The organism is Pseudomonas sp. D3-27 (assembly GCF_051132165.1).
Taxonomy (GTDB): Bacteria; Pseudomonadota; Gammaproteobacteria; order Pseudomonadales; family Pseudomonadaceae; genus Aquipseudomonas.
Window position 1 is genome coordinate 5,550,031 of record NZ_CP071667.1, and the last position, 57,671, is coordinate 5,607,701.

Genomic DNA, 57,671 nt, shown 5'->3' on the forward strand with positions numbered 1-57,671 from the left:
ACCAAGCCCAAAGTGGTGGTATTGATGCTGATCACCTCGCTGGTCGGCATGTTTCTCGCGACCCGCGCCGGAGTGCCGTGGACGGTCCTTGTATTCGGCAACCTGGGCATCGCGCTGTGCGCAGGTGGCGCGGCCGCGGTGAACCACGTGGTGGATCGGCGTATCGACGCGGTGATGGCCCGCACCCATAAGCGGCCGCTGGCCGAAGGGCGGGTCTCGCCCGCCGCTGCACTGACTTTCGCCCTGGCGCTGGCCGTCGCCGGGCAAGCCATGTTGCTGATCTTTACCAACCCACTGACCGCCTGGCTGACCCTCGCCTCGCTCCTCGGTTACGCCGTCATCTACACCGGCTTCCTCAAGCGGGCAACGCCGCAGAACATCGTCATCGGCGGCCTCGCCGGCGCCGCTCCGCCGCTGCTGGGCTGGGTGGCGGCCACCGGACACGTCAGCGCCGAACCGCTGTTGCTGGTGTTGATCATCTTCGCCTGGACACCACCGCACTTCTGGGCTCTGGCGATTCATCGCAAGGAGGAATACGCCAAGGCCGACATTCCGATGCTGCCGGTGACACACGGCGAGCACTACACCAAGATCCACATCCTGCTGTACACCTTGGTGCTGCTGGCGGTGAGCCTGATGCCATTCGTGATCCAGATGAGCGGGCTGATCTACCTGGTTTGTGCGCTCGTGCTGGGTGCCCGGTTTCTGCAATGGGCCGTGGTGTTGTACCGTGGCAGTCGGCCGCACGCGGCGATCAATACGTTCAAGTACTCTATCTGGTACTTGTTCATGCTGTTCATCGCCCTGCTCGTTGATCACTACTTACTGTTGAGCCTATGACTCGTACCCAGAAAACCGTCTTCATCCTCGCGGCCGTGATCGCACTGATCCTCGGCCTGACCATCAACAAGGTGCTGTCCAGCAAAGGCCAGGGTGACCCGACCGCATTGATCGACGCCGGCATCATCCTGCTGCCGCAAAGCCGCAACCTGCCGGATGTGAAAATGACCGACCAGGACGGCCAGCCCGTGGCGATGGATGGGCTGAAAGACAAGTGGAGCCTGCTGTTCTTCGGCTACACCTTCTGCCCGGACATCTGCCCAACCACCCTCGCCCAACTGCGCCAGATCAAAAGCGAACTGCCGCCCGAGGCTGTGGCCAAGTTGCAGGTCGTATTGGTAAGCGTCGACCCGAACCGCGACACCCCCAAGCAACTCAAGCAATACCTGGGCTACTTCGACCCGCAGTTCAAAGGCCTCACCGCTTCCTCTGTTGAAGACTTACAGAAACTCGCCAATGCGGTGAGCATTCCCTTTATTCCGGCGGACACCAGCAAGCCCAACTACACCGTCGATCACAGCGGCAACCTTGCCGTGATTGGACCGGACGGCAAGCAACGCGGGTTTATTCGGGCGCCGTTGAATAACCAGAAGTTGGTGGCGCAGTTACCGGAGATGCTCAAGCGCAAATGAAGCCAAGGCGAGGCCACTTGCTTCCTGATAATGCATCTCCCCGTGGCGAGGGAGCTTGCTCCCGCTCGGTTGCGCAGCGACCGCAAAACCGAACGATGCGGTTTGCCTGAGGAAATGCAGGGGCCTGCTGCGCAGGCCAGCGGGAGCAAGCTCCCTCGCCACAGGGGTTAGTGTCGATCCGAACATCCAGCCCAACGCCACGTACTGTGGGAGCGGGCTTGCTCGCGAAAGCGGCGGGTCAGCTTGCATCAATATTGAATGTGACACCCTCCTCGCGAGCAAGCTCGCTCCCACACCGGGCGGCGGTGAACAGAGTATCTGCAACAGCCTCAATCCCCTGTGGGAGCGAGCCTGCTCGCGATGACGCCAGCCCAGACACCGCCCGTGGCGAGGGAGCTTGCTCCCGCTCGGCCGGTCCGACGTCTCGGGCGCAGCAGTCGCAAAACCAGACGATGCGGTTTACCTGAAGAAATGCCGAAATCTGTGGGAGCAAAGCTTGCTCGCGATTGGGGCAGGTCTGTCGATACAGGTTTGGCTGGTCTCCACTATCCGAGCAAGCTTTGCTCCCATGGATGTCGCCAGGGACGCTCCACGTTCCGCTTCTGATCAGAAATCAATAGTCCCCGAAAACTTCACCAACCGCGGATCACCCTGCGAAAGATAGCCGCCGTTCGCCGAGGCCCAGTAGTTCTTGTCGGCAATGTTTTCCACATTGACGCGCAACGTCAGGTCTTTCTCTACGAATTTCATCTTATAACGTGCGCCAGCATCGAAACGGTTCCAGGTAGGCAAGCTCAGATTATTAGCCTGATCAGCGTACTGCCCGCCAGTGCGCAACATTCTGGCGCTGAGCGCGGCGTCTTCAATGCCTGGGACATCCCAATCCACGCTGGCATTGAGCTGGAACGTTGGCACGCCAATGGCGTGGTTGCCATCGTTGAAACCGCCCGCAGTGTTTTTGAGTTCGGACGTCATTCGGGTGCCGCCGGCCATCAACCGGAGACCTTCGATGGGCTCACCGAATACGCTGATCTCCAACCCTTTATTGACCTGCTCACCGTCACGCACATAGAGGTTCTGCGCGTTGTCGACGTAGCCATCGGAAGGTTTCTCGATACGGAAAACACCCACGTTGGCACCGAAGGTTTGCATGTCCAGCTTGATGCCCGCTTCCAACTGTTTTGTGCGGCCCGGGGGAAAGGCTTGGCCCAGGTTGGTGATGCCTGAACCGGACGCCACTGGCCCTTTAGCAAGGCCTTCGATTCGGTTGGCGTAGAGCGACACGCTCTCCACAGGCTTGTAGACAATGCCGTAGACAGGCGTGGTAACGGCTTCATCGTAGGGCGTGCTACGACTGCCATCGTTTGCTGGATTGGCTACACCGTTTGAGGTGGTGCCATCGTACTTATAGTTTTCGACACGCAACTGCTGACGACGGACACCATAAGTGACCAGCAATTTGTCATCGAACAAGCCCAACGTGTCGGAAATCGCTAGGCTACGGTTGCGGGTTTTGCCGGTCACCCCGGGATCGCCCATTTCACCGCCGGTGCTGGACACCGCGGTCGGCTTGGGTAGCGTTGGGGTGTCGTAGAGATTGCTGTTGCCGGTAACGGGACGATAGAAAGTGTAGGCGTTTTCCTGCTCGGTCCAGATCGTTGAGCCGCCGATCGCAACCTGGTGGGAAACAGGTCCCGTGTTGAAGCGCCCGTTCAGCCCGCCACTAAACGATGTGTTGTCTTCGTTGTGTGGAATTTCTGAGCCACCGATCGTCGCGACACCGTTATTGCCGACCAGCGTCGGTGTGGCGTATACCCCAGTTTCTCGGGTGTGCTTTACACCGCCAGCCAGGTAGGCGGTCCAGTTTTCGTTCAAGTCCCAATCGCCACGAACCATGCCGAAGGTGTCTTCGGTTTCGGAGTAAGTCCAGTCCTGTCCATAATTGTGACTCGCATCCGGAGCCGTGGGAATGCGCGTGGCGTTGCCGATGTTCACAGAGTTACGCAGTCCATTGATACGCTGTTTCTGGTAGCCGAAATCGGTGGAAACGCGGAAGTCATCACCTCGATAGTCCAAGCCAGCAACGAACAACTTTGTGCGCTGATCCTGGTTGTCGATCGCTGTTTCACCTTCGCGCTGGCTCAGGTTCAACCTGGCGCCAAACCGATTGTCCTCGCCGAACCGCTGCCCGATATCCAAATGCTCGCCCATGCGGCCATCGGTGCTGATGTCCTGCGTATAGCGACGAGTCGGGACATCCTCCGCGCGCTTGGGCTGCAAATTGACACCGCCCCCAAGACCCGAACCCGTCGGGCTGACGCCGTTGATGAACGCGTTGGGCCCCTTGAACACCTCGACGCGCTCGATCGCATCCGTCGACAGAATTTGGCGCGGTAAAACGCCGTACAGCCCGTTGTAGGAAATGTCGTCGCTGGCAAGCGGCAGGCCTCGAATCACGAACACCTGGGATTGGTTACCAAACCCATAGGACTGACGCACCGAAGGATCATTGAGCAGCACATCACCCACGTCTTCCGCTTGCTGATCTTCAATCAACTGCGAGGTGTAACTGGTCATCACGAACGGGACATCCATGTTGTCCTGATTGCCCAGCACCCCTATCTGGCCTCCCCTCGCCACCTGCCCCCCCGCATAGGGCGCCGATAACGTGTTGGAATTGGTTTTAATCGCATCGGCAGTAACGTCGGTCACGCCCAATTCAATAGGCGCTGCCGCCTGGGCAAGAAAACTGACTGAGCAGCACGCAGCGAGCAACGTAAGGCGAGATGGAAATAGCATGAGTGAGTACCTGCGGGGAAACGGCCAATGCCGCTAATGCTAATGATTCGCAGATAGATTATCCATACCAACTGACACGATGCTATAAAGATCTGGAAGCGGTTCTGTCGGCATCAAGCGCCTTAATCGCCACAGGGACTGGCTACCAGGAAGGGGAAATTTGCTCTCACTTCCACACGAGGGGGGATGTGTCGAACCGAACACCGAGCCCAACGCCGCCCACTGTGGGAGCAAGCCCGCAAAAAGCGCCGACCGCTGTCGCTCGGCGCAACTGCGACATGACGTTCCCCGCCGTAATCACCGCTACGGGCGACATTGGGCAGTTGCTCGCGGCCAGCGCCTCTGCGACCCAGGTATTGCAGGTATAAAACAGCGAATAGTGACCCTCGGCCTGGTAGAACCGGCTCTCTCCATACAGGCCAGGCCCGAGCACCACCAAGGTGCCCGTCGCTGAGCGGGTGAAGGTCCCGGCCACGAACGCGAGCAGTCGTCGGTAGCCGTCCTCCGTCACCCGCACCTCGATGACCTCGCTTGCGGTGAAACGCCGCCTCGGGTCCCCGTCAATTTTGACCGCATGCAGCACGGTTGCCGTCGACCCGAACAAGGCTCCCAGGGCGAGGCTCAAGGTGGCTTGTGGGGCTCGGTAGAAATCCTCGTCACCCCAGCCGAACTCAACGAAGTCGCCTTCGCTGAATGCTTCGACCAGTGCGGGAAGCACTTGAAGCAGATCGGAGCGCGCAATCACCAACCCAGTATGCAGGCCATGATTCACCACATAGAAGGACCGCCAACCGCCACCCTCGCCCCTCGGCGGGTCCGACGCGCTAGCGCAGCCGAACAGCGTGAGGACCAGGGCCAACACTGCAATGCGCATACACAGGGACCACTTAAGGGAACGGATTTATTACCTGATATTAATCCATCCGCCATCCCCCCTCAGCCAACCTCCTCAAACCGCCGCCGCTTCATGAACAACCCCATCCCTATCGGCACGGCAAAAACCGACAGCAACCCCAGATCAAACCCCAACACGCGGGTCTGACCTGCCACAAAGCAGCCAACCACACCCGCAACCATCAACACTACGCCTAGCCACTTGCGTAGCAGATAGGGCTTGAGGAATCGATCAAGCAGAAAGGACACCACCAAGGCAATGACCAACTGAGTAATTTCGGACATGTACGTCTCCGGTCAGGCCTTGATGATCAATGTCGAGAGGGTGCGTTGCGGGCCGATGCCGCCGTTGACCTGCGCCTCTATGCTGACCAGTACGTCGCCCGCATGGTAGGTGGGTAGAATTTGATTGGTATACGTGCGCACACCTACCCCTACAGATGCCGCCACGTAAGGGGGGGCCACAGCCTTGGCGGCGGAAGCGAAGGCCGCGGCTGCAAGGTTGGCGATCGTGGTGCGCTGGGCGTTGAGGGCATCGCCCTGTTGTCGGGTCAGCGGCTTGGAGATCCCGATCATCATCACGCAAGGCAGGCCCCTGGCCTGCATCTTGTCGTATACCTCGACGACCTTGCTGTTGACTTCATAGTGAGCGTGTTTTGCCTCGCCAAAATGCAGCTCGCGCAAGCGCCCGCGTTCGCTGTCGGTGAGGGTGATCTGCGAGACGTTGAAGACGATCCCGTGATTGCCCATGTATCGGAAAGTCCCTTCGAACTTCATCGCCCGTATCCTTTTGGGGTGAAGGTGGCAATTCTCTGCAACGGGCGGATGGGATTCAATCATTTCGTACTGCTGGACTGAGCAAAACAACCCACCAGCCTCGCCGAAACACTCACCTCCTACAGCCCCCGCCTACAACGTCCATCAAGCCACGCATCCTTGCGCCTTTGCCTACAACTACGCCAGAATCCGCCCGCTTGTGCGCCTTGTCCCGGGGTTCTATTGTCTTCCTGCCACTGCCCATCAGTGGTCGGGTTTAGTAGCCCGGATGACATCCGGTTGCATGAGTCTCATCAGTTAGGCTTCGCCTGCACTCGATGGTGGCTGTGCGCATGGCGTCCTCGGGCGCGCCGGTTTTAGGTATGTCACCGGTCTACTAACCTGCGCACAGCCGCCACCCTATCGTTTAGTAGCGAAATGGTTGCGGCCTAACTGAGAAGACATACCTATGTTCAAAATAACCCCAAATCCGCCAGAAGCAGATTCCACTCCCAAATCCGCAAAATCCAAAGCCAAGCAGCAAGACGAAACCACCAAACGGGTGATCGATCACTACTTGCTACCGCAACCGGACAAATCCAAAGACGACCCCAAACCGGGCCAGCTATTCACCGTCGTGAAAGGTCTCGACAACGAATGCCTGCTCGCCAACCTCAGTGAGACGTTGGCTTCGGCTGATGCGATGGTGAATGATCTAGCGTTTGATCTGGATGGGGCGAGGCGTCATGTGGCGCTGGGGATTCAGCAGTTGATTGAGCTGAGTTCGTTGTTGGCGAATCGGGTGTTGGATAATGTGGAGCCGGGGCGGTAGGTAAAGGTTTTCCAATGGAAAAACCCGGCGTTTTGCGTCGGGTTTCTTTTTGCCTCTGCCCTCCTAGAATGGCCGAAAACCGCCAGAAAGCACCAATAAGCGTGCTTGCGAAATTAGGGGATTCAAAATGTCCGCATGGGCCGTTATTTTCTCACGTGAAAAGGTCGTTAGCCATTAGTGCCGGTCGACAGCATGCAGTAGCATTTTCCCATGCCAAAACCTATCCAGAATTCTACATATGCCTCATAAGAGCGGCAGACACAATCGTGTTGCCGACGAGCGTTGCTCGCATGTAGGGATCGGATGCCGCAGGGCTCCACTGCGGCCCCCTCATACATAAAAATCCAATTAAATCAAATGATTAAATCGTATTTTCTAATGCTGCCTCTGCAACAGTTGTTTTTTTGTCCTGAAGGCCTTACCATCCTTTTTATGTCAGTGACTAGGGGTATCTCCAGTCGTCAAGCTGACCTCTAGAGGTCTTGATCCATGTTACATTTGTATGGCCTCCCTCCTAGTTTATGGCTTGAGCAGGGGGGCCATGCGAATTGTAAATTCTGCTACAACATCCCTTCTTTTATATTATTTTTCATCGCCTTATCTCGCCTCTCCCTCGATATAGAATTTCGAATATTCCGTTCGTTAGCATTGACATTGCGCAGCACTAACTCGTACCAATTTTCTTTTATGCAAGATGGTACTGTTCTTGGTCGCGTTACCGTGACAGTAGTGAATCCAATCAGAGATTGACAAATGGTTAATAGAGACTTTAAATCTGCATTTGAAGCTATGTACCATGGCAAATATGATTTTGAAGATTTCAAGTCGGGCGACATCTCCGAAAAATTCCGAAAGCTTGATCTCAATAAAAAGAACATTTACGAAGCCGATCAGACATTAAAAACCTATCATAAATTTCTTAATCTATTTGTATTCCAATGGCTCGAGTTTAATGAAAGCTGTGTATATTCCTATAGGAAAGGGATGAATGTAGCTGATGCAGTAAGCAAGCATGCTCACAGTAAGCACTTCTATCAAACAGACCTGAACAATTTTTTTGGCAACATTCGCAGCGATCTTGTTAAATCTACTATAATCGCCAGCATTGATAGAATACCTATTACCGACGTGCTTATGTATATCGATAGAATAATCGAACTCTGCACCGTGTCCAGCAAGCTACCGGTGGGTTTTTCAACATCACCTTTAATTAGCAATGCATGTCTATTGCATTTTGACAATGAAGTAGAGCGTTACTGTAGGGTAAATGGATTAATATATACGCGCTACTCAGATGACATAATAATTTCCGGAAGTGAGAGGAAGCTATACGGGACAGGTGAAGTAATCGCAGAAATCCTTCATCAGCACTTCAAGGACAATCTGTCTATCAATGTATCCAAAACAAAATACAGCTCTGCAGGCAATAAACTTAAAGTACTCGGAATGATGATTTTGCCAAATGGCACTATCACAATAGACTCGAAGTTGAAGGCCGATATTGAAGTGCTATTGCATTTTTTCACAAAAGACAAGCAAAAATTTTTAGATAAGATTGAAACCGATAGTACTACTGCACTCGCCAAGGTGTCTGGATACTTAAATTACATAAACACAACAGACAAAGTCTACCTCAACAAACTTCGCAAAAAATATGGCGCATCCGTAGTTGATATGTTTGTCCGCGGATCGGTGAAATCTCTATGAAAATTGAGATCGAAATCAATAATATTCAACATGTATCTATATTGAAATTTGATATTGATTTAAGCCTGAACAAGCTGACATGTTTAATAGGGAAAAATGGCATAGGCAAAACCACCCTTATTAAAGCCATACAGAATTTAAGATTTGCCGACACTTTCGCCCAAACATCACAACCAGGAATATTTCGTACCGATAGCCATATAAAATATTTAGTAGACAAAACTCCTTTCATATTCACTTATGATCCTGGCATTCGTAGCTTAAACTCAAAGGACATCATACCAGACATTATAAAAAGCAACATTGATGTAGAGTTGCCGATGCCTTACGGCCAGCGATTTAGTTTCTTCCAAACACTGACAAAAGCAGACCCAGAGATCCGAAGCAACATTGTAATGGGAACACACGAAGGGCCTGCGGAGCTAATCGAGTTTCTAAACTATATATACTCCACGACCAAATTTAATAATCTAGTCCAGATAAAAGTAAAGCGCAACGAGTACTACTGTATTCTTTTGGAAGAAAGCAGATATATACGCGAGGATTATTTGAGCTCAGGCGAATATCTTCTTATTAGCGTGTACAGAAAAATAAAAAATCGCTGCAAACTTATCGTGATTGACGAAATTGATATATCACTAGATGCCGCAGCCCAAACTAGACTAGCAACAAGGCTTAGATTGTTCTGTGCAAACTACAATGTAAATATTTTATTTACAACGCACTCTCTAGCGCTGATGAAAACACTTAACGATAACGAAATTTTCTATTTGCTCGATGATTCCACTTGCGTTCGTCCAATTCCGGCGTCTTACAGTTACGTAAAAAGCATTCTTTTCGGGTTTAAAGGATGGGATAGGTATATTCTTACTGAAGATGACTTGCTCCAGAAGCTTCTAGAATACCTGCTTGAAAAGCACCATCCAAAAACACACTTCCAGTATAAAATTATATACATTGGAGGCGGGAGTGGCGTTGTAGATTTAATGAGCAGAAATGCGAAAGAAGAATTTTTTGCTAACCAGAAGGACGTAATCTCTATTCTGGACGGCGATCAAGCGAAAGAAAAACACGTAAAAAACTATAAAAATGTTTACTGTATCCCGTTCGAAAGCGTCGAAAAGCAATTGCACTCAGACTACTATGGAGGGTCAGGTTTTTTAGAAAATGCAATAGGTAACGTACCTGGCCTCGACAACAAGCAACTGTATAAACATGTAATGCGAAATAATCTTTTGACGGAGGCGCAAGTCATCGAATACCTTTGCACAACTTACGCCAAAGAAACTGAAAAATTTATGCAAATTTTTGACGAGTTTCTTTACTTACCCAACGTTTAACGCGGAGCAGAAGATATGAGCTGCAGTTCGTTTTGCCGAGCATACAAAACATCCGTTAATGGCTTCCTTCTGCTTTGCGCTGTTAAGACAGTCTGCGTTGGTTGACATCTGTACGACCGTTGACTCAGAAACGAGGATGGAACCCATGTCCCTTAGCGACTATTGGAAAGGCCCCGCCCACCGGCAACGCGCGGATGATTTGGAAGCCCAGCTTACGAATCTCCAAGCGCAATATGAGCAGCTCCAAACGCTCGCTACGAGGATCGGCGCCATGGATGTCTTGGAAGTTCAGAGGCTGACCGAGCAAGAGAAAGAGAAGCTTGCTGCCGTCCGCCAAGAAACTCAGCGCGCTGAGCGGGAGGTGGCTTCGCTAGCGCAACAGTCCTCTGATCTGCAAGGTCAAATACTCGTGTGGGAGGAGACGTTGCTGCTAGAAAGCTTTGCGCTTTATGAGCCTAAGTTCAAGCTAGTCACAAGCCAAGAATACAAATCCCGACTGGACAGTGTCCGCGAACGTCAAAAAGAGATGATTAAAGGCGGGGAGGCAGCGACCGGGAACATGGACTGGACGGTCAACAACAGCAAGGCCCAAGGTCGGAAGCTCGTGAACGACATGATCAAGTTGGTGATTCGCTCGTTCAACAACGAAGCGGATGTCTGTGTGGACAACGTGAAGTTCGACAACGTCGAACTGGGCGAGAAAAGAATTTTCAAATCGTTCGAAACCTGCAACCGCCTTGGCAAGATTATGAGCGTAGAGATATCGCCCGCTTATCTGCGCCTCAAGCTTGATGAATTGCACCTTGCTCAGGAGTTTCAGATCAAGAAGCAAGAGGAAAAGGAAGAAGCGAAACGCGCCCGAGAAGAGTTGCGAGAACAACAGAAGCTGGAGCAGGAAATTCGCGCTGCCCGGGAGAAGATCGCCAAGGAGCGCAAACACTTTACTACCGCCATGCGTGACCTTCAGGCTCGCCTGGACAAAGTAGAATCTGAAGAAGAGCGCGCCGCGCTACTGGCGAAGCTAGCCGAGGTTGAAGCGGGCCGAGCCGAGCTAGAGAGCGAAGAGAAGCTCATTGACTATCGCGAACAGAATGCCAAGGCCGGCTATGTGTACGTGATCTCCAACCTAGGGGCATTCGGGGAAGGGATTTACAAGATCGGTATGACGCGCCGCTTGGAGCCCATGGATCGGGTTGATGAGCTGGGTGATGCGTCGGTACCGTTCTGGTTTGACGTGCATGCGATGGTCTTCTCGAATAACGCTCCCGCATTGGAAGCAAAACTGCACGAACGCTTTGCCGTAGGTCGCCTCAACAAGGTTAACGGGCGCAAGGAGTTCTTCCGCGCGGACATTGCTGAGATTGAGTCGGTCATTCGAGAAAATTACGATTCTGTTGTAGAGGTCACCCACGAAGCACCGGCGGAACAGTATCGCGAAAGCCTGCGCATGGCATTGCCAAAACCCGCAATCCAGCAATCAGAACGACTTGCAGCACAAAGCTGAAATTTTGGGAAACGGCGACAGGGGAAACGGGGACAGACCATGATTATGAGAGAGTCCGATTACAGGTGAGCCCAAATCATGGTCTGTCCCCGGTTTCCTTTGCTTTTCCTGTGCCCTCGCCCCGGACTGCGTCCGAGTTTAGAAGTGGTACTTGTCGAGTCGACGCTTAAAGGCTTCTTCCGATCCCTCCATGATGTCCAGCACTGCAGTAGCTGTATCAGCTCTGTCCAAGCCGCCCGATGCAAGCCTTACGCCTAACCCTCGTTCCACCTCTAAGGCATACACTAGGTCGGTGTCGGCATTCACGGGGAGGTTGGCGTTGTGCGTGGCCAATATCAACTGACGCTGGTTTTTGACCTTACGCAGTAATGGCACGAGCTCGCGATAGATGAACTTTGAGTCCAGTTCGTCCTCAGGTTGGTCGATGACAATCGGCCCCTCTCCTTTGGCCAGCAGTAAGTTGAGGACGGCTGTGTTGCGCTGACCTTCCGACAGGGCCTTGCTCTGAACACTACCGACCAATGTCCTATCGGCCCGGTACAGCTCAATGTCTACACGCTCCTCGACACGGGTGAGTCGAGCGTTTCGCCAAGCGTCTTTTTGGGATATGACGTAGGGCTTCAGCTCATCTCGGTATTCCAGCAGGGATCGCGGGAAGTCTCTCCGCTCAGCTAGCACCTCACGAATGTGAAGCCAGGGTGAATCTGCCCCCTGCGGATGCCGGGAAAAGCTCTCAAATAGTTGCTTGCCGATGTGGTCCCAGGCTCTCCCAAGGCGACTGCGACCGTCTGGTGCCATTTCGTTCCATGCTTGAGTGAAGCCTGCAGCATCTGCCATTTTCTGAATGATAAGGCGTATTGAGCCTTGTGCCCTTTCATTAATCTCAAGGGCGGCTTGATGGCGAACATTGAATTGCTGCTCCCATAAAGCGTCCATGTCCTCCATCGCTGTATTCAGACGCTCGCGCTGCGGGGAAAGAGCTCCTAGGCGTTCCTCTTTCTGCAGCAGCAATTGCATTTTTGCTTGGCGGGCCCTATCGATCTCTTGCAGTCGTGCCACGTCCTGAGGCTGAAGGCCTCGCTCTCTACATGCCAGAAGGAACATATCCTTTGTGCCCTCTAGCTCCTTTGAAACTCGTTCCCAACCGTCACCATATTGAAAGAGCTTGGTCGCTTCTTGCTGAAGCTGAGCCGCCAATTCGGCCGCCTTCGTCCGATATATCTCCCTAAGCTGGACTGCTTCCCGAGTGAACTCATTGAACCATCCTGACCTAGGCCAGACCTCTACCTGGCCATTGTTGAGTGCGCCTCGAGAAGACAGATCGTCGGCTAGTAGGGAGAAACGCCGGATGTCCTCATTAATCTGAGTTTGGACCTGCTCAAAGTAAGATCGGGCCGCCTCCGCGTACTGGTATTGTTGCGCCTCCGCTTGAACTTCACTCCGCGCCTGCCACTGTCGATTTAACTCTTGGAGCTCTTGTTTGAGGACGTTGATCTCGTCGGTCAGAGCTTGAATCTGATCGACGCCTGCAAAAAGCTGATGGATCTCGGCACGGAGCGTACTTTCCTGGCCCTTTAAACCCTGTAGCTCAGTTGAACAAGCCTCGTCGATCATCGCCAACAAGCTATCGCCGCCATCCACGTCCGTGAGTTCACTGAGCTGCTGTTGGCTATAGAACTGCACCGGAAGCTGCCGGAGAAAGACGTCAAGATCATGTGCTTCTCCTTGAATTAATACGTGACCATCCCGTGGTCTCAGCGAGATGACATCTATCTGACCAGGAATACTCTCCCAGCCGACCTGAACCTCTGCCTCTTCAGTAAAGGTTGCCCGTACACGGTCGAATTTCGCCTTGGTAGAGGCCGAGAAAGCACCTCCTTGATCACGGCCGAATGCGAACCGGAGGAGCTCGAGAACTGTAGATTTCCCCGTGCCCCGTCCGCCGATTAAGGTGTTGAGGTTTGGCGAGAAAAAGATCTCTTGGTCAGCGAGAAACTTGAAGCCGCAACATTTCAGAAAAACGATCCTGGGGTGAGTCTGCTGATCCGAAGGGCGGGCCGGTTGGAGTCGAAGCCGTGACTTGCCGTCGAGGAAGGCTTGGCGCAGTGAGTTGATCGAAGGCTTAGATGACTTGACCCAGGTGTGGCGATAGCCCAGAGCATTCGCTAGAGGAACCCCATCTTCGTCCATTTTCAGCGACTTTGCGTCCGAGGACTGAACGTATGCTGGCTGTCGTCCTCCACGCGACCAGTTTCTATCTCTCCCCTCCAAGATCGAGCTATATCTTGGAGGCATTGGGTAAGTTGTTACCTCCACGGCTAGCAATCCTGGCAGCTTGTAGTCATCCATATTTCGGCCAGCTGCAAGCAAACCATCCTCTTGGTCAGCGTGTGCAGCAATCACAATACCACCATGATCTTTCTGAACGACGTCCAGCAAGGTCTTGAGACTAACAGGCTCGTCCCCACGACGTAAGGCGTTGGGCATTCCACCTCTGAATCTCTGATTTTCGGCCAATCCCAATTTAATAAGGATCATATTGACGCGCCGCAGGTGGCTCACTTTCGTAGCAGGTTCAAACAAGCACAGTAAGTGGTAACCGAGGTCTACCTCAAAACCGGGAAAAATGAACAGCGGTGGTCTATCAAGTTCTCTAGCAACGGTTTTGTTCTGCTCGACGAGGTGCGTGAGAAACCAATCACGGGGTTCAGTTTTCTCTGAAAAGTTGTGGTCGGTGATACCGATAGCCTCGAGCTCTAGCTCGTGACACCGCATTAGGAAACGTTTTGCCTTGTTTTGGATATCACTTTCGTCAGGCTCACCATTTCGTAAAGGTCGACGTGGATTCTGTAGGCGCAAATCATCGTCCGCCCAGTGCCTATTGTCCTCCGGCGTCTGGACTTGGAAATCCATTTTGAACCAGCGCATACCTTGATATCCGCCCACCTATGCCTCCTTGCCTCGTAGATTCGTAGATTCGTAATCCTGCTCGTGAACAACAGACCCGATTGCTTCCCATACTTGTATGGAACTTACTTCGATATCAAAGTGACTTTACACCTTCTTCGGATCAGCTTGATAGCGCCTGCTCAAGCTCCGTCGCCTATCGATATCTGTCTGATGCCCCAGTGCGCTTGCGATCGGCGACAGCTAAAGTTTCGCCCTGCCTACACTCCAAGCAACCGACCGCTTCTGACCGAAAGCAGACATTATTAAAAGGAATCGCTGACCGCGCTGGCTGCGTGGGGCTGCTACGCAGCCCAGCGGGGATAAATCCCCTCACCACAGGGTTTTGTGTGTTTGGGTGGTTGGCGGGCTGGTGTTGAGAATGGGGTGGGCTTTTTTGTGAGTGCTCGCACTGGAGCGCCAGCCCGGTCAAGCGGGAGCAAGCTCCCTCGCCACAAAAGCAGTTTTGTGTGAAGTCAGGGCTGGCGATCCAGCTTCTTCAGGAACACGGTCATTTCTTTTTCGGCCTGTTTGTCGCCATGGGCCCGGGCGGCTTCCAGGCCTTGTTCCCAGGCTTGGCGGGCTGCGGCGGCGTCGCCTTGGCCTTGGTGGGCCTTGCCCAGTAGTTTCCATGCGGCGGAGTACTTCGGGTCGAATTCGACGCAGCGTTGGAGGTGTTCGGCGGCGCGGGGGAATTCGCCTAGGTCTAGGTAGCCTTTACCCAGGCCGAAGCGGAGAAGGGCGTTGTCCATGCCCTTGGCGAGCATTTTTTCCAGGGAGTCGAGCATGGGGGCGTCCTTATCGGTGTGTCAGGGGTTGATCAGTTGGCTGTTAGGTAGCTTTCGCGAGCAGGCTCGCTCCCACAGTGGATCTCGGTCGATCACAATATTTGTGAACGACAGCGAGCCTTTGTGGGAGCGAGCCTGCTCGCGATGAGGCCATGACTGCCACTGCACAGCCTGGATCAGAAGAAGCTCAACCCCACATGGAACAGCTTCTCCACATCGCGAATGTGCTTCTTATCCACCAGGAACAGGATCACATGGTCGCCGGTCTGGATCACGGTGTCGTCGTGGGCGATGAGCACTTCTTCGTCGCGGATGATGGCGCCGATGGTGGTGCCGGGCGGTAGGCCGATGTCGCGGATGGCTTTGCCGATGACTTTGCTGGATTTGGCGTCGCCGTGGGCGATGGCTTCGATGGCTTCGGCCGCGCCGCGGCGCAGGGAGTGGACGCTGACGATGTCGCCGCGGCGTACGTGGGCGAGCAAGGTGCCGATGGTTGCCAGTTGCGGGCTGATGGCGATGTCGATGTCGCCGCCCTGGATCAGGTCGACGTAGGCCGGGTTGTTGATGATGGTCATGACCTTCCTGGCCCCCAGGCGCTTGGCCAGGAGCGAGGACATGATGTTGGCTTCGTCGTCGTTGGTCAGGGCCAGGAAGATGTCGGCGTCGGCGATGTTTTCTTCCAGCAGCAGGTCGCGGTCGGAGGCGCTGCCCTGCAGCACCACGGTGCTGTCGAGGGTGTCGGAGAGGTAGCGGCAGCGTGCCGGGTTCATCTCGATGATCTTGACCTGGTAGCGGCTTTCGATGGCTTCGGCCAGGCGTTCGCCGATCTGGCCGCCGCCGGCGATGACGATGCGTTTGTAGTTTTCGTCGAGGCGGCGCATTTCGCTCATGACCGCGCGAATATTCGCTTTGGCGGCGATGAAGAAGACTTCGTCATCGGCTTCGATCACGGTGTCGCCCTGGGGCAGGATCGGCCGGTCACGGCGGAAAATCGCTGCCACGCGGGTCTCGACATTGGGCATGTGCTCGCGCAATTGGCGCAGTTGCTGGCCCACCAGCGGTCCGCCGTAGTAGGCCTTGACCGCCACCAGTTGCGCCTTGCTCTCGGCAAAATCGATCACTTGCAGGGCGCCGGGGTGTTCGATCAGGCGCTTGATGTAGTTGGTCACCACCTGCTCGGGGCTGATCAGCACGTCCACCGGGATCGCTTCGTTGTCGAACAGGTCGGCGCGGGTCAGGTAGGCCCCTTCGCGCACCCGGGCGATTTTGGTCGGGGTGTGAAACAACGTGTGGGCGACCTGGCAGGCGACCATGTTGGTTTCGTCGCTGTTGGTCACCGCCACCAGCATGTCGGCGTCGTCGGCGCCGGCCTGGCGCAATACCGTCGGCAAGGAGCCGCGCCCTTGTACCGTACGAATGTCGAGACGGTCGCCGAGGTCGCGCAGGCGTTCGCCGTCGGTGTCGACCACGGTGATGTCGTTGGCCTCGCTGGCCAGGTGTTCCGCCAGCGAACCGCCAACCTGCCCTGCACCCAGGATGATGATTTTCATCCAGTCACTCCTATCGAATCGGTTTTAACCGCGTGCGGCGGCGATTTTGATCAGCTTGGCGTAATAGAACCCATCGTGCCCGCCTTCCTGGGCCAACAACTGCCGGCCATGGGGCTGCTTGATGCCGGCCTGGGTGGCAATGTCCAGCTCACGGGCACCCGGCGTGCGAGCGAGGAATGCTTCGATCACTTCGGTGTTTTCCGTCGGCAAAGTCGAGCAGGTGGCGTAGAGCAGCATGCCGCCCACGTCCAGGGTCGACCACATGGCATCAAGCAGTTCGCCTTGCAACACGGCCAATGCGGCAATGTCGTCCGGCTGCCGGGTGAGCTTGATGTCCGGATGGCGACGGATCACGCCGGTGGCCGAGCAAGGTGCGTCCAACAGGATGCGCTGGAACGGCTTCCCGTCCCACCACGCAGCCGTGTCGCGACCGTCGGCGGCGAATAGTTCGGCGTCCAGGCCCAGGCGCTCAAGGTTTTCCTTCACTCGCACCAGGCGCTTGGCTTCCAGGTCCACGGCCACCACGCCGGCCAGTTTCGGCTCGGCCTCGAGGATGTGACAAGTCTTGCCACCCGGCGCGCAACAGGCGTCCAGCACCCGTTGGCCGGGCGCCAGCTCCAGCAGGTCGGCGGCCAATTGCGCGGCTTCGTCCTGGACGCTGATCCAGCCCTCGGCGAAGCCCGGCAGTGCACGCACATCGCCGGGAGTTTCCAGCACGATGCCGTCGCGACTGTACTGGCACGGGATGGCCGGGATGCCCGCCTCGCCCAGCAACGCCAGGTAGGCATCGCGGGTATGGTGGCGACGGTTGACCCGCAGGATCATCGGCGGGTGGGCATTGTTCGCCGCGCAGATGGCTTCCCATTGCTCGGGCCAGAAGGCCTTGAGGGATTTCTGCAACCAGCGCGGGTGGGCGGTGCGCACCACCGGGTCGTGTTCCAGTTCACCCAGCAGGGTTTCGCTTTCCCGTTGGGCGCGGCGCAGCACGGCATTGAGCAGGGCCTTGGCCCAGGGCTTTTTCAGCTTGTCGGCGCAGCCCACGGTTTCGCCGATGGCGGCGTGGGCGGGGACGCGGGTGTAGAGCAGTTGATAGAGCCCCACCAGCAGCAGCGCTTCGACGTCGGCATCGGCGGCCTTGAACGGTTTCTGCAACAGCTTCGCCGCGAGGGCCGAGAGGCGCGGTTGCCAACGGGCGGTGCCGAACGCCAGGTCCTGGGTGAAGCCGCGATCGCGATCTTCGACCTTGTCCAACTGCGCCGGCAGGGAACTGTTCAGCGAGGCTTTCCCGCTGAGTACCGCGGCAAGTGCCTTGGCGGCGGCCAGACGCGGGTTCATGAGGCGTCCGCCGCTTGGCCGAGGACGGTGCCGATGGCAAATTTCTCACGACGGCTGTTGAACAAGTCGCTGAAGCCCAGCGCCTTGCCGCCGGGCAATTGCAGACGTGTCAGACACAATGCTTGATCGCCACACGCGACAACGAGGCCGTCCTTGCTGGCGCTGAGGATTTCTCCCGGTGCGCCCTTCCCTTCGGCGCAACTGGCCGCCAGCACTTTCAGGGCTTCGCCGTTCAGGGTGCTGTGGCAGATCGGCCAAGGGTTGAAGGCGCGCACCAGGCGTTCCAACTCAACGGCCGGGCGGTTCCAGTCGATGCGGGCTTCGTCCTTGTTCAGTTTGTGCGCATAAGTGGCGAGGCTGTCATCCTGCACTTCGCCTTCCAGCGTGCCGGCGGCCAGGCCGGCAATGGCCTGGACCACCGCTGGCGGGCCGATCAGCGCGAGGCGGTCGTGCAGGCTGCCACCGGTGTCTTCGGCGCCAATGGGGGTGCTGACCTTGAGCAGCATCGGCCCGGTGTCCAGGCCTGCTTCCATGCGCATGACGGTCACGCCGCTCTCGGCATCGCCCGCCTGCACGGCGCGCTGGATCGGCGCGGCACCGCGCCAGCGCGGCAGCAGCGAGGCGTGGCTGTTTATGCAGCCCAGGCGCGGGATATCCAGCACCACTTGCGGCAGGATCAGGCCGTAGGCAACCACCACCATCAAATCCGGCTCCAGCGCCGCCAGTTCTGCTTGGGCCTGGGCATCGCGCAGGGTCGGCGGCTGCAGGACTTGCAAGCCGTGCTCCAAGGCAAGCTGCTTGACCGGGCTGGGCATCAATTTTTGCCCGCGACCGGCAGGACGATCCGGCTGGGTATAGACCGCGACGATTTCATGGGGGCTGGCCAGCAGGGCCTTGAGGTGTTCGGCGGCAAATTCGGGAGTGCCGGCAAAGACGATGCGCAGTGGCTCAGTCATGGGAAGCTCTCAGTTACAAAGCAGTCGCAAAAAGAAAAAGGCTTGCCGCGGCAAGCCTTTGAAGAGGGGCATCAAGCGTTCTGGCGATGGATCTTCTCCAGTTTTTTCTTGATCCGGTCACGCTTGAGATTAGACAGGTAATCGACGAACAGCTTGCCGTTGAGGTGGTCGCATTCATGCTGGATGCACACCGCCAGCAGGCCTTCGGCGATCAGCTCGTAAGGCTGGCCGTCGCGGTCCAGGGCTTTGATCTTGACCTTCTGCGGACGGTCGACGTTTTCGTAGAAGCCCGGCACCGAAAGGCAGCCTTCCTGGTACTGCTCCATCTCGTCGGTGAGCGTTTCGAACTCGGGGTTGATGAACACCCGGGGCTCGCTGCGGTCTTCGGAGAGGTCCATGACGACGATACGCTTGTGCACGTTGACCTGGGTCGCGGCGAGGCCGATGCCTGGCGCCTCATACATTGTTTCAAACATGTCATCGACCAGCTGACGCACTTCGTCGTCCACTACGGCCACCGGTTTGGCGATAGTGCGCAGGCGCGGGTCCGGAAATTCGAGAATGTTCAAAATGGCCATAAGCTTGATAAATGCACGTGTGAAGTAAAGTCGGGTGGCTTGCCTGGCGTGTATTGGGATGCAGGCTACCGTTGTAAAACGTTGCTCTTGAAACAGAGCGAGCCACGGGGGCTCTGGCGTTTTACGCGAACGCACATAATAAAGGGATTCACCGCATGAGGAAATCACTACTCGCCCTGCTGCTCCTGGCTTCGGCCGGTATCGCGCACGGGCAAGTGCAACTTCGGGAAGGTTTTCCCCAACAATACACAGTGGTGACGGGGGACACGCTGTGGGACATTTCCGGCAAATACCTGCGCGAACCATGGAAATGGCCCGAGCTGTGGCAGGCCAACCCACAGATCGAAAACCCCAACCTGATCTACCCCGGCGACACCCTGTCGCTGGTCTACATCAACGGCCAGCCGCGCCTGACCCTCAATCGCGGCACCTCACGCGGCACCATCAAGCTGTCGCCTCGCATTCGCAGTTCACCGGTGGCTGACGCGATCCCGAGCATTCCGCTGCAGGCCATTAACAGTTTTTTGCTGAGCAACCGCATCGTTGACACGGCGGAAGATTTCAACAAGGCACCCTACGTCGTTGCAGGCGACGCCGAACGAGTGCTCAGCGGCACCGGCGACCGGATCTTCGCCCGCGGCAACTTCGACACAAGCCAGCCGGCCTACGGCATCTTCCGCCAGGGTAAGGTCTACACCGATCCCGAGACCAAGGAGTTTCTGGGCATCAATGCCGATGACATCGGCAGCGGTGAAATCGTTGCCACCGAAGGCGATGTCACGACACTGGCCCTACGACGGACCACGCAAGAGGTACGCCTGGGCGATCGCCTGTTCAGCGGCGAAGAGCGCTCGATCAATTCGACTTTCATGCCCAGCGCGCCGAAATCGGACATCCAGGGGCTCATCCTCGACGTACCCCGTGGCGTAACGCAGATCGGCGCGATGGACGTGGTGACGCTGAACAAGGGGCGGCGCGACGGGCTGGTTGAGGGCAACGTTCTGGCCGTGATGAAGACCGGCGAAACCGTGCGTGACCGTATTACCGGTGCACCGGTAAAAATCCCGGACGAACGCGCCGGCCTGCTGATGGTATTCCGCACCTACGACAAACTCAGTTATGGCCTGGTGCTGTACGCCTCGCGATCGCTGGCGATACTCGACAAGGTGCGCAATCCGTAACGTGTCTCACAAGTTACCAACAGAGTTATCCACAGCTTGTTCCCGCTTGAACGGGGCTATAACGATCAAGGATTGATCACATGCCATTGCCTGAATCTGCTTCGGTTCCGCCTGCGGAACTAGAGGCCCGTCTGCGCTTGCATCGCTTGCCGGAACTGGGGCCTAAACGTTTCATGACCCTGATGGAGGCTTTTGGCTCAGCGTCCAAAGCCATCAGCGCACCGGCCAGCGCATGGCGGGCGCTGGGGTTGCCGGCCACGTGCGCCGAGGCCCGACGCGCCCCGCAAATACGCGACGGTGCCGCCCACGCACTGGCCTGGCTAGACGGTCCGGCCCAGCATTTATTGATGTGGGACCAGCCTGACTACCCCGCTTTGCTCGCTCAGATCAGCGACGCGCCCCCGCTGCTGATGGTCGCGGGCGACGCCTCGATCCTGGAAAAACCGCAGCTGGCCATGGTCGGCAGTCGCCGGGCATCCCGCCCGGGCATGGATACGGCGGCGGCATTTTCTCGAAGCCTGGCCGGCGCCGGTTTTGTCATTACCAGCGGCCTGGCCTTGGGCATCGACGCCGCTGCCCATCAAGCGGCACTGGATGTCGGCGGGCAAACCATCGGCGTGCTGGGCACCGGCCTCGAAAATTTTTATCCACAGCGCAATCGACGGCTGGCGGAGGCAATGATTGCCCAGGGAAGCGCGGTGATATCGGAGTTTCCGCTGGACGCAGCGCCCAACGCCGGCAACTTCCCGCGTCGAAACAGGATCATCAGCGGCTTATCCCTCGGCGTGCTCGTGGTCGAAGCCAGTGTCGCGAGCGGTTCACTGATCACCGCCCGTCTTGCGGCGGAACACGGTCGCGAGGTGTATGCCATTCCAGGGTCGATTCATCATCCTGGGGCCAGAGGTTGTCACCAACTGATCCGCGACGGGGCGGCGCTGGTGGAAACTGTCGAGCACATTCTCGAAGCGTTGCGCGGTTGGCAGCGGCTGCCGCTGGCCGCCGAGCCTGTGCCCGTGACCCATCCGCTGCTGCGCCTGCTGCATGCCGCACCGCTAAGCAGCGAGGCGTTGGCCGACGCCAGCGGCTGGGTTCTGCCCAAGGTGCTGGCGGCGTTGACCGAGCTGGAACTGGAGGGACGCGCCATTTGTGACAACGGTCGTTGGTTCGCACGCTAGGTTTTATGGGGAAGATCGGTAAACTGCCCACAGCCTTATTTGCGTTGCGGAGAATGTTTCATGGTCAACAGTTGGCGTGTGCAACAAGCCGCGCGAGAAATTCGCGCCGGGGCGGTGATTGCCTATCCAACCGAAGCGGTCTGGGGCCTGGGTTGCGATCCGTGGAACGAGGATGCGGTGGAGCGTCTGTTGGCAATCAAGTCCCGAAGGCCCGACAAGGGCTTGATACTCGTGGCTGACAACATTCGCCAGTTCGACTTTCTGTTCGAAGACTTCCCCGAAACCTGGATGGACCGCATGGCCAGCACCTGGCCGGGGCCCAATACCTGGCTGGTGCCGCACCAGGATCTGTTGCCGGAGTGGATCACCGGCGTGCATGACACCGTTGCGCTGCGGGTCAGCGATCATCCAATCGTCCGTGACTTGTGCTCGTTGATCGGCCCGCTGGTCTCCACGTCGGCCAACCCACAAGGCCGGCCGGCGGCGCGCACGCGCATCCGCGTCGAACAGTATTTCCGCGGCCAGCTCGACCTGGTGCTGGGCGGTAACCTGGGCGGGCGCAAGAACCCGAGCGTGATTCGTGATTTGGCGACGGGCAAGGTGGTGCGCCCAGACTGACTTTTTGTCAGCACACAATCAACTGTGGGAGCGAGCTTGCTCGCGATGGCGTCAGGTCAGCCAGCATCAATGTTGGCTGATACACCGCTTTCGCGAGCAGGCTCGCTCCCACAGGGTTTTGTGTTCACGCAGTATTTATGAACACCACAAAGCAACTGTGGGAGCGAGCTTGCTCGCGATAGCGTCAGGTCAGTCAGCATAGATGTTGACTGATACACCGCTATCGCGAGCAAGCTCGCTCCCACCGGTCTTTTAGCGACCACTGGATCAGGGCAGGAGGATCGTCGACCCCGTCGTCCGCCGCGCCGACAATTCGGTATGCGCCTTGGCCGCTTCAGCCAGCGGGAATCGCTGATTGATATCCACGCTGAGCTTGCCACTGGCGATCATCCCGAACAGCTCATCGGCCATGCGCTGCAGGTTTTCGGCATTGTTGGCGTAGGTCGCCAGGGTCGGGCGGGTGACGTACAGCGAGCCCTTGGCCGAGAGAATCCCCAGGTTCACGCCGTCCACCGCACCAGAAGCATTGCCGAAGCTCACCACCAGGCCACGCGGCGCCGTGCAATCCAACGACGTCAGCCAAGTGTCTTTGCCAACCCCGTCGTACACCACTGGGACTTTCTTGCCGTCAGTCAATTCCAGCACGCGCTGTACGACGTTTTCCTTGCTGTAGTCGATGACTTCCCAGGCGCCATGGGATCTGGCGATGGCGGCTTTTTCCGCCGAGCTGACAGTGCCGATCAGTTTTACGCCCAAAGCCTTGGCCCATTGGCAGGCCAAGGAGCCCACGCCACCGGCGGCGGCGTGGAACAGAACAGTCTCGCCGCCCTTGAGCTCGTAAGTCTGACGCAGCAGGTATTGCACGGTCAGGCCCTTGAGCATTACCCCGGCAGCCTGTTCGAAGCTGATGGCCTCGGGCAAATGGACCAGATTGGCCTCGGGCAATACGTGGACATCGCTGTACGCCCCCAGCGGACCACTGCCGTAGGCGACGCGGTCACCGACCTTGAAACGCGTGACGTCCGAACCAACGGCCTCGACCACACCCGCGCCCTCCGCACCGAGCCCCGACGGCAAGGCCGGTGGCGGATAAAGGCCACTGCGGTAATAGGTGTCGATGAAGTTCAGGCCGATGGCCTTGTTGCTCACGCGGACCTGTTGCGGACCGGGCTCGGCGGGCTGGTAATCCACGAACTCAAGTACGTCTGGGCCGCCGTGGGAACTGAACTGGATGCGTTTGGCCATCTTCACTTTCTCCTTATCGTGGGACTTTTACCAAGCCTGCTATCGGACTCCTAAGCTTGATCCACGTCAACTGTGGTGTGGGCGGATGCGGTGTTATCCTGTGCGCCCATTTTGCCGGCGGCCTTGTACGCCGAGCAGCGTAGCCCTGATCAAGGTGATGTCATGACTACTCGCACCGAGGCCGTGAAAGCCTATCTGCTGGACCTGCAAGACCGCATCTGCGCGGCACTGGAAACCGAGGACGGTGGCACTCGCTTCGTCGAGGACGCCTGGACCCGGCCAGCCGGAGGTGGCGGTCGTACGCGAGTGATCGAAAACGGCACGGTGATCGAAAAGGGCGGCGTCAACTTTTCTCACGTCTTCGGCAGCGGTCTCCCACCGTCAGCCAGTGCCCACCGGCCTGAGCTGGCCGGGCGCGGCTTCGAAGCCCTGGGCGTGTCACTGGTTATCCACCCCCACAACCCCCATGTGCCGACGTCCCACGCCAACGTGCGCTTTTTCATCGCCGAAAAGGAAGGCGAGGAGCCGGTCTGGTGGTTTGGCGGTGGCTTCGACCTGACGCCTTATTACGGCGTGGAAGAAGATTGCGTGCATTGGCACCGCATCGCCCAGCAAGCCTGCGAACCGTTCGGCCCGGATATCTATTCGCGCTACAAGGCTTGGTGCGACAGCTATTTCCACATCAAGCATCGCAACGAGCCCCGAGGTATCGGCGGCCTGTTTTTCGATGACCTGAACGAGTGGGACTTCGACACCAGCTTCGCCTTCATGCGCGCCATTGGCGATGCCTACATCGATGCCTACCTGCCTATCGTGCGTCGTCGCAAGCACGACCCGTTCACGGCCAAGCAACGGGAATTCCAGGAGTTCCGCCGTGGACGCTACGTGGAATTCAACCTGGTCTATGACCGCGGCACGCTGTTCGGCCTGCAATCGGGCGGGCGTACCGAGTCGATCCTGATGTCCCTGCCGCCGCAGGTCCGCTGGAGTTATGACTGGAAAGCCGAACCGGGCAGCGAAGAGGCTCGCCTGACCGAGTACTTCCTGCAGGATCGCGATTGGCTGGCCACGGTCTGAACGGGGATTATCAATGGACCGCTACGTTGTAATGGGTAACCCGATCGGCCACAGCAAGTCGCCAATGATCCATCGCCTGTTTGCCGAGCAGACCGGGCAGGTGCTGGACTACAGCACGTTGCTGGCACCCTTGGAGGATTTTGCCGGTTGCGCCCGGGAATTTTTCCGCGAGGGCCGTGGGGCGAACGTCACCGTGCCGTTCAAGGAAGACGCCTTCCGCCTGGCTGACAGCTTGACCGACCGGGCGCAGCGCGCCGGGGCGGTCAACACCTTGAGCAAACTGGCCGACGGCCGCCTCTTGGGCGACAACACCGACGGTGCGGGGCTGGTGCGGGACCTGACCGTCAACGCCGGTTTCAGCCTCAAGGGCAAGCGCATCCTCTTGCTCGGCGCCGGCGGTGCGGTGCGCGGCGCCTTGGAACCGCTGCTGGCCGAAGCACCGGCGTCGGTGATCATCGCCAATCGGACGGTGGAAAAAGCCGAGTTGCTGGCTGAGCTGTTCGCCGACCTGGGCCCGGTCTCGGCCAGTGGTTTTGATTGGTTGAAGGAGCCGGTAGACCTGGTCATCAACGCCACGTCCGCCAGCCTGTCAGGCGATGTACCGCCGATTGCCGCAAGCCTGATCGAGCCGGGCCAGACGTTCTGCTACGACATGATGTACAGCAAGGAGCCGACATCCTTCTGCCGCTGGGCCCGGGAACATGGCGCGGCGATGGCGATGGACGGCCTGGGCATGCTGGCCGAGCAGGCGGGCGAAGCGTTCTACCTGTGGCGCGGGGTACGCCCGGATACGGCGCCGGTGCTGGCCGAGCTACGCCGCCAGCTCGCACAGTAGGCTTCAGGCTGTTGTGGCGAGGGGATTTATCCCCGCTGGACTGCGAAGCAGTCCCCAGAAAGCGGGGCCGCTTCGCGCCCCAGCGGGGATAAATCCCCTCGCCACAGGTGTGTAAACCTACAGACCTATGCGCCATAAGCTCCTCCACTCTTCAACCCTCGAAGTGGATCGGGCATTTGTCCGATCCTTCCAACTTCAACAACTCCTCCACCACCTGCGGCCTTGCCCCACGCAAGGTCAGGCTACGCCCCTGGCCACGCAACCGCCGGGCTTCCTGATGGAGCATTTCCACGCCCGAATAATCGATGAAGTTGATCTGCTGGGCGTCGATCACCACCCGTTGCGCCTGCATACGCTGCAAACGCACCTGCAAATAATGACTGGCGCCGAAAAAGATCGAGCCGCCCACCCGCAAGATGTCCGCCTCGCCTTCGCGGCTATGGTGTAAACGTGGCTGGGAGGTGCGCTTGAGGTAGAAAAACAGCGAGGCGAGCACGCCGGCGTAGATAGCGGTTTGCAATTCCAGCAACAGCGTGGCCAGGCAGGTCAGGCCCATGACCAGGAATTCGGAGCGACTCACCCGGTACAAAGCCCGGATGCCGCGATGGTCCACCAGGCCCCAGGCGATCAGCAGGATGCTGCCGGCCATGGCGGGAATCGGAATGTGCGCGATCAATTTCGCGCCGGCAACGGCAAACAGCGCTACCCACAATGCCGAAAACATCCCGGCCAGGGGCGAGCAGGCGCCAGCCTCGTAGCTGAGGCCCGAGCGAGTGAAGGAACCGGCTGACAACGATCCTGCGAAAAAACCTCCAACAATATTGGAAAGACCCTGCGCCCTCACCTCCTGATTCGCATCGAGCAACTGCCCGGAGCGGACCGACAGCGACCGGGCAATGGACAGACTGGTCACCAGCCCGAGCATGCCCACCGCCACGGCACCGGGCAGCAGGCGCAAGATCAATTCCAGGTCCAGCGGCAGCGGTGTGAACGGCGGCAGGCGCCCGACAAAGGCGCTAACCAACGCCACATGCCCGAACATCGCCGGCCACACCCAGACCACCAGGCTGCTGATGACCAAAGTTATCAACAGGCTTGGCCAGCGTGGCAGCAAGCGCTTGAGCACAATGCCCAGCGCCAGGGTGCCCAGTCCCAACAACAGCGAAGGCTTATCCACAGCTGCGATGTGATTGAACAACATAAGCAAGCTTTTCAACGCCGTGGCTTCGTTCGGCAGGTCCAGGCCCAGCAGGTTCGGCAGCTGCCCCAAGGCAATGACCACCGCTGCGCCCAAGGTGAAACCCAGCACCACCGAATGCGAGACAAAATTGACCAGCGCCCCGAACCGCAACAACCCGAGCAGCCATTGGAAAATACCCGCCAAGACCGTCAGCAAGAGGATCAGCGTGATGTAGTCCTGGGTTGCCGGAACGGCCAGGGGACTGACCGTGGCGTACAGGACAATGGAGATCGCCGCCGTAGGACCGCAGATCAAATGCCACGACGAACCCCACAGGCAGGCGATCAGCACCGGCACGATCGCCGCGTACAGTCCGTACTCGGGCGGCAATCCGGCAATCAGGGCGTAGGCAATGGACTGCGGCAGCGCGAGAATCGCACCGCTGAGGCCGACAACCAGGTCACGGCCGACACTGGCGCGCGTCTGCCGGGGTAGCCAGCTCAGGAATGGAAACAGCGAATGGCGCGTGGGGATTGCCATGGGGCCTCAAGAATGGGGTTTGGCGCAAGAGTATCAGGTGAACCAACGTGGCGAGGGAGCTTGCTCCCGCTGGACTGCGCAGCAGGCCCGATTCTGCGGCCGCTGCGCGACCGAGCGGGAGCAAGCTCCCTCGCCACAAGAGCCCGGCGCAGCTGTCAGAGCTTGGCCTTCACCGCCGCCAGCGCGTCCTTACCGTCAACGGTCTTCACGCCATCCAGCCATTTATCCAGCACCGCCGGATTAGCCTTGATCCAGGCCTTGGCCGCGTCGGCGTTGCTGACTTTCTTGGTCACCACCTCAGCCATGATGCTGTTTTCCATTTCCTGGGTGAAGCTCAGGTTGGTCAGCAGTTTGCCAACGTTCGGGCAGGCCTGTGCATAACCTTTGCGCGTCAAGGTGTACACGCTGCCGGTGTCGCCGAAATATTTCTCGCCGCCCTTGAGGTAGTGCATCCTCAGCTGCACGTTCATCGGGTGCGGGGTCCAGCCGAGGAAGGTCACGAACTTCTGTTTTTTCACCGCCCGGGAGACTTCCGCCAACATGGCCTGTTCGCTGGACTCCACCAGCTTCCATTCGCCCATGCCGAAATCGTTGGTCTTGATGATTTCTTTCAGGGAAAGGTTGGCCGGGGCACCGGACCCGATGCCGTAGATCTTCTTGTCGAACTTGTCCGCGAATTTGTTCAGGTCGGCAAAGTCATGCACGCCTGCGTCCCAGACATAATCGGGCACCGCCAGGGTGAATTCGGTGCCATCAAGGTTCTTGGCGAGTTGCGTAACATCACCGTTGGCCACGAATTTGTCATAGAAGCCCTGCTGCGCCGGCATCCAGTTACCCAGGAACACATCGACCTGACCATCTTTCAGGCCGCCAAACGTAATCGGCACGGCAAGCGTATCGACCTTGGGCTTGTAACCCATGCCTTCCAGCAGGAAACCGGTGATGGCGTTGGTCGCAGCGATGTCGCTCCAGCCCGGGTCAGCCATTTTGACCGTCTCGCAGCTTTGCTCGGCCCACGCCGAAACACTGCTCAACGCCAACAGCCCGGCGGCCAGTACTGTGGATAACTTTTGCATGTGCTTCCCCTTACGTTATTGGTTTATTGGCAGGGTTGTGGATAACGGGCCTTGCGCTCCAGATCGTCCAGATCGATGTGGTTGCGCATGTACTGCTGGCTGGCGTCCACCAGCGGCTGGTGATCCCAGCTCTTGAGTTTGCCCAGGGTCAGCGCATGGGCGACGAAACGTCGACGTCGCTGGCTGGCGAGTACCTGTTGATGAATCGTCGGAATGTCCCATTTGGCCCGCGCTTCGGCGAGAAAATCAGCGAACAGCGACTGATGTTCGGGCGATTGGCTGAGGTCTTGCTGCTCCTTGGGATCGTTGCGTAGATCGAACAGCAGGCATGGATCATCCTCGCTGTAGATGAATTTCCACGGGCCGCGACGGATCATCATCAACGGACTGATCGTGCCTTCAGCCATGTATTCGCCGAAGACCTCATCATGTCCGCCCTGCCCTTGCAGATGCGGCACCAGCGAACGGCCGTCCAGTGGCAGACCTGGCTCCAGCGTACCGCCGGCCAGTTCAACCAGGGTCGGCAGCAGGTCGGCGGTGGACACAGCCGCACCGACACGGCGATTGGCGAACTGCCCCGGGGCACTGATCAACAACGGTACCCGAGCGGCCATTTCGAACCAGTGCATTTTGTACCAAAGACCCTTTTCGCCGAGCATATCGCCATGATCGCCGGAGAAGACGACGATGGTGTCGTCGATCAGCCCGGTGTCCTCCAGGGTTTGCAGCAACTTGCCGACATTGCTGTCGATGTAGCTGCACGCCCCGAAATACGCTCGACGAGCATCGCGGATCTTATCCACAGGCAGCGGCTTATCCCAAAGATCATAGACCTTGAGCAGGCGCTGGGAATGCGGATCGAGTTCAGCCTGCGCCGGGGTTTTCGGCAGTGGGATCTCGTTGTCGTCATACAAATCCCAAAATGCCTTGGGAATCGTGTACGGATCGTGTGGGTGTGTCATCGATACCGTTAGGCAAAACGGCTGGTCGCCGTCCTCGCGGATGTGGTCGAACAAGTATTGCTGGGCCTTGAACACCACCTCTTCATCGAAGTCCAGCTGATTGGTCCGCACGCACGGGCCGGCCTGCAACACCGATGACATGTTGTGATACCAGCTCGGCCGCACATCCGGCTCATCCCAATTCACGGCCCAGCCGTAGTCGGCAGGATAGATGTCACTGGTCAGACGTTCTTCGTAGCCGTGCAGCTGGTCCGGTCCGCAAAAATGCATCTTGCCAGACAACGCCGTGCGGTAGCCGAGGCGGCGAAGGTAGTGGGCATACGTCGGAACGTCCCCTGGGAAATCCGCCGCGTTGTCGTAGGCGCCAATCTTGCTTGGCAACTGGCCGCTCACCAGGGTAAAGCGTGACGGCGCGCACAACGGACTGTTGCAATACGCGGCATCGAACACCACGCCCTGGTCGGCCAGGCGGGACAGGTTCGGCAACTTGATGGGCGACGGACCATAGATCGGCAACATTGGCGCGGCCATTTGATCGGCCATGATGAAAAGAATGTTCTTGCGCTTCATGTATTCGCGGCATTCCATAGTAGGCAGTTATGCGATAGTGCTGCGATTGAGCATGTAGCCCCTGAGTTTTGGGGTAAAGCCCATGCGAGACAATGACTAGGATAAGCACAGCTTATGTATGAAGCCTTGGGTGACCTCTCCCTGGACCTGTTCCGTGTCTTCGAATCAGCGGCTCGCCAGCAAAGCTTCACCGCGGCCGCGATCGAGCTGGGCACCACGCAGCCGGCCATCAGCCAGCAGATCAAACGGTTGGAAGAACAGCTGGGCACGCGGCTGTTTGACCGCATCTATCGAGGCATCGAGCTGACTGAAGCCGGCACGCTGCTGTTCGAGCAAGTCCAGGCCGGTTTGCAAAGCATCGATGCGGGTCTGAATGCGATCACCGCCCAGCACCAGCACGAAGTGCTGCAAGTGGCGACGGACTTTGCCTTTGCCGCTTATTGGCTGATGCCTCGGCTGCATCGGTTTCACGCCGCCAATCCCCAGGTGGATGTGAGCCTGGTGACCAGCGAGCGCAACCACAACATGCTCCGTACCGATATTGACGTTGCAGTGTTGTTCGGCGATGGTCGCTTCAAACAAGGCGAAAGTCGCTGGCTGTTCAGCGAAGAAGTTTTCCCTGTGTGCAGTCCGCTGCTGCTCGGAGAACGTCCCCTGCCCTTGCCCGCCCAGGCCTTGGCGGAATTCCCATTGCTGCACCTGCGCGCGGGCAACAGCAGCAACTGGTTCGACTGGAGTGGTGTGTTTCGCGAATTAGGCATCAACTCGCCGCCAGCGCCCGGGCAGTTGCGCTTCGACAATTACACGCTGCTCATCCAGGCGGCGATTGGCGGCCAGGGCGTTGCCATCGGCTGGCGACACCTTGTGGATAACTTGCTGGCCCAAGGATTGTTGTGTCGTCCGATCGCCCAAACGGTGCTGTCCCGGCTGGGTTATTACGTGGTCTTGCCCCAGCGCAAGCGCCGCGGTGTTCTAATCAAGTTGTTCGTGGATTGGTTGATGGAAGAACAGGCCAACAGCGCCGAGTCGCTCACTGGCTTGCCGCTGCCTTCCATCGCCGTTTGATAGGCCTACACGGCCGTGACAAAACTGACGTGCTCGCCCACATGCAGGTTCAAGCGCAGCTCATCGGCGATGCCGACGGCCACGCGGTTGAGCCGCTCCAGGGTTTCGGCCAGGCCCGGCTCGAGGCTGGTACTGACCTGGCTGAAGTGTTCGATGCCCAAGCCTGGCGCGGCATAGGGCGCGTTGATCAGGGTCCACTGCAGCGTGCTGTTCTTCAGAGCATCAAGCACTTCTTCGGCGGCATGGCGCTGCAAGTCGTCGTCGGCTTGTTCTTCGTCGAGCACCGCAAAGTCACCCACCAAAAACAACCGTGAAATGTTCACCGCTTGCATGCCGGCAATCAACGCGTCCACCGCCAGGACTTGCTCCACCGGGCCGGGAATCAATGTGCGCTCCACCTGCTCGCTGTTCATCGGCAATCCTGGTGCGTTCAACAGGCATACGACGGCGCTGACACCGGCGACGCTTTGCTTGACCCGCTCCGGGTCGAACAGATCGCCGGTCTTGGCCCGCAGTCCCGGGCGTGGGGCCAGGGCGGTAAGGTCATCCAGAACGGCGATTACTTCATGCTGTCGTCGCAGCAGTTCAGCCATCAACGCACTGCCGAGGCTGCTCATGGCACCATAAAGCACCACTTTGATAACCGGGGTTTCCGCGTTTTTCATGGCTGGCGTTCCTTTTTTCCCGCGTGTAAAGGCTCTGACCCGCGGAAAACCAAGAGGGTTCGCCTCTTTATCAAGGATTGACCGATGCAACGGATCAAGGGCTACCACGCCCACGTGTATTTGAATCTTTCAGCCTTCAAAGTGAAACGCTGATTGCTTTTGTGGCGAGGGGATTTATCCCCGCTGGGCGCGGAGCGGCCCTGAAACCTGCCATTGCGAAATTTCAAAAGAATGCGGTCTGCTCTTTTGGGCCTGCTTCGCAGTCCAACGGGAATAAATCCCCTCGCCACAAAGTAACTTCATGCGTTGGTCATACGGTCGGCCTGCGAAAGGCTGCTGAAAGCTTGCGCGATTAGGATCGCCTCACCTACCGGCAACAGACCGGTGGCCTACAACGAGCTTGCTGATGCTCGTGCGGCCTTTTTAACAACAACAATGGTGATTCTGATGTCCGCTGCTACCCATCCCGTTGCGCCCACTCCATCCGTCCGCCCCGTGCTTTGCATCCTGCGCTGACCTGACCGGTTCGCCTTTGCCCGCCGCGCCACGCCTGGAGTATTTCCCATGCTGACTTTCCTTGGCTTTGCCATGGTCATCACGTTCATGTTCCTGATCATGACCAAGCGCCTTTCCGCGCTGATCGCCTTGATCATCATCCCGATCCTGTTCGCCCTGTTCGGCGGTTTTGCACCGAAGATCGGCCCGATGATGCTCGAAGGCATCACCAAGCTCGCCCCTACCGGGGTGATGCTGATGTTTGCGATTCTCTATTTCGCCCTGATGATCGACTCCGGCCTGTTCGACCCGGCCGTGCGCAAGATCCTCAAGCTGGTCAAGGGCGACCCGTTGAAAGTTTCGGTCGGTACCGCCGTTCTGGCGCTCGTCGTTTCCCTTGATGGTGACGGCGCGACCACTTACATGATCTGCGTGGCCGCGATGCTGCCGCTCTACAGCCGCATCGGCATGAGTCCAAGGATCATGGCTGGCCTGATCATCCTCGCCGGCGGCGTGATGAACATGACCCCCTGGGGCGGCCCAACCGCCCGGGCGGCCAGTGCGCTGCATGTGGATCCGTCCGACATCTTCGTGCCGATGATTCCCGCCATGTTGGCCGGCGTCGTGGCGATCCTGGCGATTGCCTACATGTACGGCAAACGCGAGCGTGCGCGCCTGGGTGAATTGCACCTGGCGGGCGACGAAATGGACCACAGCGAAATCAGCGTTTCCCAGTTCCCGGACGCCCGCCGTCCGAAGCTGATCTGGTTCAACGGCGCGCTGACCCTGGTCTTGATGTGCACCCTGATCGCCGGCCTGTTGCCGCTGCCCGTGCTGTTCATGGTGGCGTTCAGTATTGCGATGATCGTCAACTATCCGTGCCTGCAGCAGCAGAAGGACCGCGTTGCGGCCCACGCCGGCAGCGTCCTGGCGGTGGTCGGGCTGATTTTCGCGGCGGGGATCTTCACCGGCATCCTGTCCGGCACCGGCATGGTCGACGCCATGTCCAAGAGCCTGCTGGCGGTCATCCCGGACTTCCTCGGCCCGTACCTGGCGGTCATCACCGCGCTGGTGAGCATGCCGTTCACTTTCTTCATGTCGAACGATGCATTTTATTACGGGGTGTTACCAGTTCTGGCGGAAGCGGCCAGCCATTACGGCATCACTGGCGTCGAAATGGCCCGTGCCTCCATCGTTGGCCAGCCCGTCCACCTGCTGAGCCCGCTGGTTCCGTCGACTTACCTGCTGGTAGCCTTGGCCGGTATCGAATTCGGCGATCACCAGCGCTTCACCTTGAAGTGGGCAGTACTGGTTTGCCTGTGCATAATGTTCGCCGCCTTGCTGATGGGGATTTTTCCGCTGTTCAGCACTCTATAAAAGCAATGCCCGCTGCGTCGCCCCTATCGGTCAACCGAAGGCGCGGCGCGGCCTAACACTCGCTCAAAGGAACTCACATGGAATGGCTGACCAACCCGGAAATATGGGTTGCCTTCTTTACCCTGACCGCCCTGGAAATTGTCCTGGGCATCGATAACATCATCATGATCTCGATCCTGGTCAGCCGCATGCCCAAGCACATGCAGGCGCGCACCCGGATTTTCGGCCTGGCGCTGGCGATGATCACGCGGATCCTGTTGCTGCTGTCGATCACCTGGGTCATGCGCCTGACCGCCGATCTGTTCGAAGTGTTCGGCCAGGGCATCTCCGGTCGTGACCTGATCCTGTTCTTCGGTGGCTTGTTCCTGCTGTGGAAAAGCTCCCAGGAGATGTACCACGCGCTGGAAGGCGAGGAAGAAAGCAGCGATGAGCCGTCGGTCAAGGGTGGCAACTTCATCTACACCATCATCCAGATCGCAATCATCGACATCGTGTTCTCCCTGGACTCGGTCATCACCGCGGTGGGCATGGTTTCCCATGTACCGGTCATGGTGGCGGCAATCATCGTTGCCGTCCTGGTGATGATGCTGGCTTCGGGCACCATCAGCACGTTCATCGACAAGCACCCGTCGCTGAAGATGCTGGCGCTGTCGTTCCTGCTGGTGGTCGGTACCGTGCTGATCGCCGAATCGTTCGACGTGCACGTGCCCAAGGGCTACGTCTACTTCGCCATGGCGTTCTCGCTGGCAGTGGAAGCGATCAACATCAAGATGCGCACAGCGATTGCTCGCAAGCGCAAGCAACAGGATCCGGTGAAACTGCGCAAGGATGTCCCGGGTCAGTAAAGATGTAGGGCAGTGAAACGAAGGGGCTCTTGTGAGCCCCTTTTTCATGCCTGCAAAAAACGCTCGAATGCAAAACCTGTGGGAGCGAGCTTGCTCGCGAAAGCGATCGCCTGGAACAAAGATTTTGGATGTGCTGCCGCCATCGCGAGCAGGCTCGCTCCTACAGGGGGCGGGGTGTTTTCGAGGAAACTGTTTTATGACAGTTTTGTTTCAAACCCATCTTCAGCTGTGCAATGCTGGCGCCCGGACCATTCGGCAACTACAGCTTAAGTACAAGAAGTAAAACGATGTGGCACCGTCAATTTGTCCATCTGGGACGCTAACAGGGGGCTCCTCATGCTGACCCTGCTGAATCTACTTTCCGCCGTGGCCTTGCTGATCTGGGGCACGCATATCGTCCGGACCGGCATCTTGCGGGTCTACGGCTCGAACCTGCGCCATGTCATTGGCCAGAACATGTCCAGGCGCTGGCTGGCGTTCATCGCCGGCATCATGGTCACGGCCATGGTCCAGAGCAGCAATGCCACGGCGATGCTCGTCACTTCCTTCGTCGGCCAGGGCCTGATGGCATTGACCCCTGCCCTGGCGACCATGCTCGGTGCGGACGTCGGCACCGCATTGATGGCCCGGGTGCTGACCCTGGACCTGTCGTGGCTGTCGCCGCTGCTGATCTTCCTCGGAGTGATTTTTTTCCTCTCGCGCAAACAGACCCGCGTCGGCCAGATGGGCCGGGTCTCCATCGGCCTGGGCCTGATCATCCTGGCCCTGCAATTGATTGTCGAAGCCGCCGCGCCGATCACCCAGGCCCAGGGCGTGAAGGTGATTTTCGCCTCGTTGACCGGCGACATCCTGCTCGATGCCTTGGTGGGTGCGCTGTTCGCAATGATTTCCTATTCCAGCCTGGCGGCGGTTTTGCTGACCGCGACCCTCGCCGGCGCTGCGGTGATCAGCTTGCCAGTCGCCATCGGCCTGGTGATCGGTGCCAATATCGGCAGCGGCGTGCTGGCGTTCCTCAGCACCAGCATGCAGAACGCCGCCGGACGCCAGGTGGCGCTGGGCAGCCTGTTGTACAAGCTGATCGGCCTGCTGCTGATCATTCCGGTACTCGACCCACTGGTGGGCTGGCTGGACGGCCTGGATTTCAGCCCGCAGGAAACCGTCATTGGCTTTCATTTGCTCTATAACACCGTGCGTTGCCTGGTGCTGTTGCCCAGCGTCGGACCGATGGCCAGGCTCTGTGCCTGGCTGCTGCCGGAACGACCGCAAGCCAATGGCAAAGCCACGTCACGGCACCTGGACCCCGCCGCCCTCGCCACACCAAGCCTGGCGCTGGCGAACGCTGCGCGGGAAACCCTGCGCATTGGTGACCTGATCGAAAACATGCTCGAGGCCATGCTCGGCGTGCTACGAGGCGAGCAAACGGCGATCACTCAACAACTGCGCAGCATGAGCGATGACGTCGAAGCGCTGTGCAGCGCCATCAAGCTCTACATGGCGCAAATGCCTCGTGAAGATCTCAGTGAACAGGACAGTCGCCGCTGGGCGGAAATCATCGAGCTGGCGATCAACCTCAAACTGGCCAGTGACCTCATCGAACGCATGTTGCGCAAGGTCCAGCAGCAGAAGACCTCCCAACGCCGCTCGTTCTCTGACGTGGGCCTGGAAGAGTTGGCGGGGCTGCACAGCCATCTGATCGCTAACCTGCGCCTGGGATTGTCGGTCTTCCTCAGTGCCGATCGGGAAAGTGCTCGCCAATTGCTGCGCGAGAAACGGCGCTTTCGCGCGCAGGAACGACGGATGGCCCACGCCCATGTCAGCCGCTTGCAGCGCAAAGTCGTGCAAAGCCTTGAGACGAGTTCCCTTCACTTGGAACTGATCGCCGACATGCGGCGCTTGAATTCGTTGTTCTGCGGCAGCGCCTATGTGGTGCTGGAAACATCCGAGATCGGCGCCCTGTCCGCCGATGAAATGTCCGACATCACCCATTCGCCTTGAACGACTGGCGTCTCGGCCAGTCAACAAGTGTGTCCCCGGACCATGGATTTACAAGCCGCCAGGAAGCCCGCCATGCGTTGTCTGCTACTCGTCCTGCTTTTGTTCGGTTCCCTACCCGTCGTTGCCCAGGATCGCTTCCAGGTCGAGGGATATACGTTGCCCAACGGCATGCAGTTGTTGCTCAAGCCCGGCACGGAACGTGGACATGTGGCGATTCGGTTGGTGGTCGGCGTGGGCCTCGATGATTTCAGCTGCGCCGACAAGGAACTGCCACACCTGCTCGAACATGTGCTGTTCAGCGGCGTCGACGATACCGGCGAGGGCGGCCTGGAAGAGCGCATGCAGGCGCTGGGTGGCGAATGGAACGCCTTCACCAGCAACGCCGACACGACGTTTGTCATCGAGGCGCCAACGCGCAATCAACGCAAAGTCCTGGACTTGTTGCTGGCATTGCTGACCCGTACCCGAATTGACGCAAAGAATCTGGAAGCGGCCAAACGGGTGGTAGAGCGCGAGGATGGCGGCCATTACACCCATCTGCAACGCTGGCTCGACCGCCAGGACCTGGGCCACAAAGCCAGCAACCAACTGGCCGTGGAACTGGGCTTGCGTTGTGCGGAACGGGCCGAGGTCGAACGCTTTACCGTCGCCCAACTGGAACAGGTGCGCAAGGCTTGGTACGCGCCCAATAACATGACGTTGATCGTCGTAGGTGACCTCGATCGATTGCTGCCGGCCTATCTGGAACGCGCCTTCGGCGAGCTCGAACCGGTCGAACCCAGCGTCCATGAACCGCTGGCGCAGATCCGCTACAGCGCGGTGACCAAGCGCAACCTGATTCGTGGGCTGGTCGGCGACAGCGCCAAGCTTCACTGGCTGTTCCCGGAGCCGGTGCTGGAGCAACAACATGATGAAACCTTCGACCTGCTCAAGGATTACCTGGATTGGGCGCTCTACCGGCAACTGCGCCTGGCTGACGGCCTGTCCTATGGCCCGTGGGTGGAGCGGGACGTCTTCGGCGGCGTCGGTTTCCTGAGCCTCAACGCCGACCTGGCCCGCGAGGACCTGCCCCCGGCCGAACACGCGCTCGAGACGCTGCGCAACACGTTGTTGAGGGACGGCCTGGACCCCGAGAGTTTCGTGCGGATAAAGCGTGCCGCCATTGCCCATCAGTCCTGGGCCGTCCAAGGCAACAGCGCACTGGCCGACTATTACTGGAGCGCCCTGGGCGACTACGAAGACGGCCGCTTCGCCAACCCAGCCGAGCGCCTGCAGGCAGTCAGCCTGGAACAGGCCAACCTGGCCCTGCGTGAGCTGCTCAAGGACCCAGGCTATTTGCGCATCGAGAAGCCGCTGCTCAGCGATGACGAACTTGTCTGGACACTCGGCGGGTTGGTGGCGGTTCTGCTGGGGCTGGTGGCCTGGCTGATACGGCGCAGGCATCGACGGGACCCGGAATGAATTCACAGTGGTACCCTGTCAGGGATTTTTCCTACGACTTAGCGTGAACCTGCCGAATGCCGAACCTGACTCATTTAATCCAGCGCATTATCGAACTGATGAAGCGCTACCCAGGGGTCATCGCGCTCGGCGGCTTCATTTCCGGGGTCGGCAGTTTCATGCTGGTGGATCGCCAGCAAGGCCTGGCGACCTGGATCGCCATCATGATGCTGGTGAGCTGGCTCTGGCTGATGCTGGAGAACAGCCTGACCCGGTTGTTCACACGGATTTTCAAACGGGAAATTCCCCAGCCGCTGTTGCGTTACGCCACGCAAATGATTCATCAGGAAAGCCTGTTTTTTGTCTTGCCGTTTTTCTTCATCACCACCACCTGGAACAGCAGCCAACTGATCTTCACTGGCCTGCTCGCGGCGGCGGCATTGGTCTCGATCACCGACCCCCTGTATTACAAATGGCTGGCGCCGCGGCGATGGGCTTTTCTGGCGTTGCACACCCTGACGCTGTTCGCGGCGTTGCTGACCGCGCTGCCAGTGATCCTGCACCTGACCACCGACCAGAGCTTCAAGCTGGCACTGGGCATCGCCATGCTGTTGTCATTCCCGAGCCTGGCTTCGATCTTTCCGATCCGTACTGTGCGCAACGCCCTGGCCATCCTGTGCATCACCTTTGGCATTGGTGCCGCCGGTTGGGTGCTGCGCTCCTGGGTACCGCCCGCCACGCTCTGGATGACCGAGGTGGCGATCAGCACCCAAGTGGAAGATCGCACGCCTGGCGCCAGCCTCAAGGAAGTCAGCGCCGCCCAGATTCGCAGCAATGGCCTGTACGCCTACACCGCCATCAATGGGCCGCGAGGCCTGGACGAGCGGATCTACCATGTCTGGCAATTCAACGGCAAAGAAGTGGACCGCATCGCTTTGGACATTCACGGAGGGCGCAAGGAAGGCTATCGCGCCTGGACCCACAAGCAGAATTTCCCCGGCGACCCGACAGGCAAATGGCAAGTGCGGGTGCTGACCGAGAATGGCCAGATGATCGGCGTGCTGCGGTTCAAGGTGACGGAATAAAGGGCTCGTCAGGCCCTATCGCGAGCAGGCTCGCTTGCACAGGTCAGCCAAAGAACCAGTAACAAACCCCGATCGCCGCCACCACACCGGCCAGCTCCGCCAGCAGGGCACAACCCACCGCATGGCGCGCTCGCTGGATGCCCACCGCGCCGAAATAGACCGCCAGCACATAGAAAGTGGTTTCGGTGCTGCCCTGGATCGTCGCCGCCACCAGGGCAGGGAAGCTGTCTACCCCAGAGGTCTTCATGGTTTCGATCAGCATCGCCCGGGCGGCGCTGCCGGAAAACGGCTTGACCATGGCAGTGGGCAACGCATCGACGAAACGCGTGTCCCAGCCAGCCCACTGGGCCAGGTGCCGAATACCGTCCAGGCCGAAATCCAGCGCTCCGGAAGCCCGCAGCACACCGACGGCACACAGCATCGCCACCAGGTACGGCAGCAGGTTCTTGGCAACATCGAACCCTTCCTTGGCGCCTTCAACGAAGGTTTCGTACACCTTGACCTTGCGCAGCGCGCCCACCGCCAGGAACAGGATGATCAAGCCAAACAAAGTCAGGTTCCCGAGGATCGAAGACAGCCCCGCCAGCGCCGTGGCCGAAAGCGTGGCCAGCAGCGCCATGAAGCCGCCCAGCGCCAGCGCGCCCGGGACCAGGTAGGCGAGGACCACCGGATCCCACAGGCGCAGACGCTGCATGAATGCCACGGACAGCAGCCCCATCAGGGTCGAGGCACTGGTGGCGAGCAGGATCGGCAAGAACACCAGGGTCGGGTCCGGCGCGCCTTGCTGGGCGCGGTACATGAAGATGGTCACCGGCAGCAGGGTCAGCGACGATGCATTGAGCACCAGAAACAGAATTTGCGCATTGCTGGCGATGGTCGGGCTGGGATTCAGATCCTGCAGGGCGCGCATGGCCTTGAGGCCGATGGGCGTGGCGGCGTTGTCCAGGCCCAGGCCATTGGCCGCGAAATTGAGGGTGATCAGGCCAATCGCCGGGTGACCGGCTGGGACTTCCGGCATCAAACGAAGAAACAGCGGCCCGAGGGCCTTGGCGAGCCAGTCGACGATGCCGGCTTTTTCAGCGATGCGCAGGAACCCCAGCCAAAGGGTCAGGGTGCCGAACAACAGGACCATGACTTCCACCGACAGCTTGGCCATGGCAAAGATGCTTTCCACCATGGCGGCGAAGATCCCGGCGTTGCCGCCAATCAGCCACTGCGCCAGTGCGGACACGGCTGCCACGATAAAGAAGCCAAGCCACAGGCCATTGAGCATCGGTTAAGTCCCCCGGAAGATGCGGCGAATGATAGCGGGGCTGGCCGAAACGACAAACCCCGGATTTCTCCGGGGTCTGGTTGGCTTGATGTTGCATGTGCCGCCACCATCGCGAGCAGACTCGCTCCCACAATGATTGAGTGATCTCTGTGGGAGCGAGCCTGCTCGCGATGGGACCTTAAGGCATGCCTCAGCGGCTGGAAGTTTCCCCTGCCGGCAACGGCTCCTTGCTGCGCCAGTGCGGCAAAGAATTCCAGTAGCGCTGGCCCTTGGCATCGTCGTACATGCCTTCCCAACGGGAAATGACCAACACGGCCAAGGCGTTTCCGATCACGTTCAGCGCCGTACGGGCCATGTCCATGATGCGGTCGACACCGGCGATGAACGCCAGGCCTTCCAGTGGAATGCCAACGCTGCCCAGTGTGGCCAGCAGCACCACGAAGGACACGCCCGGCACACCAGCGATGCCCTTGGAGGTCACCATCAAGGTCAATACCAGCATCAACTGCTGGCCGATGGACAGGTCGATGCCATAGAGCTGGGCGATGAAGATCGCGGCGATGCTCTGGTACAGCGTCGAACCGTCAAGGTTGAACGAGTAGCCGGTAGGCACCACGAAACTGCAGATAGCCTTTGGCGCCCCATACGCTTCCATCTTTTCGATAACCCGCGGCAACACCGTTTCGGAACTGGCGGTGGAGTAGGCCAGCACCAGCTCATCCTTGAAGATGCGCATCAGCTTGATCACCGAGAAGCCGAACACCCGAGCGATCAGGCCCAGCACCACGAAGGCGAAGAAGGCGATGGCGACATAAACCAGGATCACCAGCTTCGCCAGCGGCAACAGGGAAGCGAAACCGAAGTTGGCCACCGTCACGGCGATCAGGGCGAACACACCGATCGGCGCGTACTTCATGATCATGTGGGTGACTTTGAACATGCTCTCCGACACGCCCTGGAACATCTTCACCAGAGGATCGCGCAGGTCCGATTGCAGGCTGGACAAACCAAGGCCGAACAGGACGGAGAAGAAGATGATCGGCAACATTTCGCCGCGAGCGACGGCCGCGAAAATGTTCGACGGGATCAGGTTGAGGATCGTCTGGACAAACGCATGCTCATGCTGGACCTCGGCCGCCGTGGCCTGGTACTTGGAGATATCCACCGTACCCAGGGTGCTCATGTCGATGCCGTTGCCCGGCTGGAAGAAATTCGCCAAGAGCAGGCCGACGACGATGGCGATGGTGGTCACGATCTCGAAATAGACGATGGTCTTGAAGCCGATCCGCCCGAGTTTCTTGGCGTCGCCTACGCCGGCGATGCCAACGATCAGCGAGGAGATCACGATGGGAATCACGATCATCTTGATCAGACGGATAAAGATATCGCCTGCCGGTTGCAGCACGTTGCTGATCCACCAGGCCTTTTCGGCACTGAAATGGTTGAGCAGCGCGCCGATTGCAATCCCGAGCACCAGACCGATGAGGATTTGCCAGGCGAGGCTTAGTTTTGCCTTCTTCATATCATTACCCTTACTTCAGTTTGACTCGGACAGCCACATCAACGGACCGCCAGACGGCGGTTCGAACCCATGCCGCTGTCCCGTATAAGGTCACCCTGAGCGCCAAAGGCAGCTCACCAGCAGGCGAAAAAAGGCGCAACTATTGCGATGCAAGGGGGGATCGTCTAATGCCGTAAACGCCTACCCTATGCCGAATCGGCATGAGTTTTACAAAACGAAACGTGCGTCCCAAACAGTTCGAATACGCCATTGGAGCAGGCAAAAGTGCCGTGATGCGGCCATTTAAGCGTAGCCGGGCGTTATTCGGATTGCTTGGAAAGACGATGGATGGAGCGGGTCGAAGCTCCGGTCGGAGACAAGAACCCTGGCACTCATTCTCCGATATACGGTAACGGTTCGAGCGCGTGGGGAACAAACAGGACAATGTGTCGCGGCCGGATGGCGGATATTGGCGCAAGAGCAGCGAGACGCTCTAGCGTGGGGATAAGCTCTACGCAAGTCCGCCAAGCCGTCACGACTTCGCGAACTTGCGTCGCAGCTTTTACCTGACCCGGCCCTTTCGCAGGCACCCCTTGTGCCCGTAGGTCACTCCGACCCTGTATGGTCAGAACGTCCCAGCCCCCTGGTCATGCTTCGGCCCTCCTCGGGCTTCGCAGAGAGAAAAGCAGCGTTGCTCTTCCCGCTTCAAGAAATCAGTACCAGTTAGGATCTTTCTTGAGCTGTTCCATTAACAGTTCTTGCATACCTTCATCGGGATTGCCAAGAAAGCGATAGTCCGCGTGACGGGTCGGCGACTTATCGGCCGGCAGGCCTGCGGGCACCTCCACCAACAGGGCATAAGCTTCGTCTTTATCGAAGCTGAAGGCGACGAACAGGCGTTTGCTCTTGCAAGTGGCCTGAGTCTCGCACAACGGCCCGACCAGATACTTGTCGCCGTCCTCTTCGACCGCGTTCATTTGCTCTGCATCGCCCGTCAGGTTCATCACCCATTCGGGCAGACGTTCTTCCTTCTTGACGACCTGCTGCCAAGTCTCGCGATATTGCGTGTCCGACTGCAGCAATTGGTTGACCCGCATTTGACCGTCGTTGGCAGCCATTGCCATGGCACTGCCGCCCAACAGCAGGGCGGCGGCCAGTCCTTTAAGAGTCACGCTCATGTCAGCCTCGGCCACGACGGCCAAAGAAGAACGATGCGATGAACATCACCAGGAACACGACAAAGAGAATCTTGGCGATGCCCGTGGCGGTGCCTGCGATACCACCGAAGCCCAATACAGCGGCGATGATGGCAATAATCAGGAAGGTAATAGCCCAGCTCAACATGGTGATTCTCCTTACGCTTTTCTATTTAGTAACGAATCTGGCAATGATGGTTCCGGTGCAACGGACGACCGGTTCGAATCAGAACACCCAGCGCTCTTCACGAGGCATTTCCGAGAGAGGCTGCGCCTGATCAACTTCCATCATCCGCATCGAAGCGGATTCCTGCGCCAGCGTACTGGCGGCACTGAAATGGGTTTGCGGGGCACGGTAGGTGGATACCAGTGGAGCTTCCGGCTTCTGGCTTTCATGCCAGAGCATCAATTGCTGACCCGCCACGAGCGTGACCAGCAACGCGACAAAAGCCCACAGCCCCTGCTGGATATGCAGGCGGGTAATGCGAAATTGGGCGGCAACTTGACGATTCATCCTGAAACTCCTCCCCACCCTAGCGGTGATCTGGTTGAGGCGCCCTCAGCGCCACGTTGACCAGAACATTGCAGCTGGCATGCCAGATTTTTTATGACAATAAAACCCTTTTAAATCAAAGAGTTAGGAAGACAGCAACCATTCGCGGGAGCGCATCCTGCACGATGGGCCTGGCGAGCGTCGTGCGTTATGCACGAATTGAGATGAAGGTCTGTGGCCGATTTCTTTTTTGAATTGCGGGTCGGAAACGGATGTCGGAATGAGCGAGCCGAACCGTTGTCGCCGGCAGCGCTAAAAATTGGCCGAAAATCAGTCTTTTAGACGAAGGAGGTCCACAGATTCCGATTCGGTGGGTAATATTCGATCAGAATGGACCATGCAACTTGCCCGATTTTTCTGACACTAATCATCATCATTCATTAAGGAGCGTAGGAAAGATGGAATCCGCCACCGAGCATCAAGGCCGCATTCTGCTGGTAGACGACGAGTCCGCCATCCTGCGTACCTTCCGTTATTGCCTGGAAGACGAGGGCTATAGCGTCGCTACCGCCAACAGTGCCGCACAGGCCGAAGCCTTGCTGCAACGCCAGGTATTCGACTTGTGCTTCCTGGACCTGCGACTGGGCGAAGACAACGGTCTCGACGTATTGGGACAGATGCGAATCCAGGCACCCTGGATGCGCGTCGTTATCGTGACCGCTCATTCCGCCGTGGACACGGCCGTCGACGCGATCCAGGCCGGCGCCGCCGATTATCTGGTCAAGCCTTGCAGCCCGGACCAACTGCGGCTGGCGACCGCCAAGCAACTGGAGGTACGCCAACTGTCCGCCAGGCTCGAAGCCCTGGAAGGAGAAATGCGTAAGCCTAAGGACGGCCTGGACTCCCACAGCCCAGCGATGAAGGTTGTCCTCGAAACCGCTCGGCAGGTTGCCAGCACGGACGCCAATATCCTGATCCTCGGCGAGTCCGGCACCGGGAAGGGCGAACTGGCGCGGGCGATCCACGGCTGGAGCAAGCGCGCGAAGAAGTCCTGCGTCACCATCAACTGCCCATCGCTGACCACCGAGCTGATGGAAAGCGAGTTGTTCGGCCACAGCCGCGGCGCGTTCACGGGTGCCAGCGAAAGCACGCTGGGGCGGGTCAACCAAGCGGACGGCGGCACGCTGTTTCTTGACGAAATTGGCGATTTTCCCCTCGCATTGCAGCCAAAATTGCTGCGTTTCATCCAAGACAAGGAATACGAGCGGGTTGGCGATCCGGTGACCCGACGTGCCGACGTCCGCATCCTCGCCGCCACCAACCTCAATCTGGAGGACATGGTGCGCGATGGACGGTTTCGCGAGGACCTCTTGTACCGCCTGAACGTCATTACCCTGCACCTGCCACCCCTGCGCGAACGCGCCGAGGACATCCTGACCCTCGCCGATCGCTTCCTGGCGCGCTTCGTCAAAGAATACGCCCGTCCGGCACGGGGCTTCAGCGATGAGGCACGCGAAGCGCTGCTAGGCTACCGCTGGCCGGGCAACATTCGCGAGCTGCGCAACGTGGTCGAGCGCGCCAGCATCATCTGCCCTCAGGAGAAGGTTGAAATCAGTCACTTGGGCATGGCCGAGCAACCGATCAACAACGCTCCGCGTATCGGTGCCGCGCTGAGTCTCGACGAACTGGAGAAGGCGCACATCGGTGCAGTGCTCGCCACTGCCGACACCCTTGACCAGGCCGCCAAGACCCTGGGCATCGACGCGTCCACGCTGTATCGCAAACGCAAGCAATACAACCTGTGAGCAGCACCTTATGAAACTGGCGATGAAGCTGCGCACACGGTTGTTCCTCAGCATTTCGGCGCTGATCACAGTGGCGCTGCTAGGGCTGTTGCTGGGACTGGTCAGCGTAATGCAGATGGCCAACACCCAAGAACAATCCGTTCGCGACAACTTCGTGCTGCTGGACCTGGGCCTCAAGCTCCGTCAGACACTGGGCGACCAGTTGATGATCATGCTCGACGAAACCCCCAACCTGGCGGCGCTGGAAGCGTCCAAGCGCCAGTATTTCGAGTTGCTGGACGAAGGCATCGCTCAGGAACAGCGATCGGACGAACCCGCCAGCAGCTTCAGCCGCGCCAGAGCCGACTACATCAGCTTTCTCGCGGCTTTCGATGCTTCTCTGCAGCAACCCAAACATCTTGCCAACATTCAGGCGCTCACCGATAAGTTCAACGTATTGCGTGGAGGCTTGATCGAGGGCTATCGCCATGCCCTGAACAAAATCAGCGAAACCCAGGACCGCGCCCGCGAACGTGCCCTATTGATTTCAGGCCTGCTGGGGCTGGTGGGGCTGGCGGTGCTGATCATCGGCTTCGTGACGGCCCATGGCATCGCCCGGCGCTTTGGCGCGCCGATCGAGGCGTTGGTCGCGGCGGCTGACGATATAGGTCAAGGCAATTTCGAAGTGACGCTGCCAATCTCCTCGGCGGCGGAGCTGAACTTGCTGAGCCGGCGCTTCGGCATCATGGCCCAGGCGCTGCGCGAACATCAGGCGACCAATGTGGAGGAGCTACTCGCCGGCCAGCAACGCCTGCAAGCGGTACTCGACAGCATTGACGATGGCTTGTTGATGATTGACCGCCAAGGTCGGCTCGAGCATCTCAACCCCGTGGCGCAACGCCAATTGGGCTGGGACCAGGAGCGACTGGGACAAGGGCTCGGGGAAGCGCTTGGACGGGTCGAGCTGGACGACGAGTTGCAGCTGGTCCTGCGCGGCGGCACACAAGAGCGGGCGCCGGACGACCTGAGCATCGAAGTCGATGGCGAGTCGCGTGTGCTGACCTACAGCCTCACGCCGGTCATCCATACCCAAGGGCAGATTCTCGGCGCGGTGATGGTGCTGCATGACGTCACCGAGCAACGCGCCTTCGAACGGGTGCGCAGTGAATTCGTCCTGCGGGCCTCCCACGAATTGCGCACCCCCGTGACGGGCATGCACATGGCCTTCGGACTGCTGCAGGAGCGCATGCATTTTCCTCGAGAGTCCCGTGAAGCGGATCTACTCAATACCGTCAACGAAGAAATGCAGCGGTTGATGCAGCTCATCAATGACTTGCTCAACTTCTCTCGCTACCAGAACGGCTTGCAGAAACTCACCCTGGCGCCATGCTCCATCGAGGAGCTGTTGGAAGCCGCCAGGATGCGCTTTGCCGCACAAGCGCAAGCGAAAGGTATCGAATTACTCGTCGAGATCCAGGGTCCGCTGCCGCGCCTGCATGCCGATGCGGCGCAACTGGACCGAGTGCTGGACAACCTCATCGATAACGCGATGCGCCACACCAACGATGACGGCCAGATCCGATTGCAAGCCCGACGCCACGGCGAGCGGGTAATCATCAGCGTCGAAGATAACGGCGAGGGGATTGCTTATGGCCAGCAAGGACGGATCTTCGAACCCTTCGTCCAGGTTGGGCGCAAAAAGGGCGGCGCCGGCCTCGGCCTGGCCCTGTGCAAGGAGATCGTCCAGCTTCACGGTGGACGCATGGGCGTGTACTCAAGGCCAGGGCAGGGCACCCAGTTCTACATGGCCCTGACGGTCTGAGGGCGCTTCACGCCTCGTCATCCATGCGTCGCCCGACCAGACGGCGACCGCGAGTGATCAATTCGATGAGCTGCACCGCGCTGAGCGCGTGGGCAAACAACCAACCCTGACCGAACTTCACGCCCTCGCTGCTCAAATAAGACGCCTGTGCCTCGTGCTCGATGCCTTCGGCGATGACCTTGAGCTCCAGCGCGTGGGCCATGCGGATGATGTGCGGGGCCACGCCACTGCTGGCGGCGTCGTGCCCCAGCGCGTCGATGAACGCCTTGTCGATCTTCAGGCAATCCACCGGCAGTGTCTGCAAGTAAGCCAGGCTGCAATAGCCGGTGCCGAAGTCATCGATCAATACCTGATGCCCTACGTCGCGCAACGATTGCAGGTTATCGCGAGCGACGAGCACGTCGACCAGGCCACGCTCGGTGACTTCGAAGGCAATCTGGTGCGCCGACACACGATGCATCGCCAGCAGCCGGGCGATCACATCGCCGATGCGCGGCACCATCACGTCGCAGGCCGCCAGGTTCACGGAAATGTAGAGGTGCGGATTGGCCCGCAACAGCTGGCCCAACTGGTCGAACAACCGCTGGAGGACAAAATCGGTGATCTGGCGAATCTGCCCGGTGTCCTCCGCCATCGGAATAAACAGATCCGGGCTGGTCAGGGTGCCGTCCGGCCGGCGCCAGCGCAGCAAGGCCTCGGCGCCTACGCAGTTGCGGCTGTGCAGATCGAAGATCGGTTGATAGAGCACCTGCAACTCGCCGCGTCGGATAGCACCGTGCAACTCGGCATCCATGGACTGACGCTGGCGCGCGAGTAAAAAGACTTGGAAACCAATGCCCAGCCCCAGCACCAGGCTGATAGGCAGCATCCACCAGGCGTTAGCCGGAATGCGTACGCCGTTACGGGGCGCAATCAGCACCAATTGGTATTCCGGGTTATCGGTCGGCATTCGGTAGATCAACCGATGCTTGGTGACTTGCAAAGCGTTTTTGCTTTTCGGTGGCCACGGCTCCGTCGGTGGCCAGCGCTGTTCGGTGCCTAGGACTGGAATGGCCCGCTCGCCAGCATCCAGGACGACGAGCAGGCTGCTGCCCGGCGGCAGGTCGACCACATCGGTCAGGTGGCCGCGAGACGTTGCCACTCGGAAATTTCCGCGCCCCAACATCAACGCAGCACGGTTCTCGTCGGGCTCCGTGGTGGTATTGAGCCAATAGCTGTAGGCGGGGCCCCGCAAGTCAGGCGCTCGTGCCAGCGACAAAGCGCTCTGGCGCGGACGACTGGAGCACATGCCAGAGCTGTCGATATAAGCCGCCTCGTAGACGAAGCGATAATTGAAACTCACCTGCTGCAAGGTGGCGATCATGTCGTCGTTACAGCCACGCAGCGGTTGTGCCTGCAGGTCATCGAGGCTTTCGCGCAGTTGGCCGAAAAGTTGTTCCAGGCGCTGCAGGAAACGCTCGCCTTGGGCATTCATCTGATCGCTTTCACGCTGTTGGATCTGTTGCATGACGACAAACAGGCTGCCCGCCAGCAACAACACGGTACTTAGGGCAGCCGCCGTCATCGCCAGGAAAATAGGGCGATGGAGCCAGCTCTGCAGGGTTTCGCGCGCAGCCGTCATCATCAGTAATCCGAAAGTTACCAATGAGTTATAGCTTCTGTTTTGGATTTGGTTCGATTAGTCAGACGAGCGTCATTATTTTGTCTGATTGAGCACCTGCAAAATCGCCGCGCTTTGCGCGTCTGGCGAGCCATCGAACCGGGCCGGCCGGTAGCGCATCTGGAAGGCGGCCAGTACCTGGTGGGTGGCGACATCCCATTCGCCGGTGCGAGGTGTCGGGTAGCCAAGGCGGGCCAGCTCGGCTTGGAACCAACTGGCGGCCGGCAATTGATCGCCATAGGCAGCCTGCTGGCGCGCGACCGCTCCCTCGTCCGGCCAGACGCCCAGGCCTGCCTGCGCGAGTCGCTTCCAGGGAAACAACGGACCGGGATCCAGCTTGCGGTTGGGGGCAATGTCGCTATGGCCAATGATATTGACCGGGTTGATCGCGTTACGCCGGGTGATGTCCTTGAGCAAGGCGATCAACGATTGCACCTGAGCTTCGCTGTAGGGGTACCAGAGGCGGCCGGTTGCCGTGTCGATATAGCCCGGATTGACGATCTCGATCCCAATGGAGCTGGAGTTGAGCCAGGTCCGGCCTTGCCACTCGCTTTCCCCGGCGTGCCAGGCGCGCCGGTTTTCGTCCACCAGCTTGTAGATGGTCGCGTCCTTATCGTCCCCTATCAGGTAGTGAGCGCTGACTTCGCCGTGGGTCAGCAGGGACAACGAACGTTCAAGCGAAGCCGAGGTGTAGTGCACCACGATGTATTGGGCACGGCTGTCGTGGTTGACCGATGGGTGGCTGGTATCGAGCCGGGGGCCGCTCGCACAACCGGCCAGTAGGAGCAGCGAAGCAAGAAGCGGGATAAGTTTCATGGCAAAGAACATGCACGCAGGAAAATAATGCAACAGTGTAACGTATCACCTAGGGATGATCCGATGCCCTTAATAAAATGGAACAATTGCTCAGCCTAGCTCCACTCGGTTACGCCCGGCATTTTTTGCCCGATATAACGCCTCATCGGCTCGTTTGAGCACCAGCTCGCTGCGTTCCCCCGGCTTGAAGGCCGTCATGCCCATCGACACCGTGATTGTCACTGGCTCGCCCTTGAAATGAAACGGACAGGCCTCGATGGCCGCGCGCAATACCTCGGCCAGTTTTGCGCCGGCCGCGAGAGGCGTGTCTGGCACCAGCAGGACGAACTCCTCGCCGCCAAAGCGGGCGATGAAGTCACTGCCGCGGATACGCTTGCGCAGGACCGAGGCAATGAGCTTGAGTACCCGGTCGCCGGCCAAGTGACCGTAGTTGTCATTGATCCGCTTGAAGTGATCGAGGTCGAGCATGGCGATCAACAGGCTATTGCCGTGCCGCTGCCACTGGTCGACTTCCCGTTCGAGACGCTCGCTCCAGGCTGCGCGGTTGGGCAGGCCGGTCAGCGGATCGATCAAGGCCTTTTGCCGCTGCTCCTCCAGGTTCTCGCGCACGATCAGAGCGTCCTGCTCCATCAACGCAACGCGCTCGGCCAGGCTTTTCAGGCGAATCGAAACGTCCTTCTCACGCTGGTCACGCTGCTTGCGATGTTCATCCATCGTACCCAGCAGCCCTTCCAAATGGTTTTCCAGCACTTGCTTGAGGCCTTCCAGGTCATCGGCTTGCTGCATGCTGCTCTGCAGGCCATCCACTTGCTCGCGGATCTGGGAGTCCATTTCCCTGGAGGCCGAAAGATTGTCGGCATGGTCATCGCTGGCGGCTTGCAGCGTGCTTTGGAATGACTCCAGACGATCGTTGAGTCGTTGCAGATAAGCTTCAAACTCGTGCTGGCCGCTGTCAGTGATCGCCAACATAAGCACCGCCAGATCGTCGAGGATCGGCAACAACTCATACCAGTTCAAACCGTTGCGCAAACGCTCTCGCATGGCTTCCGCCTGGGGCCGATGACGCTCGGGCAACGTCAGATCGCCAAGCAAGCCCAGCAGGGTGTCTTCGATATGCCTGGCGACCGAGCTGTAGGAGGGTTCCGGCGAGTCTGGCAGGGCGTAATGAGCCTCATCGGGATCGACCGATGCGGGGAGCTCGACGGGCTCTTCGACAGCAAGGGGTATTTCCTCAAGCGGCTGCGTTGACGCCTCTGGCACCTGCTCGTCCGGGTTTTCCAGCACGGTTCCGGGTTCGGCGTGCTCGGCGAGGACCGGGGATGGTTCGACGGCGGCCTGGGCTACCTGGGTGCTGGCTTCCGGCTCGGGCTGCGGTGCAGGCTCGTCTTGCGGTTCATCTGCCGGCTCCGTTACCGCGACCGGCCCCGTTTCTGGCACGGTGGCTGCGTGGTCTTGCTCCGCTAATGGGGTGGGGGCAGGTGCGATGGATACCGTCTCGACTGCCGGTTGCGCAGGCGCCAGCGCCGCGGCATCCGTCTCAGGCGTCGGGCTGGACCGGGCCGGCTCGGACGGCTGGGGCTGGACGGGCACCTCATCGTGACCGTGCCCACCGAACAGCCGTTGCAGCAGACCGGGCCGGCTCGGCTGATCCGGCGTTTCCAGCGCGCTCAGCGCCTTGCCCTGCAAGCCGCTCAATTCGCTGAGCAATAATGGGATTTCCCGCGCCTGGCCGACCCGGGCATCCAATTGCTTGGAGAACTTCTTCAATGGCCGGCTGACTTCCTTCGGCAGCGGCAAGGATTGCAACTGGGCGACCAACGCGGTCAACGCGGCGCTCATTTGGTCCACACGCGTCTCGCGGCGCTGTTCGGAATCGAGTACGGCTTTCTCCAGGCGCGGCAGCAAGGCGGCGAGGGCGGCGTCCATGTCGTCGGTGCGCACCACCTCGCGCATCTCTTTCATGCACTGGTCTACGGCCCGGTCGGTACCCTCGGCGGCCAAGGTGCTGCGCACCAGGCCTCGACGCAGCAAGTCGAGCCGAGCGTCCCAGCGGCGCTCAAGCTTTTCCTGTTGTTCGATGCTCTTGAGGTACTTCTCTCTCCAGCGTTCGGCGTCGTCGCTCATTCATCGGGTCCGCAAGGGGAAGGACTCAGCGCAGGGAATGCGTCGGCCGTGAGCGAACCCGGCAGACGTATTTCGACCGCGACCGGCAGGTGATCGGAAATGGGCTGGGCCAATACTTCGACGCGTTCGAGGGTCAAGGTCGGGCTCAGCAGGATATGGTCCAGGCAGCGCTGGGGGCGCCAGCTGGGAAACGTGGCTTCGAGCTGCGGGGCGAGCAGGCCAAGGTCGCGCAGTGGCGACGTCTGGAGCAAGTCATTGGCGTGGGTGTTCATGTCGCCCATCAGCACCTGGTGCTTGTAGCCGCCGATCAGTTCGCGAATGTAGGCCAACTGCATCGTTCGGGTGCGAGCCCCGAGAGCCAAGTGCATCATCACCACAATCAGCGCCTCCGGACCTTCGCCGAAGCGCGCCAGGATCGCTCCACGCCCCTTGGGGCCTGGTAGCGGATGGTCTTCGATCGCCCACGGTCGCAGGCGACTCAGCACGCCGTTGCTGTGCTGGCCGAGCCGGCCGAGGTTGCGATTGAGTTGTTGGTACCAGTAGGGGAACGCACCAAGATGGGCAAGGTGTTCGACTTGATTGATGTAGCCGGAGCGCAGGCTTCCGCCATCGGCTTCCTGCAAGGCTACCAGGTCGAAATCTTTCAGCAGGTCGCCTATCTTTTGCAGGTTACCGGCGCGTCCCGTATGGGGTAGCAGATGTTGCCAGCCCCGGGTCAGGTAGTGCCGGTAGCGCTCGGTGCTGATGCCGACCTGGATATTAAAACTGAGCAACCGCAGGCGGCTGTCCGCCGGCAGGCCCGTGGAGGCGACATGGTGCTCGTTGACCCGCGGTTCGTGCAGGCCAACGATGCGCTCGGTACTCCAGCGGGCCATGGCCGTGGGCCGGGCTTAGTTGGCAGCAGCCTTGGTGGCCGCTCGCTCTTTGGCGATCAGCGTGTCCGCCAGTTGCAGCGCTTCGTTCGCGCCGCCAGCGGAGCCGATGTCAAAGCGGTATTTGCCATTGACGACCATGGTCGGTACGCCGGTGATTTCGTATTTCTTCGCCAGCTCACGGGCCTTCTTGATCTGTCCCTGAATAGCAAAGGAATCAAACGTGGCCAGGAACTTATCCTTGTCGACGCCCTGGGTTGCGAGGAACTCAGCCATGTCTTCTTTCTTGGTGAGCTTCTTGCCTTCTTTCTGGATCGCGTTGAACACCGCAGCGTGAACCTGATGCTCGACGCCCATGGCCTCGAGGGTCAGGAACATCTGGCCGTGAGCGTCCCATGGGCCGCCGAACATGGCGGGAATGCGCACGAAATTCACGTCCGAAGGCAGCTTTTCAGCCCATGGATTGATCACAGGCTCGAATGCGTAGCAATGCGGGCAGCCGTACCAGAACAGCTCCACGACCTCGACCTTGCCAGGCACTGCTACCGGCACGGGGTTGGCCAATTCGACATAAGGCGCGGCGGGTGCTTCAGCTGCTTGGGCAGTCACGCCGAACAGGCTGGCGGCGACGAGCGCGGCGCTGATGATCAGATTACGCATGCTTTACTCCTGGACAAATGAGGTGGCCTCGCGAGGCGTGTTTTTCAGACAGGGCCCGGCGGGTTCAGTTTCGCTAGTGTAACGGCAGCGGCCACAAAAAAGGGCGGCCAAAGCCACCCTTTTGATTTTTGCATCGATAGATTAATCGGGCGTTAACGTTGCAAGAGATGTCCCCCTTGCAACGGCCTCAGTGCAGGCCCTGGATGTAGCTGGAAACGGCCGCGATGTCTTCGTCGCTCAGCTTGCGAGCAATCGTACGCATGGTCATCGCGTCGCCATCGTTGGCGCGACCACCTTCTTCCTTGCGGAAATCGGTGAGTTGCTTGGTGATGTACTGGGCATGCTGGCCGCCCAGGTGTGGGAAACCGGCAGCGGCGTTGCCCTTGCCGTCAGGGGAGTGGCACCCGGTGCAGGCTGGGAGGCCTTTTTCCAGGTTGCCACCGCGGAACAGCGCTTCGCCGCGAGCCACTAGTTTTGGATCGGCGGCGCCAACGCTGCCCTTCTGGCTGGCGAAATACGCCGCGAGGTCCGCCAGATCCTGATCGTTCAGGTTGTTCAGCAGGCCGGTCATTTCCAGGACGACACGCTTGCCATCCCTGATTTCCTTCAGCTGCTTGGTCAGGTAGCGCTCACCCTGGCCCGCCAGTTTTGGAAAGTTGGGCGCCATGCTATTGCCATCCGGACCGTGGCAGGCCCCGCATACGGCCGCTTTCGCCTGACCGGCGGCGGCATCGCCAGCGGCGTGGGCTACGCCGGATATCCCCAAGGTCAACAGCAGACTCACGATCAGTTTGTTCATCAGCTAATCCAACTACGGCTAAGGGTTAAGAGTTATGGACCGGGCTTACTCGCTCATCCACTTGATGATGGCTTGGTAATCCTCGGCACTGCAGTCCATGCACAAACCACGCGGCGGCATCGCCTTGAAACCCTGGGTCACGTGTTGCACCAGCGTCCCCATACCTTTCGCCAACCTCGGCGTCCAAGCTTCCTGGTCACCCTTGCGAGGCGCCATGGGTAGTTGGCCGGAATGACAGGCACCACAAACACGGTTGTACACAGCTTCCGGATCCTGTGTAGCCTGAGCGCTGTAAAGCGGCATCAAGACACCGGCAGCTAGCAGCCATTTCGTCATAAAACGACCTTTTCAGGGTTGGGAACGAGCTGCGTTCTGATGCGCAATTCAGTTCTATCGCTCCCGTGAGCTTCATCCTACGCTGGGACAAAGCGCACACAAAATCTGCGGCATTATATACTGGCGTCACTGAAACGGAAACGACACAGCTTGCCGCGTCCATTCCCGACGCCGCCCACATCGGAAATCCCATGCAACTGAAGAACCCCATCCTTGGCCTGTGCCAACAGTCCACCTTCATGCTCAGCGCTGCCAAAGTCGATCAATGCCCTGACGACGAAGGTTTCGAAGTGGCTTTCGCCGGACGTTCCAACGCTGGCAAGTCCAGCGCGCTGAACACCCTGACCCATGCAAGCCTGGCGCGCACCTCGAAAACCCCAGGTCGCACGCAGCTCTTGAACTTCTTCAAGCTAGACGATGAACGCCGTTTGGTCGACCTGCCGGGCTACGGTTATGCCAAGGTGCCAATCCCGCTCAAACAGCACTGGCAACGTCACCTGGAAGCTTACCTGGGTAGCCGCGAGAGTTTGAAAGGCCTGATTCTGATGATGGATATCCGCCATCCGATGACAGACTTCGACCTGCTGATGCTCGATTGGGCCGTTGCCAGCGGCATGCCGATGCACATCTTGCTGACCAAGGCCGACAAGCTCACTTACGGCGCGGCAAAGAACACCCTTCTCAAAGTGCAATCGGAGATCCGTAAGGGTTGGGGCGACACGATTACTATCCAGTTGTTCTCTGCCCCCAAGCGCATGGGGCTGGAAGAGGCCTACACGGTATTGGCCGATTGGATGGAGCTGGCGGACAAGGGCGGCGAGGCGGCTGAATAGCCAAATCGCAGGCAAAAAAAACCCCGGACTTCGTATGGGGAGGGGGAAGTTCGGGGTCCAAGTTCCGGACCGCTAGGGCGGGGTCCAGATATCTGCCAACACTTAACACAACATAGGAGCATTGAAGGGCTTCACCAGCCATTCAGAATCTCTGAGTGGTAATTCACAACTTTAGTTCAGATTATTTTGGAAATAACTGTAGGAAATTTCAGAGCTAACGAGGCCACGCCTGGGTTTGCGGTGATGCAATGCGGTATCGATTGCCTGGGCTGACGCTATCGCGAGCTTGCTCGCGATAGCCATATCCCTATCCTGACACCAATCCCCTGTGGCGAGGGAGCTTGCTCCCGCTGGCCTGCGCCGCAGGCCCGTGCATTTTCCAGTAGACCGCATCGCCCGGTTTACGACTGCTGCGCAGCCGAGCGGGAGCAAGCTCCCTCGCCACAAGAGCTCGGAGGTCTCAGCACGAAAGAATCAGTGTGCCTCGTCCCAGTTATTGCCCACGCCCACTTCCACCAGCAGCGGCACGTCCAACTTAGCCGCGGCGCTCATGTGCTGGCGGATTTCCACACTCACCTGGTCGACCAGGTCTTCACGCACTTCCAGAACCAGTTCGTCGTGGACCTGCAGGATGACTTTCGCATCCAGCCCTGACGCGCTCAGCCAGCCATCCACGGCAACCATGGCTTTCTTGATGATGTCGGCCGCCGTGCCTTGCATCGGCGCGTTGATGGCGGTGCGCTCGGCGCCTTTGCGCAGGGCCGGGTTTTTCGCGTTGATGTCCGGCAGGTACAACCGGCGACCGAAAATGGTTTCGACGAAACCTTGTTCGGCGGCCTGTGCGCGGGTGCGCTCCATGTACTCCAACACACCGGGATAACGGGTGAAGTAGCGATCGATGTAAGCCTGGGACTGCTTGCGATCGACACCGATCTGCTTGGCCAGGCCGAAGGCGCTCATGCCGTAGATCAAACCGAAATTGATTGCCTTGGCGCTGCGTCGCTGATCATGGGTCACCGCCTCCAGCTCTACGCCGAATACTTCGGCAGCAGTGGCGCGGTGCACGTCCAGGTCGTTGCGAAAGGCATGGAGCAACCCTTCATCCTTAGCCAGGTGCGCCATGATCCGCAGCTCGATCTGCGAGTAGTCCGCCGCCAACAGCTTGTAGCCTTTGGGCGCGACGAATGCCTGACGAATCCGACGGCCTTCCGCGGTGCGGATAGGAATGTTCTGCAGGTTCGGGTCTATGGATGACAAACGCCCGGTCGCGGCGACGGCCTGCTGGTAGTTGGTATGGACGCGTCCGGTGCGGCTGTTGATCTGCTCCGGCAGGCGATCGGTGTAGGTGCTCTTGAGCTTGCTCAACGAGCGGTACTGCATCAGCACCTTGGGCAGCGGGTAATTCTGCTCCGCCAGCTCGGCAAGCACTGCTTCGGCGGTCGATGCCTGGCCCTTGGCGGTTTTGCTGAGCACCGGCAAGCCGAGCTTTTCGTACAGGATCACGCCCAATTGCTTGGGCGAGCCCAGGTTGAATTCCTCACCGGCAATGGCAAACGCCTCACGCTCCAGCGCCACCAATTTGTCACCCAGCTCGACACTCTGTACGCCGAGCAGGTTGGCATCCACCAGCGCCCCTTGGCGCTCGATGCGCGCCAGGACCGGCATCAACGGCATTTCGATCTCGTTGAGCACCTTGCCCAGGCTTGGCGTGACGGCCAGTTTTTCTTGCAAGGCCTGGTGCAGGCGGAAGGTCACGTCGGCGTCTTCGGCCGCGTACGGGCCCGCCAGCTCAATTGAAATCTGGTCGAAGCTCAGCTGTTTGACGCCTTTGCCGGCGATGTCCTGGATATCGGTCTTGCTCTGCCCCAGATATTTCAGCGCCAGGCTGTCCATATCGTGACGGGTCGCCGTGGAATCCAGTACGTAGGACTCCAGCATGGTGTCGAAGACGATGCCCTGCACCAGGATGCCGTTGTTTTGGTCGCCATCGATGGCGCAATTAGCCAGGATGTTGGTTTCGAACTTGGCATGCTGACCGACTTTGAGCTTGTGCGGATTTTCCAGCAAAGGCTTGAGCGCCTTGAGCACTGTGTCACGATCCAATTGCTCCGGCACGCCCATGTAGGAATGGGTCAGCGGGATGTAGGCCGCCTCGAAAGGGGCCACGGAGAACGACAACCCCACCAGTTGAGAGTGCTGCGCATCCCCACCATTGGTTTGTGTCACCAGGGAAAACAGCGGCGCCTGCTCCAGCTTCGCCAGCCACGCATCGAAGCTGGCCTGATCAAGGATGACCTCGTACTTCTTCTCGATACCCGCCGCCGGCTCTTCGTTGACTTCCACGATATCCTGGCCGGCACGCTTGGCGTCGCGCTGGTTCTCTTCGAACCAGCTCTTGAATTCCAGCAGCGTATACAACTCGGCGAGCTTTTCGTGATCCGGCGAGCCCATCTGCAGGTCGTCAAGGCCGATATCCAGGGGCACGTCTGTCTTGATGGTCGCCAGTTCGTAGGAAAGAAACGCCATTTCCTTGTGTTCTTCCAACTTGGCAGCCAACGTCTTGGCGCCGCGAATCGGCAGCGTGGCAACGATGTCCAGTTGCGCATACAGCTCGGTCAG

Annotated in this window: 48 protein-coding genes (2 of these 48 only partly in view); 20 read left to right on the forward strand and 28 right to left on the reverse strand. The window is 58.9% G+C overall.

Annotated elements, in window-relative coordinates; translation table 11 throughout:
* Positions 1–840, forward strand: the 3' portion of a protein-coding gene (gene cyoE / locus J3P92_RS24870; protein ID WP_434649426.1) for a heme o synthase. It extends 60 nt beyond the left edge of the window; the window shows 840 of its 900 coding nt (coding positions 61–900); its start codon lies beyond the left edge, outside the window; it ends in the stop codon at positions 838–840.
* Complete coding sequence (locus tag J3P92_RS24875; protein ID WP_434561406.1) at positions 837–1,472, forward strand: SCO family protein; 636 nt, start codon at positions 837–839, stop codon at positions 1,470–1,472. The genes cyoE and J3P92_RS24875 overlap by 4 nt, the downstream gene beginning before the upstream one ends.
* A 606-nt stretch (positions 1,473–2,078) precedes the next feature.
* Here J3P92_RS24875 and J3P92_RS24880 read toward each other — a convergent pair.
* The 4 genes from J3P92_RS24880 to J3P92_RS24895 form a co-directional block, all read right to left on the reverse strand.
* Positions 2,079–4,271: a TonB-dependent receptor gene (locus tag J3P92_RS24880; RefSeq protein ID WP_434649428.1), complete on the reverse strand. Its 2,193-nt coding sequence runs from the start codon at positions 4,269–4,271 to the stop codon at positions 2,079–2,081.
* Positions 4,272–4,437: 166 nt separating this feature from the next.
* The gene (locus J3P92_RS24885; protein WP_434649430.1) at positions 4,438–5,145 is read right to left on the reverse strand and encodes a DUF2459 domain-containing protein; all 708 of its coding nucleotides are present in this window, start codon (positions 5,143–5,145) and stop codon (positions 4,438–4,440) included.
* Positions 5,146–5,207: 62 nt separating this feature from the next.
* Positions 5,208–5,450 (reverse strand): hypothetical protein, encoded by a 243-nt coding sequence (locus J3P92_RS24890; RefSeq protein ID WP_434649432.1) that lies wholly within the window; start codon positions 5,448–5,450, stop codon positions 5,208–5,210.
* Positions 5,451–5,462: 12 nt separating this feature from the next.
* On the reverse strand, positions 5,463–5,942 hold the full coding sequence (locus J3P92_RS24895; protein ID WP_434649435.1) for a hypothetical protein: 480 nt from the start codon (positions 5,940–5,942) through the stop codon (positions 5,463–5,465).
* Positions 5,943–6,390: 448 nt separating this feature from the next.
* Between J3P92_RS24895 and J3P92_RS24900 the strand changes: the two genes are divergently transcribed.
* The 4 genes from J3P92_RS24900 (at position 6,391) to J3P92_RS24915 (ending at position 11,304) form a co-directional block, all read left to right on the forward strand.
* Positions 6,391–6,753, forward strand: a complete 363-nt coding sequence (locus J3P92_RS24900; RefSeq protein ID WP_434649437.1) for a DUF6124 family protein — start codon at positions 6,391–6,393, stop codon at positions 6,751–6,753.
* Positions 6,754–7,506: 753 nt separating this feature from the next.
* On the forward strand, positions 7,507–8,460 hold the full coding sequence (locus J3P92_RS24905) for a reverse transcriptase family protein (protein WP_434649439.1): 954 nt from the start codon (positions 7,507–7,509) through the stop codon (positions 8,458–8,460).
* Positions 8,457–9,800 (forward strand): AAA family ATPase, encoded by a 1,344-nt coding sequence (locus tag J3P92_RS24910; RefSeq protein WP_434649442.1) that lies wholly within the window; start codon positions 8,457–8,459, stop codon positions 9,798–9,800. Before J3P92_RS24905 ends, J3P92_RS24910 begins: the two co-directional genes overlap by 4 nt.
* A 145-nt stretch (positions 9,801–9,945) precedes the next feature.
* A complete protein-coding gene (locus tag J3P92_RS24915) occupies positions 9,946–11,304 on the forward strand; it encodes a DUF4041 domain-containing protein (protein WP_434649444.1) in 1,359 nt (452 codons plus the stop codon).
* Between the two features lie 138 nt (positions 11,305–11,442).
* On the opposite strand, the gene J3P92_RS24920 is transcribed toward J3P92_RS24915, so the two are convergent.
* The 6 genes from J3P92_RS24920 to def form a co-directional block, all read right to left on the reverse strand.
* Positions 11,443–14,232, reverse strand: a complete 2,790-nt coding sequence (locus J3P92_RS24920; protein ID WP_434649446.1) for a TrlF family AAA-like ATPase — start codon at positions 14,230–14,232, stop codon at positions 11,443–11,445.
* Between the two features lie 494 nt (positions 14,233–14,726).
* Positions 14,727–15,038 (reverse strand): tetratricopeptide repeat protein, encoded by a 312-nt coding sequence (locus J3P92_RS24925; RefSeq protein WP_434649448.1) that lies wholly within the window; start codon positions 15,036–15,038, stop codon positions 14,727–14,729.
* A 176-nt stretch (positions 15,039–15,214) separates the two neighbouring features.
* Complete coding sequence (trkA, locus tag J3P92_RS24930) at positions 15,215–16,588, reverse strand: Trk system potassium transporter TrkA (RefSeq protein WP_420765993.1); 1,374 nt, start codon at positions 16,586–16,588, stop codon at positions 15,215–15,217.
* A gap of 24 nt (positions 16,589–16,612) precedes the next feature.
* The gene (rsmB, locus tag J3P92_RS24935) at positions 16,613–17,923 is read right to left on the reverse strand and encodes a 16S rRNA (cytosine(967)-C(5))-methyltransferase RsmB (protein ID WP_434649451.1); all 1,311 of its coding nucleotides are present in this window, start codon (positions 17,921–17,923) and stop codon (positions 16,613–16,615) included.
* Entirely contained in the window at positions 17,920–18,879 is a 960-nt protein-coding gene (gene fmt, locus J3P92_RS24940) for a methionyl-tRNA formyltransferase (protein ID WP_434649454.1), read from the reverse strand. The genes rsmB and fmt overlap by 4 nt, the downstream gene beginning before the upstream one ends.
* Before the next feature lie 71 nt (positions 18,880–18,950).
* On the reverse strand, positions 18,951–19,457 hold the full coding sequence (gene def, locus J3P92_RS24945) for a peptide deformylase (RefSeq protein ID WP_053126951.1): 507 nt from the start codon (positions 19,455–19,457) through the stop codon (positions 18,951–18,953).
* 155 nt (positions 19,458–19,612) lie between these two features.
* Here def and J3P92_RS24950 point away from each other — a divergent pair, with 155 nt between their 5' ends.
* From J3P92_RS24950 to J3P92_RS24960, 3 genes are all read left to right on the forward strand, one after another.
* Entirely contained in the window at positions 19,613–20,638 is a 1,026-nt protein-coding gene (locus tag J3P92_RS24950; protein ID WP_434649457.1) for a LysM peptidoglycan-binding domain-containing protein, read from the forward strand.
* 80 nt (positions 20,639–20,718) lie between these two features.
* Positions 20,719–21,813 (forward strand): DNA-processing protein DprA, encoded by a 1,095-nt coding sequence (dprA, locus tag J3P92_RS24955; protein ID WP_434649460.1) that lies wholly within the window; start codon positions 20,719–20,721, stop codon positions 21,811–21,813.
* A 60-nt stretch (positions 21,814–21,873) separates the two neighbouring features.
* Positions 21,874–22,431 (forward strand): L-threonylcarbamoyladenylate synthase, encoded by a 558-nt coding sequence (locus tag J3P92_RS24960; protein ID WP_434561424.1) that lies wholly within the window; start codon positions 21,874–21,876, stop codon positions 22,429–22,431.
* 267 nt (positions 22,432–22,698) lie between these two features.
* Here J3P92_RS24960 and J3P92_RS24965 read toward each other — a convergent pair whose 3' ends face one another.
* Positions 22,699–23,676 carry an NADPH:quinone reductase gene (locus tag J3P92_RS24965; protein WP_434608628.1) on the reverse strand — a complete coding sequence of 326 codons (978 nt, stop codon included), beginning with the start codon at positions 23,674–23,676 and terminating at the stop codon, positions 22,699–22,701.
* 162 nt (positions 23,677–23,838) lie between these two features.
* Here J3P92_RS24965 and hemF point away from each other — a divergent pair, with 162 nt between their 5' ends.
* The gene (hemF, locus tag J3P92_RS24970; protein ID WP_434608630.1) at positions 23,839–24,753 is read left to right on the forward strand and encodes an oxygen-dependent coproporphyrinogen oxidase; all 915 of its coding nucleotides are present in this window, start codon (positions 23,839–23,841) and stop codon (positions 24,751–24,753) included.
* A 13-nt stretch (positions 24,754–24,766) separates the two neighbouring features.
* Positions 24,767–25,588 carry a shikimate dehydrogenase gene (gene aroE, locus J3P92_RS24975; protein WP_434649462.1) on the forward strand — a complete coding sequence of 274 codons (822 nt, stop codon included), beginning with the start codon at positions 24,767–24,769 and terminating at the stop codon, positions 25,586–25,588.
* A gap of 151 nt (positions 25,589–25,739) precedes the next feature.
* Here the strand turns inward: aroE and J3P92_RS24980 are convergent, their stop codons facing one another.
* The 3 genes from J3P92_RS24980 to betC all read right to left on the reverse strand — a co-directional run bounded on the left by J3P92_RS24980 (position 25,740) and on the right by betC (position 29,916).
* Entirely contained in the window at positions 25,740–27,308 is a 1,569-nt protein-coding gene (locus J3P92_RS24980; protein WP_434649464.1) for a SulP family inorganic anion transporter, read from the reverse strand.
* A 155-nt stretch (positions 27,309–27,463) separates the two neighbouring features.
* Positions 27,464–28,384: a choline ABC transporter substrate-binding protein gene (choX, locus tag J3P92_RS24985; RefSeq protein WP_434649466.1), complete on the reverse strand. Its 921-nt coding sequence runs from the start codon at positions 28,382–28,384 to the stop codon at positions 27,464–27,466.
* 23 nt (positions 28,385–28,407) lie between these two features.
* Positions 28,408–29,916, reverse strand: coding sequence for a choline-sulfatase (gene betC / locus J3P92_RS24990; protein ID WP_434649468.1), 1,509 nt, complete (start codon positions 29,914–29,916; stop codon positions 28,408–28,410).
* A gap of 114 nt (positions 29,917–30,030) precedes the next feature.
* On the opposite strand from betC, the gene J3P92_RS24995 reads away from it, so the two are divergent.
* On the forward strand, positions 30,031–30,981 hold the full coding sequence (locus J3P92_RS24995) for a choline sulfate utilization transcriptional regulator (protein WP_420766005.1): 951 nt from the start codon (positions 30,031–30,033) through the stop codon (positions 30,979–30,981).
* A 5-nt stretch (positions 30,982–30,986) separates the two neighbouring features.
* Here the strand turns inward: J3P92_RS24995 and J3P92_RS25000 are convergent, their stop codons facing one another.
* Entirely contained in the window at positions 30,987–31,646 is a 660-nt protein-coding gene (locus J3P92_RS25000; RefSeq protein WP_420766006.1) for an NAD(P)-dependent oxidoreductase, read from the reverse strand.
* A gap of 564 nt (positions 31,647–32,210) precedes the next feature.
* Between J3P92_RS25000 and J3P92_RS25005 the strand changes: the two genes are divergently transcribed.
* The 5 genes from J3P92_RS25005 to J3P92_RS25025 all read left to right on the forward strand — a co-directional run bounded on the left by J3P92_RS25005 (position 32,211) and on the right by J3P92_RS25025 (position 38,883).
* Entirely contained in the window at positions 32,211–33,518 is a 1,308-nt protein-coding gene (locus tag J3P92_RS25005) for a CitMHS family transporter (RefSeq protein WP_039593443.1), read from the forward strand.
* Positions 33,519–33,595: 77 nt separating this feature from the next.
* A complete protein-coding gene (locus J3P92_RS25010) occupies positions 33,596–34,363 on the forward strand; it encodes a TerC family protein (RefSeq protein WP_420766007.1) in 768 nt (255 codons plus the stop codon).
* A 336-nt stretch (positions 34,364–34,699) separates the two neighbouring features.
* Positions 34,700–36,358 carry a Na/Pi cotransporter family protein gene (locus J3P92_RS25015; protein ID WP_420766008.1) on the forward strand — a complete coding sequence of 553 codons (1,659 nt, stop codon included), beginning with the start codon at positions 34,700–34,702 and terminating at the stop codon, positions 36,356–36,358.
* Positions 36,359–36,430: 72 nt separating this feature from the next.
* Positions 36,431–37,819 carry a M16 family metallopeptidase gene (locus tag J3P92_RS25020; RefSeq protein ID WP_434649471.1) on the forward strand — a complete coding sequence of 463 codons (1,389 nt, stop codon included), beginning with the start codon at positions 36,431–36,433 and terminating at the stop codon, positions 37,817–37,819.
* A gap of 56 nt (positions 37,820–37,875) precedes the next feature.
* Entirely contained in the window at positions 37,876–38,883 is a 1,008-nt protein-coding gene (locus J3P92_RS25025; RefSeq protein WP_434649472.1) for a DUF5924 family protein, read from the forward strand.
* A 43-nt stretch (positions 38,884–38,926) separates the two neighbouring features.
* Here J3P92_RS25025 and J3P92_RS25030 read toward each other — a convergent pair whose 3' ends face one another.
* The 5 genes from J3P92_RS25030 to J3P92_RS25050 form a co-directional block, all read right to left on the reverse strand.
* Positions 38,927–40,156, reverse strand: a complete 1,230-nt coding sequence (locus tag J3P92_RS25030) for a nucleoside recognition domain-containing protein (RefSeq protein WP_434561440.1) — start codon at positions 40,154–40,156, stop codon at positions 38,927–38,929.
* 190 nt (positions 40,157–40,346) lie between these two features.
* Positions 40,347–41,678, reverse strand: a complete 1,332-nt coding sequence (gltP, locus tag J3P92_RS25035; protein ID WP_420766012.1) for a glutamate/aspartate:proton symporter GltP — start codon at positions 41,676–41,678, stop codon at positions 40,347–40,349.
* Between the two features lie 692 nt (positions 41,679–42,370).
* Complete coding sequence (locus J3P92_RS25040) at positions 42,371–42,835, reverse strand: inhibitor of vertebrate lysozyme family protein (RefSeq protein WP_434608645.1); 465 nt, start codon at positions 42,833–42,835, stop codon at positions 42,371–42,373.
* Position 42,836: 1 nt separating this feature from the next.
* Complete coding sequence (locus J3P92_RS25045) at positions 42,837–43,001, reverse strand: DUF1328 domain-containing protein (protein WP_003177151.1); 165 nt, start codon at positions 42,999–43,001, stop codon at positions 42,837–42,839.
* 78 nt (positions 43,002–43,079) lie between these two features.
* A complete protein-coding gene (locus tag J3P92_RS25050) occupies positions 43,080–43,367 on the reverse strand; it encodes a hypothetical protein (RefSeq protein WP_420766014.1) in 288 nt (95 codons plus the stop codon).
* Positions 43,368–43,804: 437 nt separating this feature from the next.
* Between J3P92_RS25050 and algB the strand changes: the two genes are divergently transcribed.
* Both algB and J3P92_RS25060 read left to right on the forward strand, forming a co-directional pair.
* Complete coding sequence (gene algB, locus J3P92_RS25055; protein WP_420766015.1) at positions 43,805–45,151, forward strand: sigma-54-dependent response regulator transcription factor AlgB; 1,347 nt, start codon at positions 43,805–43,807, stop codon at positions 45,149–45,151.
* Positions 45,152–45,161: 10 nt separating this feature from the next.
* Positions 45,162–46,952: an ATP-binding protein gene (locus J3P92_RS25060; protein ID WP_434649474.1), complete on the forward strand. Its 1,791-nt coding sequence runs from the start codon at positions 45,162–45,164 to the stop codon at positions 46,950–46,952.
* 7 nt (positions 46,953–46,959) lie between these two features.
* Here J3P92_RS25060 and J3P92_RS25065 read toward each other — a convergent pair whose 3' ends face one another.
* The 7 genes from J3P92_RS25065 to J3P92_RS25095 form a co-directional block, all read right to left on the reverse strand.
* A complete protein-coding gene (locus J3P92_RS25065; RefSeq protein ID WP_420766122.1) occupies positions 46,960–48,573 on the reverse strand; it encodes an EAL domain-containing protein in 1,614 nt (537 codons plus the stop codon).
* Positions 48,574–48,648: 75 nt separating this feature from the next.
* Positions 48,649–49,428 carry an N-acetylmuramoyl-L-alanine amidase gene (locus J3P92_RS25070; RefSeq protein ID WP_434561450.1) on the reverse strand — a complete coding sequence of 260 codons (780 nt, stop codon included), beginning with the start codon at positions 49,426–49,428 and terminating at the stop codon, positions 48,649–48,651.
* A 90-nt stretch (positions 49,429–49,518) separates the two neighbouring features.
* The gene (locus J3P92_RS25075) at positions 49,519–51,552 is read right to left on the reverse strand and encodes a diguanylate cyclase (protein WP_434649477.1); all 2,034 of its coding nucleotides are present in this window, start codon (positions 51,550–51,552) and stop codon (positions 49,519–49,521) included.
* Positions 51,549–52,427 carry an endonuclease/exonuclease/phosphatase family protein gene (locus J3P92_RS25080; RefSeq protein ID WP_420766019.1) on the reverse strand — a complete coding sequence of 293 codons (879 nt, stop codon included), beginning with the start codon at positions 52,425–52,427 and terminating at the stop codon, positions 51,549–51,551. Before J3P92_RS25080 ends, J3P92_RS25075 begins: the two co-directional genes overlap by 4 nt.
* 15 nt (positions 52,428–52,442) lie before the next feature.
* Positions 52,443–53,084, reverse strand: coding sequence for a thiol:disulfide interchange protein DsbA/DsbL (locus J3P92_RS25085; RefSeq protein ID WP_420766020.1), 642 nt, complete (start codon positions 53,082–53,084; stop codon positions 52,443–52,445).
* A 187-nt stretch (positions 53,085–53,271) separates the two neighbouring features.
* A complete protein-coding gene (locus J3P92_RS25090) occupies positions 53,272–53,883 on the reverse strand; it encodes a c-type cytochrome (protein WP_434608656.1) in 612 nt (203 codons plus the stop codon).
* 45 nt (positions 53,884–53,928) lie between these two features.
* Positions 53,929–54,219 (reverse strand): c-type cytochrome, encoded by a 291-nt coding sequence (locus J3P92_RS25095; RefSeq protein WP_434649480.1) that lies wholly within the window; start codon positions 54,217–54,219, stop codon positions 53,929–53,931.
* 191 nt (positions 54,220–54,410) lie between these two features.
* Here J3P92_RS25095 and yihA point away from each other — a divergent pair, with 191 nt between their 5' ends.
* Positions 54,411–55,052 (forward strand): ribosome biogenesis GTP-binding protein YihA/YsxC, encoded by a 642-nt coding sequence (gene yihA / locus J3P92_RS25100; RefSeq protein WP_420766023.1) that lies wholly within the window; start codon positions 54,411–54,413, stop codon positions 55,050–55,052.
* A gap of 474 nt (positions 55,053–55,526) precedes the next feature.
* On the opposite strand, the gene polA is transcribed toward yihA, so the two are convergent.
* Positions 55,527–57,671: the 3' portion of a DNA polymerase I gene (gene polA / locus J3P92_RS25105; protein ID WP_434649482.1), read on the reverse strand. 624 nt of this gene lie beyond the right edge of the window; the window shows 2,145 of its 2,769 coding nt (coding positions 625–2,769); its start codon lies beyond the right edge, outside the window; it ends in the stop codon at positions 55,527–55,529.

Coding starts and splice junctions, on each gene's coding strand:
- J3P92_RS24875 (WP_434561406.1), top strand. CDS start 837: ATGACTCGTACCCAGAAAACCGTCTTCATCCTCGCGGCCGTGATCGCA.
- J3P92_RS24880 (WP_434649428.1), bottom strand. CDS start 4,271: ATGCTATTTCCATCTCGCCTTACGTTGCTCGCTGCGTGCTGCTCAGTC.
- J3P92_RS24885 (WP_434649430.1), bottom strand. CDS start 5,145: ATGCGCATTGCAGTGTTGGCCCTGGTCCTCACGCTGTTCGGCTGCGCT.
- J3P92_RS24890 (WP_434649432.1), bottom strand. CDS start 5,450: ATGTCCGAAATTACTCAGTTGGTCATTGCCTTGGTGGTGTCCTTTCTG.
- J3P92_RS24895 (WP_434649435.1), bottom strand. CDS start 5,942: ATGAAGTTCGAAGGGACTTTCCGATACATGGGCAATCACGGGATCGTC.
- J3P92_RS24900 (WP_434649437.1), top strand. CDS start 6,391: ATGTTCAAAATAACCCCAAATCCGCCAGAAGCAGATTCCACTCCCAAA.
- J3P92_RS24905 (WP_434649439.1), top strand. CDS start 7,507: ATGGTTAATAGAGACTTTAAATCTGCATTTGAAGCTATGTACCATGGC.
- J3P92_RS24910 (WP_434649442.1), top strand. CDS start 8,457: ATGAAAATTGAGATCGAAATCAATAATATTCAACATGTATCTATATTG.
- J3P92_RS24915 (WP_434649444.1), top strand. CDS start 9,946: ATGTCCCTTAGCGACTATTGGAAAGGCCCCGCCCACCGGCAACGCGCG.
- J3P92_RS24920 (WP_434649446.1), bottom strand. CDS start 14,232: ATGCGCTGGTTCAAAATGGATTTCCAAGTCCAGACGCCGGAGGACAAT.
- J3P92_RS24925 (WP_434649448.1), bottom strand. CDS start 15,038: ATGCTCGACTCCCTGGAAAAAATGCTCGCCAAGGGCATGGACAACGCC.
- trkA (WP_420765993.1), bottom strand. CDS start 16,588: ATGAAAATCATCATCCTGGGTGCAGGGCAGGTTGGCGGTTCGCTGGCG.
- rsmB (WP_434649451.1), bottom strand. CDS start 17,923: ATGAACCCGCGTCTGGCCGCCGCCAAGGCACTTGCCGCGGTACTCAGC.
- fmt (WP_434649454.1), bottom strand. CDS start 18,879: ATGACTGAGCCACTGCGCATCGTCTTTGCCGGCACTCCCGAATTTGCC.
- def (WP_053126951.1), bottom strand. CDS start 19,457: ATGGCCATTTTGAACATTCTCGAATTTCCGGACCCGCGCCTGCGCACT.
- J3P92_RS24950 (WP_434649457.1), top strand. CDS start 19,613: ATGAGGAAATCACTACTCGCCCTGCTGCTCCTGGCTTCGGCCGGTATC.
- dprA (WP_434649460.1), top strand. CDS start 20,719: ATGCCATTGCCTGAATCTGCTTCGGTTCCGCCTGCGGAACTAGAGGCC.
- J3P92_RS24960 (WP_434561424.1), top strand. CDS start 21,874: ATGGTCAACAGTTGGCGTGTGCAACAAGCCGCGCGAGAAATTCGCGCC.
- J3P92_RS24965 (WP_434608628.1), bottom strand. CDS start 23,676: ATGGCCAAACGCATCCAGTTCAGTTCCCACGGCGGCCCAGACGTACTT.
- hemF (WP_434608630.1), top strand. CDS start 23,839: ATGACTACTCGCACCGAGGCCGTGAAAGCCTATCTGCTGGACCTGCAA.
- aroE (WP_434649462.1), top strand. CDS start 24,767: ATGGACCGCTACGTTGTAATGGGTAACCCGATCGGCCACAGCAAGTCG.
- J3P92_RS24980 (WP_434649464.1), bottom strand. CDS start 27,308: ATGGCAATCCCCACGCGCCATTCGCTGTTTCCATTCCTGAGCTGGCTA.
- choX (WP_434649466.1), bottom strand. CDS start 28,384: ATGCAAAAGTTATCCACAGTACTGGCCGCCGGGCTGTTGGCGTTGAGC.
- betC (WP_434649468.1), bottom strand. CDS start 29,916: ATGAAGCGCAAGAACATTCTTTTCATCATGGCCGATCAAATGGCCGCG.
- J3P92_RS24995 (WP_420766005.1), top strand. CDS start 30,031: ATGTATGAAGCCTTGGGTGACCTCTCCCTGGACCTGTTCCGTGTCTTC.
- J3P92_RS25000 (WP_420766006.1), bottom strand. CDS start 31,646: ATGAAAAACGCGGAAACCCCGGTTATCAAAGTGGTGCTTTATGGTGCC.
- J3P92_RS25005 (WP_039593443.1), top strand. CDS start 32,211: ATGCTGACTTTCCTTGGCTTTGCCATGGTCATCACGTTCATGTTCCTG.
- J3P92_RS25010 (WP_420766007.1), top strand. CDS start 33,596: ATGGAATGGCTGACCAACCCGGAAATATGGGTTGCCTTCTTTACCCTG.
- J3P92_RS25015 (WP_420766008.1), top strand. CDS start 34,700: ATGCTGACCCTGCTGAATCTACTTTCCGCCGTGGCCTTGCTGATCTGG.
- J3P92_RS25020 (WP_434649471.1), top strand. CDS start 36,431: ATGCGTTGTCTGCTACTCGTCCTGCTTTTGTTCGGTTCCCTACCCGTC.
- J3P92_RS25025 (WP_434649472.1), top strand. CDS start 37,876: ATGCCGAACCTGACTCATTTAATCCAGCGCATTATCGAACTGATGAAG.
- J3P92_RS25030 (WP_434561440.1), bottom strand. CDS start 40,156: ATGCTCAATGGCCTGTGGCTTGGCTTCTTTATCGTGGCAGCCGTGTCC.
- gltP (WP_420766012.1), bottom strand. CDS start 41,678: ATGAAGAAGGCAAAACTAAGCCTCGCCTGGCAAATCCTCATCGGTCTG.
- J3P92_RS25040 (WP_434608645.1), bottom strand. CDS start 42,835: ATGAGCGTGACTCTTAAAGGACTGGCCGCCGCCCTGCTGTTGGGCGGC.
- J3P92_RS25045 (WP_003177151.1), bottom strand. CDS start 43,001: ATGTTGAGCTGGGCTATTACCTTCCTGATTATTGCCATCATCGCCGCT.
- J3P92_RS25050 (WP_420766014.1), bottom strand. CDS start 43,367: ATGAATCGTCAAGTTGCCGCCCAATTTCGCATTACCCGCCTGCATATC.
- algB (WP_420766015.1), top strand. CDS start 43,805: ATGGAATCCGCCACCGAGCATCAAGGCCGCATTCTGCTGGTAGACGAC.
- J3P92_RS25060 (WP_434649474.1), top strand. CDS start 45,162: ATGAAACTGGCGATGAAGCTGCGCACACGGTTGTTCCTCAGCATTTCG.
- J3P92_RS25065 (WP_420766122.1), bottom strand. CDS start 48,573: ATGACGGCTGCGCGCGAAACCCTGCAGAGCTGGCTCCATCGCCCTATT.
- J3P92_RS25070 (WP_434561450.1), bottom strand. CDS start 49,428: ATGAAACTTATCCCGCTTCTTGCTTCGCTGCTCCTACTGGCCGGTTGT.
- J3P92_RS25075 (WP_434649477.1), bottom strand. CDS start 51,552: ATGAGCGACGACGCCGAACGCTGGAGAGAGAAGTACCTCAAGAGCATC.
- J3P92_RS25080 (WP_420766019.1), bottom strand. CDS start 52,427: ATGGCCCGCTGGAGTACCGAGCGCATCGTTGGCCTGCACGAACCGCGG.
- J3P92_RS25085 (WP_420766020.1), bottom strand. CDS start 53,084: ATGCGTAATCTGATCATCAGCGCCGCGCTCGTCGCCGCCAGCCTGTTC.
- J3P92_RS25090 (WP_434608656.1), bottom strand. CDS start 53,883: ATGAACAAACTGATCGTGAGTCTGCTGTTGACCTTGGGGATATCCGGC.
- J3P92_RS25095 (WP_434649480.1), bottom strand. CDS start 54,219: ATGACGAAATGGCTGCTAGCTGCCGGTGTCTTGATGCCGCTTTACAGC.
- yihA (WP_420766023.1), top strand. CDS start 54,411: ATGCAACTGAAGAACCCCATCCTTGGCCTGTGCCAACAGTCCACCTTC.